Raw genomic sequence first — 57,671 nt, 5'->3', positions numbered from 1 at the left:
ACCAGCAGGAAATCCTTGGCGATTTCGGCGCTGAGGGCGGAATTGCGGTTGATGAATTCGGTCAGGAAGCGGTGCAGCCCCCGCCGGGTGATGTCCTGCGCGCGGTTGTAATGCAGCCGGGCGTGCATTTCGCCGGCCAGCCGGGCGCATTCTAGCTTGGGGCCGAGCACGTCCAGCTGCTGGTGAACCACGTCGTAGCAGGCGTGCAGCGAGCGCGGGAACTCGTCGCGCAGGATGAGCAGTTCCGCCACGTTGCGCGGCTTGATGCTGTCGCGGTAGATCAGCCGGTAGGCCTTGAAGGCCGAGAGCGAGCGCAGCAGCGCGCCCCACTGGTAGTAGTCCACGGCCTCGTCGATGCGGTCTTCGTCGGGGGCGAGCACATGGTACTTCACGTCCAGCAGGCGGGCGGTGTTGTCGGCGCGCTCGATGAAGGTGCCCAGCCGCGCGAAATAGAACCCCTCGTTCTGCAGCATGGTGCCCACCGTGGTGCCCCGGAAGAGGGCAGAGCGGTCCTTCACCCAGTCGAAGAAGTCGCGGAAGCCCGTATCCACAAGGTTGGCGTAGTGCATCTCCTTGATTTCCAGCCAGGCGGCGTTGATGCACTCGAACATTTCCGACGGAATGGCGTTGCGCTCCGCCCGGGCGTTCTCGCGCGCCTGCCGGATGCTGGAGAAGATGGACGACGGGTTGTCCGGGTCCAGCGCCATGAAGCCGATGACGGCTCCGGCGGTGATCTCGTCGTGGTCCTTTTCGTAGAGCGGCCGCTGCCCGGCGATGATGAGCGCCGGCAGCCATTCCGAGGCCGAGGTGTGTGCGGTGCTGGCGGGCAGCTGGCTCATGCGGTGGCTGACGTCCAGGATGCGGGCCATGTTCTCGGCGCGCTCCACGTAGCGGGCCATCCAGTACAGGTTGTCGGCGGTCCGGCTCAGCATGGCGTTATCGCTCCAGCACCCAGGTGTCCTTGGTTCCCCCGCCCTGGGAGGAGTTCACCACCAGCGATCCCTCCCGCAGCGCCACGCGCGTCAGGCCGCCGGGCACGACGGAAATCTCCTTGCCCTGCAGCACGAAGGGCCGCAGGTCCACATGGCGGGGTGCGACGCCCTCGGCGACGAAGGTGGGGCAGGTGGAAAGCGCCAGTGTCGGCTGGGCGATGAAGTTCTCGGGGTCCTTCAGCAGCCGCTCGCGGTACTCGGAAATCTCCTGCCGGCTGGCCTTCGGGCCGACCAGCATGCCGTAGCCGCCCGACCCGTGAACCTCCTTCACCACCAGCTCGGGCAGGTGGTCGAGCACGTACTTGCGGTCCTCGTCCCGGTGCAGGTGATAGGTCGGCACGTTGGCGAGGATGGGCTCCTCCCCCAGATAGAACCGGATCATTTCGGGTACGTAATCGTAGATCGCCTTGTCGTCGGCGATGCCCGTCCCGACCCCGTTGGCCAGCGTCACACGCCCCTTCTTGTAGGCCTGGAACAGGCCCGGGACGCCCAGCATGCTGTCCTTGCGGAAGACGCGGGGGTCCAGGAAATCGTCGTCGATGCGGCGATAGATGACGTCGACCCGTTTCGGCCCCTCCACGGTGCGCATGTAGACGGTGTCGTCGTCGACGAACAGGTCCTGCCCCTGCACCAGGTCCACGCCCATTTCGTCGGCCAGGAAGGCGTGCTCGAAATAGGCGCTGTTGTACTGGCCGGGGGTGAGGACCACCACGGTGGGCTCCTCCACATGGTCGCCGGCGGAATAGCGCAGGTTCTGCAGAAGCTGGTTGCAGTAGTGGTTGACCGGTGCGACGGCGTGCAGGTCGAACAGGTCGGGGAACAGCCGCATCATGATCTCGCGGTTTTCCAGCATGTAGCTGACCCCCGACGGCGTGCGCAGGTTGTCCTCCAGCACGGAGAACTCGTTCTCGCCGGTGCGCACGATGTCGATGCCGCCGATGTGCACATAGATGTCGCGCGGCGGGCGGAAGCCCTTCATCTCCTGGCGGAACTGGTCGTTCTGGGCGATCAGGCGGGCGGGAACCTTGCCGGCGCGGATGATTTCCTGCGCGCCGTAGACGTCGCCGATGAAGGTGTTGAGCGCCTTCAGCCGCTGGCAGACGCCGTCGGAGACGGTTTTCCACTCCTGCTTGGACAGGATGCGCGGGATGATGTCGAAGGGGATCAGCCGTTCCGCCCCCGAACTGTCGCCGTAGACGGCAAAGGTGATGCCGATGCGGCGGAACAGCATGTCCGCCTGCCGGTGCCGCCGGGCCATCACGTCGCCGTCCTGGCGCTTCAGCCAGGTGTCGAAGGTCTTGTAGGGCGGCCGGATGTGCCCGTTCGGGGACATTTCGTCGAAGGGTGTCTTGGGCATGCTCCCCCTTCCATCACACCGGTGGAACCGCAACGCCTTGTAGTATAACGGTCAGAGACGGCCGCTTGTCACGCGCTACATGATGAGAAGTTGAACATTCGGCGCCGTTGCCTGCTGCGTGGGCAACTGCCCGCGCCGATGCCGGGAAAACGGGCGCCCGGGCGGCGGCTCGTCCCTGGTAGGATTGTGGGAAACGCGACTCGGGCGGGGCGCCATGCAATGGCCCTGGGCGCGGGCGCGTTGGTATCCCATGTTGGGAGAAACCTCGCAGTCACGGAGGCGCCCCATGACCGAGCCCGCCAATCCCGCCGGCGAAACCGCCGCACCCGGCTCCGCCGGGTCTGCCACGCACGAGGGCGGCTGCCTGTGCGGAATCGTCCGCTTCACCGTCCAGGGTCCGCCGGTGCGCGCCGACTGGTGCCATTGCCGCGAATGCCAGCGCTCCAGCGGCTCCGCCGCCATCCCGTGGGGCGCCTGGCCGGCCGAGTCGTTCCGGATCACCGAGGGCGAGCACCATCTGTCGTGCTTCAGCTCCACCTACCGCGGGCAGCGCCATTTCTGCCGCGAGTGCGGCGCGACGCTGCACATGACCGACCCGACGGAGGAGCGCGGCACGGTCGGCGTGCCCCTGACGGCGCTCGACGACCCGACCGTCGCCAGCCCCACCTGCCACAGCTGGGTCAGCGAGCGGGTGCCGTGGGCGCAGGGGACCGACGACCTGCCGGTCCACGAAAAGGACATGCCGGAATGACGCCGCGCGACAACAGCGCCGACCGCCACGACCACCCCCGCGACGGCGACGGCAGAGGAGGCCCCGGCCGCGGCGGCCGTGGCGGTGCCGGCGGGCCGCGCCGGGGGCTTCTGACGACGCTGTTCGCGGTGTTCTTCATCGCCTACTGGCTGCTCAGCACCTTCGTCTTCACGCGCTGGGTCAACGATGTGGGCGGCTTCGTCTGGGGCTGGGGAATCCTCGCCCTGCCGCTGGTGGTGCCGCTCTACGCCGTAATCCAGCGGCTGGCCTTCCGCCGCCCGGCGATCAACCGCCACCGCTGGCTGTTCCTGCTTCTGATCTGCGTGCTGACGGGCGCGCTGTATCCGGCCATCGCGGCCGGCATCGCGACGGTGGCCATGAACGCGCTGGGGTGAGGCCGGGGTAAGGCGGGCCCCGCCTCCGACCCGTTACGCCGTTTCCGCCACGGCTTCCGCCGCCTGGTCCTCTGCCGAAGCTGGATGGGCGGCGGCGGGATGGCGGACCTTCAGGCCGCTCGGGTCGACCTCGTAATGAACGGGGCCGCGCACGAATTCCACTTCGCCGTCGTTGGCGACGGGGCGCGATCGCTTGAAGGCGATGTCCAGGCGGGGCGTGCGCAGGATTTCCATCTCCGGGTCGCGGACGATGGTGCCCAGCCACATCTTCAGCAGCTGGCCCAGCGTGCCGAACCAGCCGCGCTCGTGGCTGATGTAGACCGTCAGAAGCCCGTCCCGCAGCGAGGGCCGCCGGAACAGGCGGCCGGTGCGGAACTCGTATTCGCTGGTGGCGACGATCATCGCCGGCGTGGTGATGCGGCGCTCCTGCCCGTCCACCGTCAGCACCGCCTCCATCATGCGGTGGCGGCGGATGGCGCGCCACATGGCGCGGAACATGGCCGGCCACTTGCCGTAGCCGAACAGGCGGCGGCGGCGCTCGCGGTCGATGATCATTTCCGGGTAGAGGCCGAGCGCCGACTTGTTGAGGAACAGCTCGCCGTTCATCAACCCCACGTCGATGGGTTCCACCGGCGCATGGGCCAGGGCGGCGATGGCCTCGTCCAGATCAAGGGGAATCCCCAAGTCCCGCGCCAGAAGGTTCATGGTGCCCAGCGGCAGGACACCCAGCGTCCCGCCGCTTTGGCGCAGAAGAGTCGCGGCGGTGCGCAGGGTGCCGTCGCCGCCGCCGACCCAGACCTCGCCGCCGGTGGCGCAGGCCTCGCGCAGAACGCCCTCGATTCGCTTGGGGTGGACGATGCGGATGACAGGGTCCTCGATGTCCGCCCTGGCACAGGCCTCCGACAGCCGCAGCCGCAGGGCGCCGCGGCCCATGCGGCGGGCGGTGCCGGACTTGCGGTTGACGACGATGGTCAGCATAACGGAGGCCTCTCGTTGCGGCGGAACGGTCAGGCCATCATAGCGGCCAGACCGCCCGCACCCCAGGCCAGTGCCGCCACATAGGCCGCCGAACCGGCACAAAGAACGTATCCGGCGATCATTCCGAGGCCGTCACGGGTCAGCAGGCCCAGGCTCAGCGCCACGATGGCGGTGCCCGGCAGGCTGTTGCCGAACGGGATGGGCAGGGCCAGCACCGCGCCCATGGCGATGAGCAGGAGGGCGGTGACGATCACCAGCGGCTTGCTGGTCAGCACCGTCAGGCGCGGCCGTGTCCGCCGCTCCACCCGGCGCAGGACCGGCACGCTCCGCCGCAGCACGGCCTCCAGCGCCCGCCGGGGCACGCGCCGGTTGCGCACGAAGCGCGGCAGGTGGACGGTCTTGCGGCCGATCAGCAGGCGCGCCGCCAGCAGCACGATCAGCGACCCGAAGATGGCCCCGGTCGGCAGGCCCGGCGACGGGACCGTGCCGAACAGCCCGAACACCAGGATGGCGAAGGGCAGGGCGCGGTCGGCGAAAGCGGACGTCATTTCCGACAGCGTCGGGCCGTTGCCGTCGCGTCCGGCGCGGCGCAGGCGGGCGAGCGTCAGCGACAGGCTTTTGGCGGCCGCGGCGGTGGCGGGCGCGGCGCGGGTCATGGCGGCGGCGGACAGCGGCGTGGGCTCCTTCGTCATGATTCGTCGGACGTCGGTTTCGGTCATGAAGATGGGTGTATCCGGCCGTTGCGGCAACGGTGTGGCGCTGAAACAAAGCCGTGTCGGCGGACCGCGTGCTACGGCGCCACCGGAACGCGGCCCGGCAGGGCGCGGCGGTAGGACAGGGCCTCGGCGACGTGCAGCCGGGTGACGGCGTCCGAGCCCGCCAGGTCGGCCAGCGTGCGCGCCACCCGCAGCACCCGGTGATAACCGCGCGCCGACAGGTGGATGCGCGCCGCCGCTTCGGCCAGCAGCTTGTTGCCGGCGGCGTCGGGGGTGGCGACGGCTTCCAGCACGCGGCCGTCGGCGCGGGCGTTGGTGCGCGTGTTTCCGCCCGGGTCGAGCCGGGCGTAGCGCCGCGCCTGTTCCTCCCGCGCGTCGCGCACCCGTGCGGCGACGACGGCCGAAGCCTCTCCGGCGGGCGCTCCGGCCAGGTCCAGCGGGCTGACCGACGGCACCTCCACATGGATGTCGATGCGGTCCAGCAACGGTCCCGACAGACGGTTCTGGTAGTCGCCGGCGCAGCGCGGGGCCTTGGCGCAGGCCAGCGCCGGATCGTCCAGGTAGCCGCAGCGGCAGGGGTTCATGGCGGCGATGAGCTGGAAGCGGGCGGGATAGGCTACATGCTCGTTGGCGCGCGCGATGACGGCGCGGCCCAGTTCCAGCGGCTGGCGCAGGGCCTCCAGGGCGCCGCGCGAGAACTCCGGCAACTCGTCCAGGAACAGCACGCCGTTGTGGGCCAGGCTGATCTCCCCCGGCTTGGCCCGGTGCCCGCCGCCCACCAGCGCCGGAACGGAGGCGGAATGATGCGGGTCGCGGTAGGGGCGGCGGTGCAGCAGGCGGCCGCCCTCCAGCATGCCGGCGACCGAGTGGATCATGGAGACCTCCAGCGCTTCCGCCGCCGTCAGGGGCGGCAGCAGGCCGGGCAGGCGGCTCGCCAGCATGGACTTGCCCGATCCGGGCGGGCCGATCATCAGCATGTTGTGACCGCCGGCGGCGGCCACCTCCAGGGCGCGGCGCGCGCTTTCCTGGCCCTTGATGTCGGCCAGGTCGGCGGGCGCCGGCCCGTCGTCGGCCCGCCGGGCCTCGGGCCGCGGCAGAAGCTGCGAGCCCTTGAAATGGTTGATCAGGTCGAGCAGCCCGCGCGGGGCCAGCACCTCGTTGTCGCCGGCCCAGGCGGCTTCCCCGCCCTGGGGCGCCGGGCAGACCAGCCCCCGGTCGGCGGCGTTGGCGGCGATGGCGGCGGGCAGCACGCCGGCGACGGGTGCCAGGCTCGCGTCCAGGCCCAGTTCGCCCAGGACCGTGTAGTTGGCCATCTCCTCGGCCGGCAGCACGCCCATGCCCACCAGAAGGGCGCAGGCGATGGGCAGGTCGAAGTGGCTGCCTTCCTTCTGCAGATCGGCGGGGGCGAGGTTGACCGTGATGCGCTTGGGCGGCAGGGCGAGGCCGACGGCGGTCAGCGCGGCGCGCACGCGCTCCTTCGATTCGGCGACGGCCTTGTCGGGCAGGCCGACCAGCGCAAACGAGGGCAGGCCGCCGGAAATGGACACCTGAACGTCGATGTCCAGCGTCTCGATGCCGCGAAAGGCGACCGTATTGATGCGCGCGACCATGCTCCCCCTCGATCCCTTGGCGTGCGCAGTTTACACGCTAGAGGCGAGGGGGGAAGGGAAATGGGGTGCGGCCAGAGCCGCTCACACCCCGTAATACGCCCGGTACCACTCCACGAACCGGCGCACGCCCACGTCGATGCCGACGCTGGGCTTGTAGCCGGTGGCCTTCTCCAGCGCCGAGGTATCGGCCCAGGTGGCCGCCACGTCGCCCATCTGCATGGGCAGGAAGTTGATTTCCGCCTTGCGGCCGAGCGTGTCCTCGATGATGCGCAGGTATTCCATCAGCGCCTGCGGTTCGCCGCGGCCGATGTTGTAGATGCGGTAGGGGGCGATGCCGCTGGTGCCGGTCGCCGGGTCATCGGCGCGCCATGACGGGTCGGGCGTGGCGGGAATGTCGACGATGCGCACGATGCTCTCGACGATGTCGTCGATGTAGGTGAAGTCGCGGCTCATGTCGCCGTTGTTGTAGACGTCGATGGACCGCCCCTCCAGGATCGCCTTGGTCCACTTGAACAACGCCATGTCCGGCCGGCCCCAGGGGCCGTAGACGGTGAAGAAGCGCAAGCCCGTGCACGGCAGGCCATGCAGGTGGGCGTAGGAGTGCGCCATCACCTCGTTGGCCTTCTTGGTGGCGGCGTAGAGGCTCATCTGGTGGGCGGTCACCTGGCCCTCGTGGAAGGGCATGGCCGCGTTGGCGCCGTAGACCGAACTGGTGGAGGCATAGACCAGATGCCCCACGCCGTGCCGCTTGCAGCCTTCCAGCAGGTTGACGAAGCCCACCAGGTTCGAATCGACGTAGGCGAAGGGGTTCTCCACGCTGTAGCGCACGCCGGCCTGGGCGGCCAGGTTGATCACCCGGTCGGGTTTGTGCGTCTGCAGGAGGTTCATGAGCCCGTCCCGGTCGGCCAGGTCCATGCGCACCTCGGTGAAGCCGGCCTCCTGCCTCAGGATGTCGAGGCGGGCTTCCTTCAGACGGGTGTCGTAGTAGTCGTTCACCACGTCCAGGCCCAGAACGGTCTCGCCCCTGGCGAGAAGGCGTCGCGCCACATGAAAGCCGATGAAGCCGGCGGTGCCGGTGACCAGAATGGGCATGAACGGGTCCTCGTCTTTAACCGTGCCCCGTTTCTGCCCCACGACCGGCGCGAATACAAGTCCCAAGCCGGGCCTTGCGGCCTCTGCGTCCAGGCCGTAAACCCAATGAAAGCCACGCGTTCACGGAAAGGATGATGGAAGCCATGCAGCGAATCGGGGTGATCGGGGCCGGCGCCTGGGGCACGGCACTGGCGCAGACGCTGCGCCGGGCCGGGCGCGACGTGATCCTTTGGGCGCGCGAGCCCGAGGTGGTCGACGCCATCAACCACCGCAACGAGAACACCGATTTCCTGCCCGGCGTCGCGCTCGACTCCGCCATCCACGCCACGGAGGAAATAACCGACGCCCTGGCCGCCGATGCCGTGCTGCTGGTGGTGCCGGCCCAGCACATGCGCAGCGTCTGCGCCGCGCTGGCGCCGCGCTGGCCGACGGGCGTGCCGGCGGTGGTCTGCGCCAAGGGCATCGAGCAGACCAGCGCCAGCCTCATGCACGAGACGGTGGAGGACGTGCTGCCGGCGGATGTTCCGGTGGCGGTCCTGTCTGGCCCCACCTTCGCGGCAGAAGTGGTGCGCGGCCTGCCGACGGCGGTGACGCTGGCCATGGACGACGCCCACGTCGGCCGCGCCCTGGTCGATGCCATCGGCACGCCGACCTTCCGCCCCTATTACGCGCCGGACCGCATCGGGGCGGAGATCGGCGGCGCGGTGAAGAACGTCATGGCGATCGCCGCGGGCATCGTCGACGGCCGCAAGCTCGGCGACAACGCCCGTGCCGCCCTGCTGACCCGCGGCCTGGCCGAGATCACGCGGCTCGCCGTCGCCAAGGGCGGCCGGGCGGAGACGCTCATGGGCCTGTCGGGCCTGGGAGACCTGGTGCTGACGGCGTCGTCGTTGCAGAGCCGTAACTACTCGCTGGGCCATGCGCTGGGCGAGGGGAAGACGCTGGAGGCGGTCATGGGCGGCCGCAAGGCGGTGACGGAAGGCGTCTACACCGCCTCTGCCGTCGTGGCGCTGGCCAAGGACCTGTCGGTGGACATGCCCATCTGCGCGGCCGTGGACGGGGTGCTCAACCATCAAGCGGACCTTGACGAAACCATCCGGGGCCTGCTCAACCGTCCGTTCAAGGCCGAGCACTCGATTTAGGGGAGGTCCGGCACCCGTGGCATTGCATTTTACCCAGGATGAGTTCGAGACCCGCCGCCGCCGGGCGGTGGAGGCCATGCAGGCCCGCGGACTGGACGGCCTGCTGCTGTTCAAGCAGGAGAGCATGTACTGGCTGACGGGCTACGACACCTTCGGCTACGTCTATTTCCAGTGCCTCTATCTCGGCGCTGACGGCCGCCTGATGCTGCTGACCCGCGCGCCCGACCTGCGCCAGGCGCGGCACACCTCGCTGGTCGACGACATCCGCGTCTGGGTGGACCAGGAGGGCCACGACCCCACCCACGAGCTGCGCGAGGTCCTGCGCGGCTTCGGCTGCGCGGGAAAGCGGTTGGGGGCGGAGTGGAACGCCTATGGCATGACCCACGCGCTGGGCAAGAGGCTGGACGCCGCACTGGACGGGTTCTGCGAAACCGAGGATGCCAGCGACCTCATCAGCCGCCTGCGCCTGGTGAAGTCGGCGGAGGAAATGGAATACGTCCGCCGCGCCGCGGAGCTGGCCGACGCCGCCCTGGACGCGGGCACCGACGAGGTGCGCCCCGGCGCCTTCGAGGGCGACATCCTGGCCGCCATGCATGGGGCGGTCTATCGCGGCGGCGGCGACGATCCGGCCAACGAATTCATCATCGGCTCGGGCCAGGATGCGCTGCTCTGCCGCTATTTCTCGGGCCGCAAGCACCTGGGGGCCGAGGACCAGATCACGCTGGAGTTCGCCGGCGTCTACCGCCACTACCATGCCGCCCTCATGCGCACGATCCCCGTGGGGCGCGCTACCAGCCGCCATGTGGAAATGCACAAGGTGGCGGTGGATGCCTTCCAGGCCTGCCGCGACGCCTGCCGCCCCGGCCGCCCCATGGGAGAGGTGTTCGACGCCTACGCGCGGGTGTGCGACGCGGGTGGGATGCGCGACCACCGCATGAACGCCACCGGCTACTCGCTCGGCACCACCTATGCGCCGAACTGGATGGACTGGCCGATGTTCTACACGGGAAACCCGGTGGAGATGGCGCCGGGGATGGTGTTCTTCCTGCACATGATCCTGATGGACAGCGACACCGGCACCGCCATGTGCCCCGGTGCGACCGTGGTCGTCACCGAGGACGGGAATAAGCTGCTGAGTGACCGGGGGATGGAGCTGGTGGTGCGCTGACACGGCGGAGGCCCGCCCATGTCGAGCCTGGAAACCTGGTACCGCGCCGGCGAGACGATGCCCTGGCGCGGCCATCGCATCTTTCTGCGGCGCGCGCAAGGCGCGGGGCCGCCGCTATTGCTGATCCACGGCGTTCCGGGCGGCGGATGGGTGTGGCATCGCGTGTGGCCGGCGCTGGCGGAGCGGTTCTCGCCGGTCGCGTTGGACCTGATCGGCTTCGGCTTTTCCGACAAGCCGCCGGGCTTTCGCTATGACCTGAACGCCTACGCCGACCTGTGCGAGGCCGTGATGGCCGAAGCCGGTGCCGGCGGCGGAAAGGTCCTGGTGCTTGCCCACGACCATGGCGACGCGGTGGCGGCGGAGCTTCTGGCGCGGGGCCGGGTGGCCGGCGCGGTGTTCCTCAACGGCGGTGTCGTTCCCGGGGCGGACCGGCCGCCGCTCATGCTGCGCCTGATGACCGGCCGCCTCGGCCGGCCGCTCACACGGGTCCTGGTCAAGCGCCCCTTCCAGTCGCGCCTCGCCGCCATGGCCGGGCCGGCGGCGCCGTTGTCGGCCGACGACCTGGAGGCGCTGTGGAGCCTGACCGTGCGCGGCGGCGGCCGGCGCATCATGCCGAGCCTCATGACCTACCGCGCCGACCGCCTCGCCCGGCGCGACCGGCTGACGGCGGCGCTGCGGGATGCGGCGGTTCCGCTGCATCTGGTGCTGGGCGCCGAGGACCCGCTGGATGCCGGCGCGCTGCGGGCGGCGTGGCAGGAGGCGCGACCGGGTGCGCCGGTGACCGACCTGCCCGGCATCGGCCATTTCCCGCCGCTGGAGGCGCCGGATGCCGTGACGGCGGCGGTGGACGCGCTGGCCGAGGCGGTGAGGGCATAGGCCGCTCCCCTGTCGTCGAAGGCCCGTTGCCGATGCGTTCGTCGTCATCATCGGCCTTGAGGTCCTTGCGCTGTTCGTCCGGGACGAGTCCCCCGGCGGCTGAACGGTGTCGGCGGCGGGCGGCGCGGATGGATTCCGTCGCGGCGGGATTTGCTCTAGGCTACGGCTCCAACCCATTGGAAACCGTCAGCCACAGGAGATGTCCGTGCTGTTCGCCGTCACCTGCCTCGACAAGCCCGATTCGGGCCACATCCGCCAGGAAAACCGCCCCGCCCACCTGGAGTTCGCCAAGGCCGCCGGCGACAAGCTCAAGATGGGCGGCCCGCTGCTGTCCGACGACGGGGCGACCATGATCGGCTCCATGCTGGTGGTGGAAGCCGCCGACCGCGCCGAACTGGGCGCATGGCTGGAGCAGGACCCCTACGCCAAGGCCGGCCTGTTCGAATCGGTGACCGTGCGCCCCTTCAAGTGGCTGCTGCCGCAGGCCGTGGGCTGAGGACGGCGACGCATGAACTACTGGTTGATCAAGACCGAACCCGGCACCTGGTCCTGGGACGATCAGGTGAAGAAGGGCGTGGAGCACTGGGACGGCGTGCGCAACTACCAGGCCTCCAACAACATGAAGGCCATGAAGATCGGCGACCGCTGCTTCTTCTATCACTCGGTCAATGAAAAGCGCATCGTCGGCATCGTCGAGGTGGTGAAGGAATACTACCCCGACCACACCGACCCCTCGGGGCGCTTCGGAATGGTGGACGTCAAGGCCGTGGAGCCCATGCCGCGCCCCGTCACGCTGGCCGAGATCAAGGCCGACGAGCGGCTGTCGGACCTGCCGCTCATCCGCCAGTCGCGCCTGTCGGTGATGCCCATCGATGCCGAGTCGTGGCGCATCATCTGCGACATGGGCGGGCTGGCGCGATGACGGACGGCGCGGGGGACGACAGCGCGGGGGCCGGGGGCGGCGCGGACCGTCCCTTTGCCGGCCTGGCGGACGAGCCCGCGCCCCTTTCGAAGCATCCCGAAGGATATTGGGAACTGTGCGCGGCCGATGATGTTCCTTCCCCCGGCGCGCGGGGATTCGTGCTGGATGACGACGGCGTCCGCGTCGGCATCGTCGTCGTGCGCCAGGGACAGAGCGTCCGCGCCTACGTGAACCGCTGCCCCCATCTTTCCATACCGTTGAACCTTTGGCCCGACAGGTTTCTCTCCCCGGATGGGCAGGGTCTGCAGTGCGCCACCCACGGCGCCCGGTTCCGTCTCGACGACGGTTTCTGCACCGCAGGACCGTGCAAGGGCCGATTCCTACAACCCTTTCCACTTTCGGTTAAAGATCGCAAGATTGTTGCGTTGGAGCCGTGACAGGGCGGTGGAATTTCCCTAAGATGCGCGCGATTGAACCGCTCGGAAGAAGCGGGGGGAGGGAGCCAAAGGGCCCGCGACGCGGGGAGACGACGTCCGGGGCCCGGGTCTCCTGCACATAAAAAACCATCCGACCGGGTGGGGATGCGCCCGGTCATCAGGTAGGGGCCGCGCGGCCGTGCGCAGGCCCTGCGCGGATCATCAAGGAGACCACAATGTCTGATGCCAACGTGTTCCCGGTCGTTGAGGAAATTGCCAAGACGGCGTGGGTGGACGACGCCAAGTACAAGGAAATGTATGAACAGTCGATCAAGGACCCCGACGGGTTCTGGGCCGAGCACGGCAAGCGGATCGACTGGATCAAGCCGTTCACCAAGGTGCGCGACGTCTCCTACGACCCGCACGACGTTCACATCAAGTGGTTCTACGACGGCACGCTGAACGCCTCCGTCAACTGCCTGGACCGTCACCTGGACAAGCGCGGCGACCAGACCGCCATCATCTGGGAAGGCGACGACCCCAAGGACGACGCCAACATCACCTACCGCGACCTGTACGAGCGCGTCTGCAAGCTCGGCAATGCCATGCGCAAGCAGGGCGTGAAGAAGGGTGACCGCGTCTGCATCTACATGCCGATGATCCCCGAGGCTGCGGTGGCCATGCTGGCCTGCGCCCGCATCGGCGCGGTACATTCCATCGTGTTCGGCGGCTTCTCGCCCGACAGCCTGGCCAACCGCATCCAGGATTCGGAATGCGTGATGGTCATCACGTCGGATGAAGGCCTGCGCGGCGGCCGCTCCGTGCCGCTGAAGGCCAACACCGACAAGGCGCTGGAAACCTGCCCGTCGGTCACTTCGGTGATCGTGGTCAAGCGCACCGGCGGCCAGGTCAACATGAAGGACGGCCGCGACGTCTGGTACGAGGACGTCGTCAAGGACGAGCCGGCCGAGTGCCAGCCCGAGGAAATGAACGCCGAGGACCCGCTGTTCATCCTCTACACCTCGGGCTCGACCGGCAAGCCCAAGGGCGTGCTGCACACGACCGGCGGCTACATGGTCTATACGTCCATGACCCACCAGTACGTCTTCGACTACAAGGACGGCGAGGTCTACTGGTGCACGGCCGACGTGGGCTGGGTGACCGGCCACAGCTACATCGTCTACGGCCCGCTGGCCAACGGCGCCATCTCGCTGATGTTCGAGGGCGTGCCCAACTACCCGAGCGTTTCGCGCTTCTGGGAAGTGGTCGACAAGCACAACGTCAACATCTTCTACACCGCCCCGACCGCCATCCGCGCCCTGATGCGCGAAGGCGAGGAGCCGGTGAAGAAGTGCAGCCGCAAGTCCCTGCGCATCCTGGGCTCGGTGGGCGAGCCCATCAACCCGGAAGCCTGGAACTGGTACTACGACGTGGTCGGCGACAAGCGCTGCCCCATCGTCGACACCTGGTGGCAGACGGAAACCGGCGGCATCCTGATCTCGCCGCTGCCGGGCGCCACGCCGCTCAAGCCGGGCTCGGCCACGCGCCCGTTCTTCGGCATCTACCCTGTGCTGGTGAACAACGAGGGCGAGGAACTGTCGGGCGCCACCGACGGCAACCTGTGCATCGCCATGTCCTGGCCGGGCCAGATGCGCACCGTCTACGGTGACCACGAGCGCTTCGTGCAGACCTACTTCACCACCTACAAGGGCTACTACTTCACCGGCGACGGCGCCCGTCGCGATGACGACGGCTATTTCTGGATCACCGGCCGCGTCGACGACGTCATCAACGTCTCGGGCCACCGCATGGGCACGGCGGAAGTCGAATCCGCCCTGGTCGCCCACTCCAAGGTGGCCGAGGCCGCCGTGGTCGGCTACCCGCACGACATCAAGGGCCAGGGCATCTACGCCTACGTGACCCTGGTGGCGGGCGAGGAGCCGTCGGAGGATCTGCGCAAGGAGCTGGTCAAGTGGGTTCGCCAGGAAATCGGCCCCATCGCCAGCCCCGACGTCATCCAGTGGGCCCCGGGCCTGCCGAAGACCCGCTCGGGCAAGATCATGCGCCGCATCCTGCGCAAGATCGCCGAAAACGATTTCGGCTCGCTGGGCGACACCTCGACGCTGGCCGATCCGGGCGTCGTTGACGACCTGATCGAGAACCGCGGCAACAACTGACCGCGCCGGTAACGGCCGGTCGGATCGCGACCGCAACGGAAACGGGGGCCCCTGGAGGCCCCCGTTTTCGTGATGACACGGGCGGGTCCGCTTCGGTTGCTCCACCGGACCCTATAAGTTCATCACCCGCGGCGCCGGGCGCATCTCCAGCGCCTCGCGGCCGCGCGCCAGGTGGGCGGCCATTCCCTCGGGCGGCAGGCCGCACACGGCCGCCACCTCGGATGGCGGCAGCCGGTCCACCACCGTCAGCACGATGACGGCGCGCGTCATCAGGTCCATGCCCAGTAGCCGCGCCATCAAGGGCGGCAGGCCCGTATCGGGCGGGCAGTTCACGCGGGCGGCCGCGTCGAGGACGGCGCGGTGAATCTCGGTGCCGTCGGCCGCGCAGGGACGGCCGTCATCCCCCCGCGGCAGCCGTGCCACGGCAATGGCGAGCACGGCATCCGCCGCCGTGCGCGATCCCATGAGCAGAAAGGCGTGCCGTCGAAGCGCCGGCAGACGCTTCCTGATGTCTGTTGCACGTATCATGACGGTATCCGGGTGCCCCTACGGTGTTTCCTCGTAACGTCTCATACCCCGCGCCGGCTGGAGAAACCGGCGGAAACCACCCGAAAGAAAGTATGCGGAATCGCTGGTTGTGGAATCAACTAAAGTGCCAATAGCAGGCGGTGTAGACCCTGTCCGAAAGTTTCCCGATGTATCGTGGGGGCGTTGCGCGATGGCGGCGCGCGCCGGCCGTTGCGACCGCGTGACGGTCAGCGCCGCGCCATGATGACGGGCATGTCGTCCTCACCGGCCGCCGCTGCCGGAAGCACGATGTGGAAGGATGAGCCCTCGCCCGCCTGCGACTCCACCCAGATGCGGCCACCGTGGCGGTCGACGATCTTCTTGGCGATGGCCAGGCCGATGCCCGTGCCGGCATAGGATTCGCGACCGTGCAGCCGCTGGAAGATCATGAAGATGCGGTCGTAATGCGCTTCCTCGATGCCGATGCCGTTGTCGGTCACCGAAATGCACCAGCCGTCGGCGTCCGGCGCCACCGACACCGTCACCACGGGCGGCCGCTCGGGATGGCGGTATTTCAGCGCGTTGCCGATGATGTTCTGGAACAGCCGCACCAGCTCGCCCTGGTCGGCCAGCACGACGGGCAGCGACTCGGGGTCCGGCACCGTCACCGTGGCCCCATTGTCGGCGGTGGCGACGGACAGGTTGCGCAGCACCTGGTGGAGCACGCCCGCCATGGGCACCGGCACGGGCGGTCGCTTGCCCCGGCCGATGCGGGAATAGTCGAGCAGGTCCTGGATGAGCCGCTGCATGCGTGCGCCGCCGTCCACGGCGTGGCGGATGAACTCGTCGGCCGTGTCGTCCAGCTTGCCGGCATAGCGGCGCTGGAGAAGCTGCAGGTAACTGGTCACCATGCGCAGCGGTTCCTGAAGGTCGTGGCTGGCGACGTAGGCGAACTGCTCAAGCTCGCGGTTGGATTCGGCCAGTTCCTTGACCAGTTCCGACAGCCGTTCCTCCACCCGCTTGCGGTCGGTGATGTCCGAGCGGATGCCGATGAAGCGCCCCTCGGGCGTGCGGCGCTCGCGCACCAGGTGCCAGCGGCCTTCCGCCGTGAACAGCTCGAAGGGCTCGGGCGACGGCGTGTGGAGCCGGCGCCGGCGCTTGGCGATGTAGGCGTCGGGGTCGGAAAGCGCCAAGGGGTCGGCCACCACCCGCGGCGGTGCCATGGACCGGCGCACCACGTCCTCGAAGGGGCGGCCGCGCATGTCTTCCAGCGGCGGCATGTACCAGAAGAAATCGCGGTAGGCCTGGTTGTAGAACAGCACCGTGTCGTCGGTGTCGAACAGCACCAGCGCGTCGGGGATGCTGTCCAGGGCCTCGCGCAGCAGGCGTTCGTCACGGTTGGCTTCCACGTCGGCGGTAACGTCAACGCCGATCAGCCGGGCGGCGCGCACGCCTTCCCAGTCCACCGGCGCCGCGCTCCAGTCCAGCCAGCGCGGCCGGCCCGTCGGCCCCGTGGCGGCGCTGGTGCAGCGGCAGTGGGCGGAATCCGTCTCCGGCGTGCCCAGCGCGCGGGCGATCATGTCCCGCAGGGCGTCATGGGCATCGGCCGCGATCGTTTCGAAGGCGGTCCGTGGGGCGGGGGCGTTAGCCTGGTCAGACTGCACGGCATCCGGCGGCGGCTTGTCGCACAGCGTGCGGGCGGCGGCGTTGCACCACAGCACCATGCCGTCCGCCGTCGTCACCATCACGGCCTGCGGCAGGTCCTCCATCATCGCCTGGAACACGTTCGGCCGAACGCGCATGCCGCTCCGCCCTGATCTACCCCCTGAGATCGGTCATTTTATCAGGTCACGGCAGGCGGGTGCACGGAATTCCACTATCCGCCGCGCGGGAAAGGGCCGCGGCGGCCCTTCCGCCTATGGTCTATACGGGACATCCGTCGAACTTTTGACATAGACCTGTCCACAGGTATTGCCCCGCCCGTATGCCCGTGCGTAACATGGGGACGAAAAACCACGGGGGATGATCCGCCGTTGCGGCGGAACAAGGGGCGGACTTAACCGATCGATGAGCATCGAGGGCCTCAAAGACGAACGGCCGCACGTCGCGGCCCCAGGATCGGTGGCCGACGCAGCCGACCTTGCGGCCCGTGCCCTGGACGGGGCGCCCCAGGCTCTGGTGGTCGTCGACAGCGACGGCATCATCCGGGCGCTGAACGCCGTGGCCGCCAATCTGCTCAACCGCCAGCCCGACGACCTGGTGGGCGGCCCCATCGACCGCCTGCTGACCATCGACGGCGGCGGCCTGGAACTGTTCCTGGGCGGTGATCCCCAGGCCCTGGCCGAAGGGGCGCGCCGGTTCCTTCCGCTGGTGCGCGGTGACGGTGCCACCGTGACCTGCGAGGTGACCGTCGGGCTGTCCACCGATGCCGACGGCCGCCGCCTGTTCGTCACCGGCCTGTCCGACGCCACAACGGCCTTCAGCGGCCTGTCCGGCCTGTGGGACGACGCCGAGGAGCGACTGGGCACGGTGGCCGCCAATCTGCCGGGCATCATTTTCCAGCGGGTGATGCAGCCCGACGGGACGATCTACTATCCGTTCTTCTCCACCGGCGTGCACGACGTCCTGGGCTATGACCCCGACGGCATGCGGGTAACCCGCGACGGCTGCCTGGATGCCATCCACTGGGCCGATCGCGACGCCTACATGGACACGTTGCGCCGCTCGGCCCGCACGCTCGGCTCCTATACCGAAGAGTTCCGCGCCATCGCCACCAACGGCGAGGTGAAGTGGTTGTCGGGCACCGCCCGCGCCGAACGCATGCCCAACGGCGACATCATGTGGGACGGCGTGCTGATCGACGTCACCGATCGCATGCGCGCCGAGCAGCGGCTGGAAATGATCATGGATCATGCCGCCGACTGCATCGTCACCATCAGCGAGGACGGCGTCATCGAGACGGTGAACGCCGCCACCTCGCGCACCTTCGGCTGGGACGCCGACGAGATGGTGGGCCGCAACGTCGGCATGCTCATGACGGAAGCGGAACGGGTCGAGTACGACGCGCGCCTGCACCGCTATCTCGACACCGGCGAGGGCGGCATGCTCGAGGGCGGCGCCCGCGAGCTGGAGGCCGTCCACCGCAACGGCACGCACTTCCCCATCGAGCTGGCGCTGTCCGAGGTGCTGACCGAGGGGCGGCGCCTGTTCATCGCCGTCCTGCGCGACATCACCACCCGCAAGGCGACCGAACAGGCCCTGCACGACACCGAGCACCGCCTGCGCGCCATCGCCGACAACATCAACGGCATGGTCTTCCAGCGCGTGGTCAGCCCCGACGGCACCATGCGCTATTCCTATGTGAACGAGGGCGCGCGCCGCATCGCCGGTCTGGAGCCCGAGGACATGATGGCCGACGCCGACCTGTTCCTCGACTGCCTCGCCTCCGAGGACCGCGCCGCCTTCCGTGCGGCGCTGGACCGCGGCGGGCGCGACCTGGAACCGGTGGAACTTGACGTCCGCCTGACCAGCCATACCGGCGAAACCCGTTGGCTGCGCTCGTGGTCGCGGCCGCGGCGGCTGGAGGACGGCACAACCCTGTGGGACGGCGTTGCGCTCGACGTCACCGATCGCAAGCGGGCCGAGGAACGGCTCATGTTCCTGGCCTACTACGATCCGCTGACGGGCCTGGGCAACCGCACCCTGTTCCTGGAGCGCTTCCACAAGTGCCGGGTGGCCGCGCGCCGCGACAACACCTGGATCGGCTTCCTGTCCATGGGGCTGGACCGCTTCAGCATCATCAATGCCACCCTGGGTCATTCCGTGGGCGATCAGGTTCTCAAGGCCGTCGCCGACCGGCTGGCGGCCCAGTGCGCCGAGGCCGACGTGCTGTCCCGCGCAGGCGGCGACCGGTTCATGATGCTGCTGACCGGCGTGCAGACCTTGGGCGAGGTTTTCGCCGCGGTGGAGCGCATCCAGCGCGCCTTCGACGCGCCGCTGACCGTCGGCGACCAGGAATTCGACCTGACAGTGTCCATGGGCGCGAGCCTGTTCCCCAACGACGGCGACTCGGCGGAAACGCTGATCATGCACGCCGACGCCGCGCTCAACCGCGCCAAGGCGCAGGGGCCGGGCAGCTTTCAGCTGTTCACCGAGGAGATGGGCCAGAAGGCGGTCAAGACGCTCGCCATGCAGGCCCGCCTGCGCCGCGCCATCGAAAATCAGGAATTCGTGGCCTTCTTTCAGCCGCAGGTGGAGGTCAAGACGGGCCAGTTCATCGGCATGGAGGCCCTGGCCCGCTGGATCAGCCCCGACCGCGGGCTGGTGCCGCCCGGCGAGTTCATCGGCGTGGCCGAGGAATACGGCCTGATCGACGCCATCTGCGAACAGGTGCTGGACGATGCCGTGCGGTGGACCAAGCACTGGCACGACGCCGGCCTGCCCAAGGTGCCGGTGGCGGTGAACATCTCCGGCCGCCAGTTCCACAACGTGCGCCGCCTGATGGCCACCGTGGAGGGCAGCCTGGAGCGCCACCAGCTCGACGCCCGTTACCTGGAGCTGGAACTCACCGAAAGCTCCGCCATGACGGACCCCGAGAACGCCATCAGCGTGGTCGCCAACCTGGCGGAGCGCGGCGTGGCGTGCTCCATCGACGATTTCGGCACCGGGTATTCGTCGCTGTCGGTGCTCAAGCGGTTCCCCATCCGCAAGCTGAAGATCGACCGCAGCTTCGTGATGGACGTCACCACCGACACCAACGACGCCGCCATCGTCTGCGCCATGATCGCCATGGCCAACGCGCTGAACCTCAAGGTGGTGGCCGAGGGCGTGGAGACGCAGGAACACATCGACTTCCTGCACGGGGTGGGCTGCGACCACCTGCAAGGCTTCCTCATCGCCAAGCCCCTGCCGGCCGAGGAAATGGAAGCCATGTTCCGCAAGGGTCCGCCCCTCCCTCCACGCTGAGGCTGCCGAAGGCGTTTGCGCTGACCCGCAAATAGCGATTCTTTTTCCACCGTTCCCTGCCGCACCGTCTCGGCGGGGCGTCTGGCAGAAGACGTGGGCGTTTGAGGGCGTCCGCCCTCAAGCGGGTTTGGGCGGCAGCCCAAGCGCGGCAGCGCTCGATCCGTTCCGCCTGCGGTTCGAACTGCGCGCCTATGACTACAGCCGTAGTTGACGCCGCACCCCCGATGCCGGAGACTGCGCCCCGAGGGAATGCGAATGCAGTTGAGGGGGTGGCGCCTTGTTGCGCCAAGGCATTGATATGTCACAAAAATGCAGGAAAGGGGCCGAGTCGTGGGCGCGCCCGTGAAGGCCTCCTACACGGTCCCCTGCGCCACGGCCTTCCGCGACGCGGTGGAGGCCCTGGCGCGGCGCAAGGGCGTGAACGCGGCCGACATCGCGCGATCGGTCATGCTGGTGGTGCCACCGCAGGAGATCGACCGGCATCCCGACCCGGGCGGACCGACGGCCGACGACCGCGAGACGGTTGTGCTGAAAACCGGCGCCTCGGCCGGTCGACCTTGGCGGCGCAAGCCGCGTCTTCAAGTGCGCATGGTGCCGGGAATCTCCATTCCCTTCATCCGCAAGGCGCTGGACATCGCCCTGCAGGTGGAGGCCGGCGCGCGCACCATCGATCTGGTCGACCCGGCTGCGCGTCGGTCCCGGAACGGTTCTGCGCCGCCGCCGCCGGACCCGGAGCCGCGGCCCGCGCCGAAGCCGCCGCCCAAGCCCGAGCCCCAGCCCGCGCCTCCACCACCGCCGCCGCCGCCACCGCCGCCTCCACCGCCGCCGCCTCCACCGCCTCCGTCACCCGATCCGGCGCTGCTGGAGGAGATCGAGCGGTTGAAGGCGGTCGTTTCGGTGTTGTCGTTCGAGCCTCTGCCAAGCGGTGTGACGACGCGGTCGGAGGCGCTGTACGTGCTGGGGTTCCCGCCGACGGTGCGGCCGGACAAGCACACCCTGCGCGCGCGGTTCCGCATGCTGGCGACCATCTACCACCCGGACGGCCACTTCGGCAGTCATGAGCGCATGGCCCAGGTGAACGCCGCAATGGACCTGCTGCGCTAGAGCCCTTTCCGATAGAACGCGATCAAAAAGGGCGACATCGGGTCGCGCCTGCGAACCCGCGCCGGTCAGGCGCGTGAGCCTCAGTGGCGCTTGGAGCTGAAGGCATGTGCAGAAGCGCGCACCGCCCATCAGGCGCGACCGCGCCTGATGGGAAAAGGCTCTAAGTCCGTTCCGCCCGCGGATCGGGACGGGCTGGGGCTCCCGCGTTTTGGGGGCCGGAACGACCGGCTTCCTTGGCGCCGCAGGACAGGAAAGGAAGGTTCACAGCATCAGGGTGGGACGGGGTTGTTCATGTCCACCATCTCGGTGTCGATGCGCAGGGTCAGCCCGGCGCCGTCGTCATAGATCTGATAGCCGTTGGCGGCGTCGGTGCCCTGGAAGTTCCAGCCGGACGCATCGTAGGTGTCGGTGCTGTCGCCCTCTACCGTGATCTGGGTGCGGTTGCCGGCGAGATTTCGCATCTCGGCGACATCGAGCATCACGGTTTCATCACTGTAGTTGGAGAAGTCGAGCGTCGAGACGTTGGCGAAGCCGGTGGTTGCATCGCCGTTGGTGAGGTCGGCGATGTTGAAGGTCAGCGTGGCCAGCGCGGAGTTGGACACCTTCAACAGACCGTCGGTATTCGCCAGGTCGATGGTGCCGGAGACGAAGGGCGTGTTGGCGGTGTCGATGCTGACCCCGGCGCCGTGCACGTCGACGGTGACACCGCCCAGGACGTTGATCATGCCGGGCCCGCCTTCGCCGGCGGGGAAGCCCAGGTGCAGCAGGGTGTCGTTGGTGAAGAAGGTCGTGTCGACCTCTGCCCGGAAGGTGGACAGCCGCAGGTCTTCGTGTGTCACCACCTGAACGGCGCCGGCGGTGCCCGTGCTGTTGGTGGTCGTAAAGTTTTGATACTCGCTGGTGTAGCCGTTGGCGCCGGTGTGCGTCAGCGTGATGTCGCCCCCGGCGGTATCCAGCGTGAGGTCGGCGAACACCATGTCGGTGTAGCCCACGCTGACATCCATGCCGGTCGTGGACCGCATGGTGATGTGCGCCATCGCATCGGCGGACAGGGTCCCGATGTTGATGTCGCTGTTCTCGAGCGTCAGGTTGACCCCCCAATCGGCCCAGAGGGTTCCGTTGCCGCCCAGGTCGAATTCGCTGAGGCTGGTATCGGTGCGGAAGCCGAGCCGGGCCTTGTCGAGGGTGAAGGCCAGACCCGGCTGGAAGTGCGGCGTGGCGTCGTCGAGCATCAAGGAGCCATCGCCGCTGAGCACGCCGCCGGTCCACGAGAAGTCGGTGGCGATGACGTTGGCGTAGGTTCCGTCGAGCCGCAGCGTGCCGCCGGAGAAGTTGAACGTCCCGGCCACCAGCTCGGTATCGTCGCCAACTTCCAGCGTGCCGCCGGCAAGCGTCAGGGAGTCGACGGACGCCATGGCATCCGTGTCGATGGCGAAACGGCCGCCGTTGACGGTGAGGCTGGCGCCGGCCCCGTTGGTGAAGGTGTCGGTGACCGCCAGGCTTCCGCCCGAGACCGTCAGCGCCCCCGCCAGGTTGAGTCCTGCCAGGGTCAGGTCCTGGGTTCCGGCGATCCCGAAGGTCACGTCGGAGCCCGCCACCAGATCGGCCGTTTCGCCGGCCGTCGGCAGTTCGTTCCAGTTGGCCGCGTTTTCCCAGTCGCCTGTGCCCCCTTGCCAGACGGGCTGGTAGTCGGTGGTGACGGTGGTGGTCGTGGTGGTCAGGTGTCCGTCGCCATCCGCGACCTCGATCGTGAAGGTCTCGCCGGCGGGCAGGGTCGCGCCGTAGGTCAGGCGAATCGCTTCGATCAGCCGTTCGACGATGCTTGCCGTGGCGCCGGCGGTCAGGTCGATCCGCAGGGACGTCGTCTGGCCGTTTTCGGTGGCGTCGATGGTGCCGATGGGTGAATAGCTGAATTCCACCGTAAAGCCCGGCCCGGTCCCCGTCTTCCGGAACAGGGCCGGATTGGACGTGTCGATGTCCAGGGTGTCGCCCGTGTTCCAGGCCCCGCCGCGCGTGATGCGCACGTACCCGCCGTCGAAGTCGGGCGAGGTGTTGTCCACCACCGCAGCCCCCGACGTCGTGATGCCGCCGACCCCGTCCCGTTCCCGGTAGATCGCGTCGGGCGTCGTGACCTGCGGGGCGTTGAACACCGTCGTCATCGACGAATAGTCCACGCCCGATCCCTCGGCCACATAGATGGTCCGCGTGCCGTTGGTCAGGGTGCGCCAGGTGCCGTCGTACAGGGTCGTGGTGCCGGCGTCGGTCCACGAGCCGTCGCCGCGCAGGACGTCGTCGGCATCGCCGTCGATGAACAGCGTCTCGCCGGGCAGGGACAGCGCGTCGAAATCGGCCGTGGTGATCGCCAGGCCGGCCGATCCGTCGTCGTCGAGCTTGATGCCTTCGAAGTTGGTAAAGTGGCCCGCGAAATCGGCCAGCGACAGCGTCGGGTCGCGGATGTAGTCGACGTCGGTCTTCAGCATGTCGCGGTCGCCCGCGCCGCCGTCGTAGGTGATGAAGCTGCTGCGCGCGTTGAAGGTGATGGTGTCGTTGCCCGCGCCGCCCTGCGCGGTGCCGCTGGCGTATTCCTCGGTGAATTCGATCACGTCGTTGCCGTCGCCGCCGTCGACGTCGCCGCCGTAGACGGTGATGGTGTCGTTGCCCGCGCCGCCGGTGACGGTGGACGCGGTGCTTTCCTGGTGGTCCATGATCAGGTCGTCGCCGGCACCGCCGTGCAGGGTGTCGATGCCCGACCCGCCGATCAGGGTGTCGTTGCCGTCGCCGCCCTCGAGCAGGTCGTTGCTGCCGCCGCCGTCGAGCCAATCGGCCCCGGCGCCGCCGATCAGGGTGTCGTTGTCGGTGGACCAGGACTCGCCGTCGCCAAGCAGCGTGTCATTGCCGTCGCCGCCATCCAGGTAGTCGGCGCCGTTCAGGCCGTTCAGACGGTCGTCGTCGGCGCCGCCGAAGATGTTGTCGGAATCGCCGCCGCCGATCAGATCATCGTTGCCGGCACCGCCCACCAGGATCGTCCCGTCGTAGACGCCGGCCAGGTTCAGGACGTCGGCGCCGTCCGTGCCGACGTAAAGGCCGTGACCGGCGAAGGCGTCGACATAGACGGTCGCGCCGCCAAGCGTGCCGTCGGCATGGGAGAAATAGGTGTCGTTGTCCGTCGCCGCGACCGTCAGGATCGGGCCGTCATGGGTGGTGACGGCAAGACCGGGCAGACTGCCCTGTATCTGGTTGGCGAGGATCTGCAGCGCCTGGGTCGCGCCGGTCACGCCGGTCGCCGTGATGCCGATGGCCGCGGCTTCCGCCGGGGTCAGGTCGTAAACGGTTCCGTCGACGGTGACGGACATCGTATCGACGGTGGGGTCGTAGCCGCCGGCGGGGGAGGAAAAGTCCCAGGTGGCGCTCATGTGCACGCGGGTGCCGCCCTGCGTCACCCCGAAGGTCCGCGTGGTGGCGCTGGCGTGGTCGTAGACCTCCACACGCTCCAGGCCCGCCACGTCCTGCACGGTGATCTGGTCGCCCGAGCCACCGATGGACAGCACCAGGTTGCCGTTGACGACGTCGGCGTTCTCGAGCGCGGCGCCGGAGCCCCCGCTGACGTACACGGTGTCCACCCGGCCCGGTGCCGAGGCCACCACATCCTGGCCGAACCCGGTGCCGGAATAGAAGATGGTGCCGCCTTCGGTCGAATTGCCGTGGATGGTGTCGTTGCCCGGGCCGGGCGTGACGCTGCCGCCGCCGGGATAGTCGCCCATGAAGATCAGGTCGTCGCCGAAGCCGCCGCTGACCGACGACTGGCCGCCGACCATGATCTCGGCGTTGTTGGAGTCGACCTGCCAGCCGGTGTAGTCCAGGTCCGTCAGGTACCAGGTGCCGGCTTCCGTCACCAGCTTTTCGACCCGGTTGCCGAGGTACCAGTCCTTGATGCGGATGGTGCTGCCGCTGGAGAACGTCAGCACCATGTCGTTGCCGTCCTGGGCGCCGCCGACGGGCAGGCCGACGCCGGCGGCCGACAGGTCGATGGTGTCGTTCTGGCCCGGATCGCCCACGGTGGGGGAGTCGGCGATTTCGTCGATGACGTCGTGGCCCCACTCGGACGTGGTGTAGCGATAGGTATCGTCGCCGGAACCGCCCACGAGCGTATCGTCGCCGGCGCCGCCCTCGAGCGTGCGCGCCGCGGTGTCGCCGGCGATGCGCGCCCAGATCCAGTCGTTGCCGGCGTCGCCCGACAGCGTCTCGCCGCTGCTGCCCGGCGTGGCGAGCACCAGGTCGTTGTAGTTGGTCGCGCCGGTGGGCCCGAGGTTGATGTTGAACAGCCCCTGCGTGACGTTCAGCGCCTCGACCCGGAAGTCGGCGACAAGCTGGTTCATCAGCGTGAACGTGTCGCCGTTGGCAAACACGCCCAACACCATGCCGTTCGCGTACTGCTGAATGTAGTCCAGCGTCTCGAAGCCGGTGCCGACCATGTCGAAGCCGCCGGTGTCGACGATGATGGCATTCGCCGCGCCGCCGGTGGTGCGGTAGACGTCGTCGCCGGCGCCGCCCATCAGGGTATCGGAACCGTCGGCCTCCAGAACGTCGTTGCCGTGGCCGCCGGCATACATGTCGTCGCCTGCGGTGGCGTACAGGGTGTCGCTGCCGTGGCTGCCCACCAGCAGGTCCGGCGACGCGGTCGCCCCGTGCGCGGCGGTGTGGACGTTGAACTGGCCGCTTATGGTGCCGCCGCTGTCGACGGTCTCGTAGTCCTCGATCGACAGGCCGCCCACCTCGATGGTGGCGCCGTTGGAGTAGGTCAGCCACATGCCGCTGTCGCCGGCGCCGTTGTCCCAGTAGGTGGCGTCGGCCAGGCCGTAATAGGTGTAGGCTGCCATGCCGCCCGAGGGCGCGAGCGCCAGGTCGTCGACGCGCAGCGTGTCGATGCCGGCGGTATCGTCGATGAAGGCGTCGGTGAACGTTCCGGTCACGTGATAGAGGTCGTCGCCGTCGCCGCCGATGGCGATGTCCTCGCCGCCGTTGATCTTCAGCAGGTCGTCGCCGCCGTTGCCGAACATCACGTCGTTGCCGTCGCCGCCGTCGAGCACATCGCCGCCCGAGGTGCCGTAGAGAACGTCGTTGCCGGCGGTCGCCGCGCCGCCGTCGCGGATGATGTAGGTTTCCGTCGTATCGTTGGCGGGGTCGCTGTCGCCGTGGTCCTCGATCACGCGAATCTGTTCCAGCCGCCCGGCGCCAGTGTGGTTCAGCACCGTCTGCCGGCTGCCGTCCTCGTACTCGGCGATCAGGTCGTCGGCCGAGCCGTCGCCATCGGCATCGGCCAGATACAGCTTGCCGGGCTCGTGGTCGGAGGCCTGGGTCAGGTCCAGCGTGTCGGTGCCGCCGGCGTCGTCGATGGTGTCGACGCCCCAGGCGCGGCCGTTGGCGATGTAGGCATAGGTGTCGTCGCCCGTGCCGCCTTCCAGCGTGTCGTCGCCCGCGTCGCCGATGAGGATGTCGGCGCCGCCGCCCGACTGCAGGCGGTTGGCTGCGCCGTTGCCCTTGAGGATGTCGTTGCCGCCGGCCGAGATGACATGCTCGAAGCCCGAGACGCGGTCGCTGTCGATGTCGGGGCCGCTGGCGGTGCCCAGCCGCAGGTCGACCGTCACGCCGTTGCCGGCGCTGGTGTAGACCAGCGTGTCGTCGGCGCTGTCGTCGGAGCCGGTCTCGTCGCCGCCGTAATAGACGTCGTTGCCGCGGCCCGAGCCGCCGACCACCGTGTCGGCGCCGGCCCCGCCGTAGACCGTGTCGTCGCCGTCGTTGGACTGCAGGTAGTCGGCGCCGCCGCCGCCGTAGATGATGTCGTTGCCGCTTCCGGTGGTGACGGTGTCGGTGCTGTTGCTGCCGAAGACGCGGTAGGCCTTGGTGGCGCCCGCCGCGTTGAAGGTGCCGCTGACGGTAACGTCCTCGTACGGCGGGGGCGCGAGGACCGTGTCGTCCTGTTCGACCGCGCCGCCTTCGACGACCTGGTCGTCGTCGTCATCATCGCCGGTGTTGCCGGTGCCGGACTGGCCGTCGTCCGGCGCCAGGATGATCGGTGCCGCCGGCTGGGGATCGCCGGGAGGCAGCGGCGGCAGGCCGGCGGCCTCGCGGATTTCCTTGTTGCCGAGCACGACCCGGATGATCTGCTCGACCAGGCTCTGCTCCAGGGCCGGGCCGTCGGGGTTCAGGTTCGGGTTCAACTCGTCGGGCTTGTCGCCCTCGGGCGCCTGCTGTTTCTCGGGCGGCTCCTCGTTCTGGTTCTGCGACGGCAGGTAGCGCAGGGCCGTGTTGACGCCGCTGTCCTCGAAGTACTCGCGCGTGACCTGGAAGGTCTGCGTTTCCTCCTGCGACGGGCCCGTCAGCACGTTGCGGCCGGAAATCTGCACCACGCGGAAGCCGGTGAACACCTGGTTGATGACCTGGGTGCTGCCCTGGAAGGTGGTGACGACGATCTCGCCCGAGTCGAGAAGCGAGACCTCCATGCGCAGGTCGTCCTCGCCGTCGCCGTCGGTGTCGGCGCCCAGGACCTTGATGACGCCCTTGGTGCCGCGGATGCCGATGGTGGCGACCGGCGTGTTCACCTGCATGGCGTCGGGGCCGCTCTTGGCGATCTGGCCCGAGACGAAGCTGAACACGCCCGACACCAGCGAGAACTGGCTGGAGCCGTCGCCGCCGTCGGGGTCGTAGATCATTTCGTCGAGCACCATGCGGCCGTCGGCGCCCAGCGACATTTCCGTGTTGTCGACGAAGGTGATGCCCACCGCGCCGTCGGCGCCGGTTTCCAGCACGTCGCCCTGGAACACCTCGTCCCCCGACTCCAGGCGTACGCGGGTGCCGTCGGCGCGGGTGGCGAAGACCTCGCCGTCCATGCGGGTGACGGTGCCGATGGCCTCGGCCGCCTGGGCCACCTGCTCGCCGGCCTGGGCCACCTGTCCGGGCGCGCGCGGGCCGGCCAGGGCCGACGCCAGGTCGCCGGAGATGGTCATGGCGCCGGGGCCGCCCAGGTCCGGCGGAGTCTGCATGGCGAAATAATCGGTCAGCAGGACCTTCTCGCCATCGGGGCCGACGATCATCAGGTCGGGGCCCAGGCGCATGTACTGGCCCTGCGTCAGCAGCGCCGGGTTGTCGATGACGATGGCGCCGTCCCGCGCGTCGATGACGGTGGCGTCATCGGTGTTGACGAAAGACTGGCTGCCGGCCGTCGCGGCCGCGACGTCCCCCCGAACGATCCCCATGCTCGGCCCCCGAGAAATTACCGTTCCATCCCGCACTCCCCGCCATGGCCGCCGGGAGTCGAAAGAGTTATACCCTGTGAAATTGACTTAGGCACCCTTACAAGTCAACCTCCGCGCGCTTTGACTCCGGCTTTCGTATCCCTGGCGCGAACATCGCATCCGGCCTCCACACTGGGAAGCGGCACAATGAACCTGCTGTTCGTCCATCAGAACTGTCCCGGCCAGTTCAGGCACCTGGTGCGCGACCTGCTGGACCAGGGCGGCCACCGGGTCGTCTTCATCGGGCAGCCCAACACGGCGCGGCTTCCGGGGCTGGAGCGGCTGGACTACCGCCCGGCGCCAGGGCCGGGTGACGGGCTTCATCCCTGGCTTCGCGACACCGACGCGGCGGTGCGCAACGGCCAGGCGGTGGCGCGGCTGGCGCTCGACCTCAAGCGCCGGGGCTTCGTGCCCGACGTCATGGTCGGCCACAACGGCTGGGGAGAGACGCTCTACCTCAAGGACGTCTGGCCGGACCGGCCGCTCTTGTCCTACTTCGAGTTTTTCTATTCCGCCACCGGATCGGACCTGGATTTCGACCCCGAATTCCCGCCCAGCCTGGACGACCAGTGCCGCGCGCGCACGCGCAACGCCGTCAACCTGCTGGGCCTTGCGGCCGCCGACCGGGGCCTGTCGCCGACGGAATGGCAGCGGCGCCAGTACCCCGCGCCGTTCCGGGACCGGATCAAGGTCGTCCACGAAGGCGTCGACACCCGCACGGTGGCGCCCGACCCCGCGGCGGCGCTGACCTTCGGGCGCGACGGCCTGACCCTGACGCGCGCGGACGAGGTGATCACCTTTTCGGTGCGCAACCTGGAGCCTTACCGGGGCTTCCACGTGTTCATGCGCGCCCTGCCGGACATCCTGCGCCGACGGCCCAGGGCGCACGTCATTTTCGTGGGCGGCGACGATGTGTCCTACGGCCGTCGCCCGCCGGGCGGGCGGACCTGGCGCCAGGTGATGCTGGCGGAACTGGCGGGCCGGCTGGACATGACGCGGCTTCACTTCCTGGGCCGTATTCCCTATGCCAGCTATCTGCGGGTCCTTCAGGTCAGCCAGGCGCATGTCTACCTGACGTACCCCTTCGTGCTCAGCTGGTCCATGCTGGAGGCCATGAGCGCGGGGTGCGCCGTCATCGGTTCGCGCACCGCCCCGGTGGAGGAAGTGCTTGAAGACGGCCGCAACGGCCTGCTGGTGGACTTCCATGACACGGCGGCGATCGCCGACCGGATCGATGCGATTCTCGACCACTCCGACCGGATGGCGGAGTTGCGTCGTGCCGCGCGGGCAACCATCGTATCGCGGTACGACCTCGAGACCGTGACATTGCCCGCCCAGCGGCGTCTGCTGGCCCGGCTGGCGGCCGGAGAAGAATAAAACAGATGTGAGATGTAGTTCGTAGGTAAATCACACCAATTTTGTGTTGCGTCGTGCGGCCCCATGGCCGACACTGCGCCCACGTCGCATTCCAAGCCCTGAGGAAGATGCCTTGTCCGCGCACGCCCGCCTGACCCATCTGCAACGCCTGGAAGCCGAGAGCATCCATATCATCCGCGAGGTGGCGGCCCAGTTCCGCAACCCGGTGATGCTGTATTCCATCGGCAAGGACTCCGGCGTCATGCTGCACCTTGCCATGAAGGCGTTCTACCCCTCCAAGCCGCCGTTTCCGCTCTTGCACGTGGACACGACGTGGAAGTTCCGCGAGATGACGCAGTTCCGCGACCAGATCGCCAAGGACCTGGGGCTGGACCTGATCGTCCACATCAACCAGGAAGGCGTGGAGCAGGGCATCGGCCCCTTCACCCACGGGTCGGCGGTGCACACGGATGTGATGAAGACCCAGAGCCTCAAGCAGGCGCTGGACAAATACCAGTTCGACGCGGCCTTCGGCGGCGCCCGGCGCGACGAGGAAAAGTCCCGCGCCAAGGAACGCATCTTTTCCTTCCGCACCTCCACCCACCGCTGGGACCCGAAGAACCAGCGGCCGGAGCTGTGGAACCTCTATAACGGGCGCATCAACAAGGGCGAGAGCATCCGCGTCTTCCCCCTGTCCAACTGGACCGAACTGGACATCTGGCAGTACATCTACCAGGAGAACATCCCGGTGGTGCCGCTGTACTTCGCCAAGCCGCGCCCGGTGGTCCAGCGCGACGGCACCTGGATCATGGTCGACGACGACCGCATGCCGCTGGAGCCCGGCGAGACGCCGGAACAACGCTGGGTGCGCTTCCGCACGCTGGGCTGCTACCCGCTGACCGGCGCGGTGGAAAGCCAGGCCGCCACCCTGCCCGAGATCATCCGCGAGATGCTGCTGGCGACCACCAGCGAACGCCAGGGCCGCGTCATCGACAAGGACGCCGGCGCCTCCATGGAAGCCAAGAAGCAGGAAGGCTACTTCTGATGCCCGACGCCCGCGACATCACCGCCGACCTCACCCCCGAAGAGGCCGAGGCCGCCCACCGCGAGGCCGTCGCCGAGGTGGAAGAGTACCTGCGCGGCCAGGAAAGCAAGGACCTGCTGCGCTTCATCACCTGCGGCTCGGTGGACGACGGCAAGTCGACCCTGATCGGCCGGCTTCTGTATGACTGCAAGCTGCTGTTCGAGGACCAACTGGCCTCGCTGACCGCCGAGAGTGCCCGCTTCGGCACCACCGGCGAGGGCGAGCTGGACATGGCCCTGCTGGTCGACGGCCTGGCCGCCGAGCGCGAGCAGGGCATCACCATCGACGTGGCCTACCGCTTCTTCACCACCGACAAGCGCAAGTTCATCGTCGCCGACACGCCGGGGCACGAGCAGTACACCCGCAACATGGCGACCGGCGCCTCCACCGCCGAGGCCGCCGTGCTGCTGGTGGATGCCCGCAACGGCGTGGTGACCCAGACGCGCCGCCACAGCTTCATCGTCAGCCTGCTGGGGCTCAAGCACGTGGTGGTCGCCGTCAACAAGATGGACCTGGTGGACTGGAGCCAGGCCACCTTCGAGAAGATCGCCGCCGACTACCGGACCTTCGCCGGGCAGCTGGGCATCGAGCATGTGACGTGCGTGCCCGTGTCCGCGCTGACCGGCGACAACGTCAGCCAGCCCTCGGCGAAAATGCCCTGGTACGACGGTCCGACGCTGCTGGGCCAGCTCGAGTCGCTGGAAGTTCTGTCGGATGCGGTCGCCAAGCCCTTCCGCATGGCGGTGCAGTGGGTCAACCGCCCGCACCTGGACTTCCGCGGTTACTCCGGCACCATCGCCGGCGGCACCGTCAAGCCCGGCGACACGGTGGCGATCCTGCCCGGCGGCAAGACCACGACGGTGACGCGCATCGTCACCCACGACGGCGACCTGGATGAGGCCATCGCCGGCCAGGCGGTGACGCTGACGCTGGCCGAGGAAATCGACATCAGCCGCGGCGACGTCATCGCGGCGGCGGAGGCCCGGCCCGAGGTCGCCGACCAGTTCGCCGCCCACGTGGTGTGGATGAGCGAGACGCCGTTGCTGCCGGGGCGCCCCTACATCCTGCGCACCGGCACCACCAGCGTCGGCGCCCAGGTGACGGAGCTGAAATACGCCGTCAACGTCAACACGCTGGAGCACACGGCGGCCAAGCACCTGGACCTGAACACGGTGGCGGTGTGCAACCTGGCGCTGGATCACGCCGTCCCCTTCGATCCCTACAAGGAGAACCGCGAGACCGGCGGCTTCATCCTGGTGGACCGGCTGACCAACGCCACCGTCGCCTGCGGCATGATCGACTTCGCCCTGCGCCGGGCATCGAACATCCACTGGCAGCAGATGAAGGTGGACAAGACCGCCCGTGCCGCCGCCAAGGGGCAGAAGCCGTGCGTCCTGTGGTTCACCGGCCTGTCGGGCGCCGGCAAGTCGGCGGTGGCCGACCTGGTGGAGCAGGAACTGGCCAAGCGCAACCGCCACACCATGACGCTCGACGGCGACAACGTTCGCCACGGCCTGAACCGCGACCTCGGCTTCACCGACGAGGACCGGGTGGAAAACATCCGCCGCGTCGGCGAGGTGTCCAGGCTCATGGTCGAGGCCGGTCTGATCGTGCTGGTCAGCTTCATCTCGCCGTTCCGCAGCGAGCGCCGCTTGGCGCGCGATCTGATGGAGGACGACGAGTTCCTGGAGGTCTTCGTGGACACGCCGCTTGAGATCTGCGAGAGCCGCGACCCCAAAGGCCTCTACAAGAAGGCCCGCGCCGGGCAGTTGCCCAACTTCACCGGTATCGGCAGCCCGTACGAGCCGCCGGAGAACCCGGAACTGCGCCTGCCCGCCGGCGAGGAGACGCCCGAGAAACTGGCGGCCCGTGTCATCGCGCTGCTGGAGGAAAAGGGCTTCATCTGATCGCCCTTGCCAGCCCGTCACCCGTCCCTGTTTAATGCCGCCCGCTAACGGTCGCGAAAAACGGGGATGGTGATGGGGCTTGCAAGGCATTGGCGCAAGGTCGCGTGCGCGCTGGCGGGCGGCGAACTGATCCGGCGCGTGCCGCTGGGAGAGGCCAGCGCGCGCGTGCCGGTGCACCGGGACGGCTCCGTCCTTCATGCCTTCCGCGAACCCTGGATGAACACCCTGCTGCCGCGCCTTCTGGACGGTGCCGAACGGCCGGGCGTGATCGATGTCGGCGCCAACATCGGCCAGTTCCTGGTGGCCCTGCGCGCCTGCCGCCCCGATGCCCGCTACGTCGGATTCGAGCCCAACGCCCGCAACTACGGCTACCTGCAGCGCCTGATCGCCCTGAACGGCTGGCCGGGCGTCGACGCCTTTCCCATCGCATTGTCGGACACGTTCGGCGTCGCCAATTTGGGCGTGCGGAAGGACAGCTTCGACGTCTTCGCCTCGCTGGCCCATGACGTCCACGATGCCGGCTTCTTCCGGCGCACCCAGTCGGTGCTGATGACCACCGGCGACTCCATGGTCGACGCCCTGGGGATGGAGCGCGTGCGGCTTTTGAAGGTGGACGTGGAGGGCGCGGAGCTGGAAGTGCTGCGCGGCTTCGGGAAGACGCTCGCCGATCACGCGCCCTACGTGGTGTTCGAGATGCTGCCGGCCGCCCCGGACGCCGGAGAGGACGATCGCCGCGTCGCGCGGGCGCGCGACCTGATGGCCCTGCTGGGCGGCATGGGCTATCGGTTCCGGCCGATCACGGATGCGGGGCTGGCCGATCCGTGCCAGACGGTCGACCCTCGCACCATCGCGCGGCCCGAGGACGCCAACCTCCTCGCCATCCCCGCCGGCCGGGACCTTCCCTGACCGGCGGCTGACGGCGGCGTCTCAGCCTTCGTAGTGCTTGGGCTCGACGATGGTGAAGCTGGAGGTGTCGCTTTTCGGGCGTTCGCCCTCCAGCTGCTTGCCGGTGACCATGTAGTAGGTCATTTCCGCCAGGTTGGTGGCCTGGTCGCCGATGCGCTCCAGGTTCTTGGCGACGAACAGCAGATGGGTGCACGGCGTGATGTTGCGCGTGTCCTCCATCATGTAGGTCAGCAGTTCGCGGAACAGGCTGGAGTAGAAGTCGTCCACCTCGCTGTCGCGGTTCCACACCTCGACCGCGCGCTCGATGTCGCGGCGCAGCAGGGCATCGACGGCCTGCTTGAGCATGTCGAGCACCAGCCAGCCCATGCGCACGGCCGACTTGACCGGCGGCACGGCCGGCCCTTCGTGCAGCACGTGGACGCGCTTGGCGGTGGATGCCGCGTGGTCTGCGATGCGCTCCAGCGTCGAGGCGGCCTTCAAGGACTGGATGATGGTGCGCAGGTCGTCGGCCACCGGCTGGCGCAGGGCCAGCATGCGGATGGCCTCTTCCTCCACCTGCATGTGGACGTCGTCCACCTGCGTGTCGTCCTCGATCACCCGCTTGGCCTTCTCCTCGTCGCCGTCGAGGATGGACTGCAGGGCGTCGGCCAATTGCGTCTCGGCCAAGCCGCCCATGCGGGCGATGTGTTCGTTCAGGCGCGCGAGTTCCTCGTCGAAGGCGCGGACGGTATGCGGGTCACCAACGGGCATTCCGGGACATCTCCCCTGGAGAACAGGACCTGGGCCGCTCTAGGGGCGGCCTGTTTCATCTGGTTTTACATTTACCGTAAATCCACGGTCACGAAAGTTAAACTTTATCGCCACGGCTTGGGATTTCCGGCACCGGCACCGGCGGCGGCGACAGGGGCAGATAGACGGTGAACGTCGACCCTTCGCCGACGGTGCTTTCGATGGTCAGGGCGCCCCTGTGGCGCGCGACGATGTGCTTGACGATGGCAAGGCCCAGCCCCGTGCCGCCCAATTGCCGCGAGCGCGCGGTGTCGACGCGGTAGAAACGTTCCGTCAGGCGGGGAAGATGCTCTTTCGGGATGCCGTCGCCCCGGTCGCGCACCGACACCCGCAGGCACGGCCCCCGGCTTGCGGCGGGCATGGATGCGGGGCCGCGCGGCACGGGAACGGCGGTGACGTCCACCGCCGTTTCGCCGTGCCCGTATTTCAGGGCGTTGGCGAGCAGGTTCTGGAAGACCTGGCTCAGCTCGTTGGGCTCGCCGGGAACGCTGGGCAGGTCGTCGGCCATGCGGATGTCGATGCGCATGGACCGCTTGGCCGCCTGCGGCTCCAGCCCCTCGGCCACGCGCTCGACGATGTCTCGGACGTCGGCGGTGCCGGTGGGCGGCGTGTGCTCGTGCAGCTCGATGCGCGAAAGGCTGAGCAGGTCCTCGATCAGCCGCGACATGCGCTCGGCCTGGGCCTGCATGATGGCCAGGAACCGCTCATGCGCCTCCGCGTCGTCCTTGGCCGGGCCGCGCAGGGTCTCGATGAAGCCCACGAGGCTGGCGAGCGGCGTGCGCAGTTCGTGGCTGGCGTTGGCGACGAAGTCGGCGCGCATTTCCTCCATGCGCACCAGGGCCGTGATGTCGTGCAGGATCATCAGAACCCGCGCGCCGTTCATCGCCGGGCCGGCCAGCGGCTCGACCACCAGGGTGAAGGTGCGCGCCGTCGGGCCCGAGGTGGTGTGCTGAAGCTGGCGCCCCACCCCGCCGGTCAGCACCGCGGCCACGGCTTCCAGCACGTCCGGGGCGCGGATGACCGTCGCCAGGTTGGCCTCGCGCGGCTCGCGGCCGGTGAAGCGGCGCGCCGCCAGGTTGGCCCAGGTCACCCGGCGTTCCTCGTCGATCATGAACAGCGGTTGCGGCAGGCTGTCGAGCACGCTTTCCGTCGCCCGCGCCGAGGCTTCCGCCCGGTCCCAGCGCCCGCCCCAGTGCCGCGCGAGCTGGGCCGCGGCGGCCGTGGTTTCGCGGGCGGCGTCCGACCAGTGCATGGGCGGCGCGGGCGGCGGCGCGGCGGTGCCCTCGGCCACCAGGCGGCGGATGTAGTTGACGGCGGAATAGATGTCGCCGGCGAACAGCCGCACCAGCAGCATCGAGCCGGCGAACACCATCAGCCCGTAGCCCACGGCCGGCACGACCGTCAGCTGCCCCGAAACGACCATCAGGATGAACGCCAGCGCCGACGGCGTGCACAGCAGTACCGACAGCTTCACGACCCGGCCGAAGGGGGCGGGCGCGCGGCGGGCTGGCGGCTGGTCGGGCATCTGCATGACGGTCGGTTCGCCGCTGGCGTCCTCTTCCTCTTGCGGGGGCGCGGCCTTTCCCTCGTGCGGGAGCGCGGCCTTTCCCTCGTGCGGGAGCGCGGCCGTCGGCCCGGACGCCGGAGCCCGGTCGCCGCCGCCGCCCGCGTCCGGCACCCGCGCGGGCGCCGGAGGATGGTCCGGCCTCACCGTTTCAGCGCGTCATGGGCGGCCAGCACCGCCATGTGCACCATGTCGGAAACGGTGGCGTCCATGTTGACGATCTGCGCGGGCTTGGACAGGCCCATGAGCACCGGCCCGATGACCGTCCCGCCGCCCAGCTTCTGCAACAGCTTGTAGGAGATGTTGGCCGAATGCAGCCCCGGCATCAGCAGCACGTTGGCCGGACCCGACAGGCGGCAGAACGGATACTTCTCCTGAAGCTCGGCATCCATGGCCGTGTCGGCGCCCATCTCGCCGTCGTACTCGAAGTCCACGCCGCGGCGGTCCAGTTCGGCGACGGCCAGCCGGACATGGCCCGGAACCTCGCCCTCGGGGTTGCCGAAGTTGGAGTACGACAGCAGCGCCACGCGCGGCTCGTGCCCCATCTGGCGCGCCTTTTCCGAGGTCTGCACGGCAATGTCGGCCAGTTGGGTCGGCGTCGGCGTCTCGTGCACGGTGGTGTCGGCGATGAACACCGTGCGCCCGCGCGCCACCACGACGGTCAGGCCGAACACCAGGCTCTGCTCATCGGGGTCGATGACGCGCTGAATCTCGGTGAAGGCCTGGTAGTAGCTGCGCGTCAGGCCGGTGACCATGGCATCGGCATCGCCCAGCGCCACCATCAGCGCGGCGAAGATGTTGCGGTCCTGGTTCACCATGCGCTGGGCGTCGCGGTACAGCGCGCCCTTCCGCTGCAGGCGCTTGTAGAGGTACTCCGTGTAGAGCGTGTTGCGGTCCGACAGCCGGGCGTTGACGATCTCCAGCCCCTGCGCCGCGCCCGACAGGCCCAGCTGCTTGAGGGTGTCGTGAATGATCTCCTCGCGGCCCACCAGGATGGCCTGGCCGTAGCCGGCGTTGCGGTAGGCGAGCGCGGCACGGATGGACTTTTCCTCCTCGCCCTCGGCGAACACCACCCGCTGCGGGTTGGCCGAAACCTCTTCCGCGATGGCCTGCAGGCTGGCGGCGGTGGGATCGAGGCGGGCGGACAGTTCGTGCTTGTAGCCGTCGATGTCGATGATGGGGCGCTGCGCCACGCCCGTGTCCATGGCCGCCTGCGCCACATAGGGCGGAATGGTGTAGATCAGGCGCGGGTCGAAGGGCACGGGGATGATGTATTCCGGCCCGAACCGCAGCTTGCGGCCCGAATAGGCGGCGGCCACCTCGTCGGGCACGTCCTCGCGCGCCAGGCTGGCGATGGCCTTGGCGGCGGCGATCTTCATGGCCTCGTTGATGGTCGTCGCCCGCACGTCCAGGGCGCCCCGGAAGATGTAGGGGAAGCCCAGCACGTTGTTGATCTGGTTGGGATAGTCCGACCGGCCCGTCGCCATGATGGCGTCGGAACGCACCGTCGCGACCTCTTCCGGGGTGATCTCGGGGTCGGGGTTGGCCATGGCGAAGATGATAGGGTTCTTCGCCATGCCGGCGACCATCTCCGGCGTCACCGCGCCCTTGACCGACAGGCCGAAGAAGACGTCGGCGCCTTCCATGGCCTCTTCCAGCGTGCGCTTGTCGGTCTCGATGGCGTGGGCGCTCTTCCACTGGTTCAGGTTGTCGCGGTCCTTGTGGATGACGCCCTTGGTGTCGCACAGGATGACGTTGTCGTGCGGCACGCCCATGGCCTTGACCAGCTCCACGCAGGCGATCGCCGCCGCGCCGGCGCCGTTGACGACAAGGCGGGTCTCGGCGATGTCGCGGCCGGTCATTTCCAGCGCGTTGATCAGGCCGGCGGCGGCGATGATGGCCGTGCCGTGCTGGTCGTCGTGGAAGACGGGAATGTCCATCATCTCGCGCAGTTGCTGCTCGATGATGAAGCATTCGGGCGCCTTGATGTCCTCAAGATTGATGCCGCCGAACGAGGGGCCCAGGAAGCGCACGCAGTTGATGAACTCGTCCACGTCGCGGGTGTCGACCTCCAGGTCGATGCCGTCGACGTCGGCGAACTTCTTGAACAGGACGGCCTTGCCCTCCATCACTGGCTTGCTGGCAAGGGCGCCCAGGTCGCCCAGGCCCAGGACGGCGGTGCCGTTGGAGATGACGGCCACGAGGTTCCCCTTGGCCGTGTAGTCGTAGGCCAGCGTGGCGTCGCGGGCGATTTCCTTGCAGGGAGCGGCGACGCCCGGGGAATAGGCGAGCGACAGGTCGCGCTGGGTGGTCAGCGGCTTGGTCGGCGTGATCTCGATCTTGCCCGGCCGCCCGGAGGCGTGCATCAGCAGGCTTTCGTGTTCGATGTTCTTGCGGCTTTGCTTGCTGGTTGAGTCGTCGGACATGATACGGACCGTTTCCCCGATAAGGCGCGGCTCCGGGGATCGTCCCGGATGCCGCGCCGCGTGTTCAAACCGATGGTGCTGAAGGTGAGGAGGGCGCGGCGGACGTCAGTCCGTCTTTGCCTCGCCCTCGTGCAAGTGGATGTTGCTGGCGTTGTGCTGGCGCAGGACCTCGCGCGCCTTGGACTCGAAGGCGGGGTTGTCGCCCACGTAGACCCACAGCGCCACCGCGCCGGCCTCCAGTTCGCGGGCGAACTCCTCGGTGTCGGGCAGGCTGGTGACCTCGTTCACCAGGTCGCGCACGGCGGCGACGCCCACGCCGGCGCCCACCAGCGCGGCGATGGCGGCCCCCGTCGGGCCCGAGGCGACGGCGATGAGGCCCGCCCCCACCAGCGGCACCTCGTAGCGCCATTCGGTCAGCAGCGGCAGCAGGCGCTCGCGCAAGCTCAGGTCGGACTTCGCGTCGCCCACGTCGATGGACTCGTGGCTGGTCAGCAGCGACAGGTCGGTGCGGTCGAACCCGGCGGCCTGCAGGTCCTTGATGGCGCCTTCCAGGTCGGCGCGGTCGGCGAACAGGCCGACGACCTCGCGTTTGATCGTCGGCGCGGGATTTGTGTCGGACAAAGGACTTGTTCCCGTGTGGCAGTGGTTTGCGCAAGAAAAGTGCGTCCTCGCATTGTGCCGCAGAGGGCCCTTCATGCATAGCCCCGCGTGAGGGTATAAGGGCTGCTTTCCACGCTGATCGCCCACAGGATTCCCGGAGTCGACAAGCCCGTGACGCCGAACCTTGCCACCGCCGTCGAAACCGAAGCCCCTGCCGGCCCCGATGCCACGTCCGCATCCGTCCCGGATGACTCCGGCGCCACGCCCATGATGGCGCAGTACCTGTCCATCAAGCGCGAGCATGCGGACTGCATACTTTTCTACCGCATGGGCGACTTCTACGAGCTGTTCTTCGACGATGCCGTCAAGGCCGCCGAGGCGCTGGACATCGCGCTGACCAAGCGCGGCAAGCACGCCGGCGAGGATATTCCCATGTGCGGCGTGCCGGTGCATTCCCACGAGGCCTACCTGGCGAAGCTGATCCGCAAGGGCTTCAAGGTTGCCGTCTGCGAGCAGATGGAGGACCCGGCGGAAGCGAAAAAGCGCGGCGGCAAGGCCCTGGTCCGGCGCGAGGCGGTGCGCATCGTCACGCCGGGCACCATCACCGAAGACAGCCTGCTGGACAGCCGCCGCCACAACTACCTGGCCGCCGTGGCCGATGCCGGCGGCGGGCTGGGGCTGGCGTGGCTGGATGTGTCGACCGGCGCGTTCACCTGCCAGCCGGTGGAGGAGCGCAACCTGACTCATGCGCTCGCCCGCCTGGCACCCGGCGAGCTTCTGGCGCCCGACCGGCTGCTCCAGAAGGAAAGCCTGTTCGAGGTCTTCACCGAATACCGCGACCGCCTGTCGCCCCTGCCGTCCGCGCGGTTCGACAGCACCAACGCCGGCAAGCGTCTCCAGGCGCTCTACGGCGTGCAGGCGCTGGACGCCTTCGGCGGCTTCTCGCGGGCGGAAGTGGCGGCGGCCGGCACGCTGGTCGATTACGTGGAACTGACCCAGAAGGGCAAGCTGCCCCGCATCGGCGCGCTCAGGCGCATGGGCGAGGGCGCGGCCATGGAGATCGACGCCGCCACCCGCCGGAACCTAGAGTTGGCCGAGACACTGACCGGCGAGCGCAAGGGATCGCTGCTCCAGGTCATCGACCGCACGGTCACCGGCGCCGGCGCGCGCCTGTTGGCCGCGCATCTGTCGGCACCGCTGACCGAGCCCGCCGAGATCGACGCCCGCCTGGACGCCGTGCAGTTCTTCGTCGAGGCCCCGACCGTGCGCGAGGACGTGCGCGAGCGCCTGAAGCGGTGCCCCGACGTGGAGCGCGCCCTGTCGCGCCTGTCGCTCGGCCGCGGCGGCCCGCGCGACCTGGCGAACGTGCGCGATGCGCTGGATCAGGTGCCGGGCCTGCGCGTCGCCATCACGGAAAGCGGGCTCGCCGCCGTGCCCAAGGCGCTGTCGGCGGTGTGCGAGCGGCTGGGCCGGCATGACGTGCTGGTGGAGCGGCTGGCCCGCGCGCTGGACACCGACCTGCCCATGCTCGCCCGCGACGGCGGGTTCATCGCGCCCGGCTATCATCCGCAGCTGGACGAGTTGCGCACGCTGCGCGACGAGAGCAAGCGCCTGATCGCAGGGCTTCAGGCGACCTATATCGAGCAGACGGGTATTGCCTCCCTCAAGGTCAAGCACAACAACGTGCTCGGCTACTTCCTGGAGGTCCCGGCCAAGCAGGGCGACAAGCTGCTGGCCGACAAGGAAGGCCCCTTCCTCCACCGCCAGACCATGGCGAACGCCGTGCGCTTCTCCACGGTCGAGCTGTCGGAACTGGAAGACAAGATCCGGGGCGCGGCCGACAAGGCGCTGGCCCTGGAACTGGAACTCTTCGCCGATTTGGTGAAGGAGGTTCTGGCGCGCGGGCAGGAGATCGCCGACGCCGCCGCCGCCCTGGCGGAACTGGACGTGACGGCGGGGCTGGCGGAACTGGCCGTCGACCGCCGCTACGTCCGCCCCGTGGTGGAGCAGGGGACGGCGTTTGACATCCGCGGCGGCCGGCATCCGGTGGTGGAGGCGGCGCTGGAGCGGGCCGGCGACGGCCCCTTCGTCGCCAACGATTGCGACCTGTCGCCCGAGCAGCGCCTGTGGCTTATCACCGGCCCCAACATGGCGGGCAAGTCCACCTTCCTGCGCCAGAATGCGCTGATCGCCATCCTGGCGCAGATGGGCGCCTTCGTCCCGGCGGAAAGCGCGCGCATCGGCGTGGTCGACCGCCTGTTCTCCCGCGTCGGTGCAGCGGATGATCTCGCGCGCGGGCGGTCGACCTTCATGGTGGAGATGGTGGAAACCGCCGCCATCCTGAACCAGGCGACGGAACGCTCGCTGGTGATCCTGGACGAGATCGGGCGCGGCACGGCCACCTTCGACGGCCTGTCCATCGCCTGGGCGACCGTGGAGAACCTGCACGAGGCCAACCGCTGCCGCGCCCTGTTCGCCACCCATTACCACGAGCTGACGGCGCTGACGGCGCGGCTCAAGCGGCTGTCCTGCCACTCCATGCGGGTGAAGGAATGGCAGGGGGAGGTGGTGTTTCTGCACGAGGTCGCCGCCGGGGCCGCCGACCGTTCCTACGGCATCCACGTCGCCCGGCTCGCGGGCCTGCCGCCGGCAGTGATCGCGCGCGCCGAAGAGGTGCTGGAGACGCTTGAGTCGGGCGAGCAGTCCTCGGCCATCACCAGGCTGGCCGACGACCTGCCCCTGTTCGCCGCCATGGCCGCCCGGCCGGAGCCGAAGAAGCAGGCCGCCGCCGAGCCGCCGCCGCCCTCGCCGGTGGAGGAGGCGCTAAAGGACATGGACCCCGACAGCCTGACCCCGCGCGAGGCGCTGGAGCAGCTCTATCGCCTGAAAGGGATGCTGTAGCGCGCAAGGCATCTTGCCGGCCGGTGCGGTTCGGGCATACTCGGCGCTTTCTTCGGCCGGAGGTCCGTTCATGCGCGGCGTGTTGCTGGGTGCCCTGATGCTTCTCGTCGCGCCCGCCGCCCGCGCGGCCGACGCTTTTCCCGATTCGGTGGACGCCTTTCACGGCACCCTGGGGCTGGAGGTGCTGACCGACCAGCTGCATTACCCGTGGAGCGTCGTCTTTCTGCCGGACGGCGACATGCTGGTCACCGAAAAGCACCCCGGCCGCCTGCGCCGGGTCGCCATGGACGGCACGGTAGGCCCGGCGCTCGCGGGCCTGCCGCCCATCTATGCCGAGGGCAACGGCGGCCTGCTGGGGCTGGCGCTCGACCCGGAGTTCGCCGCCAACCGCCGCATCTATTTCGCCTACAGCGAAGCCGGCGAGGGCACGGGCACCTGGGGCAACAACGCCGACGAGACGCAGGAGGCCGGGCTGAACGTCGCCCGCGCCGTGCTGCACGAGGACCGCGTCTCGGACGTGGAGGTGATCTTCCGCCAGGCGCCCAAGGTGGCCGACGTGCGCGACTTCGGCGGCCGCTTGGCCTTTGCGCCGGACGGCACGCTGTTCATCGGCACCGGCGACCGCTTCCTGCAGGCCGGCGTGCAGGACCTGTCGACGACCGTGGGCAAGCTGATCCGCATCAACCCGGACGGCAGCGTGCCCGCCGACAACCCCTTCGTCGGCCGCACGGATGCCGAACCCGCCATCTGGTCCTTCGGCCACCGCAACATTCTGGGGCTGGCGGTGCATCCCGACACCGGAGCGGTGTGGGAACTGGAACTGGGGCCGCTGGGCGGCGACGAGTTGAACATTCCCGCCGCCGGGGAAAACCACGGCTGGCCGCTGGTGAGCTGGGGTCGCCACTACGAGGGTCAGGCGATTCCCTCGCCGTCCACCCGCCCCGACCTGGCGGATGCGGTCTTCCACTGGACGCCGGTCATCTCGCCCTCGGGCATGACCTTCTACACCGGCACGGGCGGCGGCATCGCCGACTGGGCGGGCAACCTGCTGCTGGGCGGACTGTCGTCGGAGTCGCTCACCCGGCTGACGCTGTCGGATGCGCGGGTGGTCGGCGACGAGCGTATCTATCTCGGCACCCGCATCCGCGACGTGGCGGAGGGGCCGGACGGTGCGGTCTATCTGCTGACCGACGAGTCCGACGGCAAGATCGTGCGGGTCACCATGCAGGAGCGCGCGGCGAAGACGCTGGAATAATCGGCATGCGGCGGTTGTTGCGCGCGCAATCGTCTCGCCTTACCCTGCCATGTAAGCCGAAATATCACCGCCACGGGGACAGTATTGGGGGCGGTGCGCGCAGTTGGGGGTATCATGAACACGGATCCGGTCGCGGATCGCGGGACGCCATGGCCTGTGCCGGCGGGCGTGCTCGTGCGGGCGTTGGCGGAGTGCTCGGGGCTCATCCACGACCGACGCGACTGGACGCGCGCCGTCGACACCATGCTGGCGACGGTGGGACGGGTCACCGGAACGTCGCGGGTGTGGATCTTCCAGACGCTGGAGGTGACGGAGACCGAGGTCGTCCAGGACTACATCTTCGAATGGGCCGCATCCGCGCCGGTGGCGCAGCTTCACCTCAAGCGTTTCCGCCTGTTCCGCACCGCGATGGTGGCGCCCGACTACCGCGCCCTGGTGCAATCGCGGCTGCGTGGCGAGAGCACCGCCTTCCTCACCCGCGACCTTGCCCCCGGCAGCCATCTGCGCGACGACATGGACAGCCAGGCCATCACCGCCATGGCGACCGTGCCCATCATGCTCGACGGCGGGTGGTGGGGGACGCTGGGCCTGGACGACTGCAGGCGCGAGGTGCCGTGGAGCGCCGAGGAACTGGACTTCCTGCGCACCTGCGCCGACCTGATCGGAGCCCTGATCCACCGCCAGCGGCTGGACGACCGCACGCGCCAGCTTGCGGTCCTGGACTCCTCCGCCCACAGCGGCGTGTGGGACTGGGCATTCGATCCGGGGCGGCTGTGGTGCTCGGACGCCTTCTACCGCCTGCTCGGCTATCCGCCGCCGTACCCCAAGATGGCGCTGCGCAGCCTGCTGCACCACCTGGCGCCCGACCACCGCGAGGCCCTGATGGAGCGGGTGCGCCGCTGCACCGTCGGCACCAGCGAGTCCTTCCGGCTCGACGTCCAGGTGCGCACGCGCGGCGGGTCACGGGTGTGGTGGGAGGTCCGCGCCGATGCCGAGCGCGACGCCGACGGCCGCCTGAAGCGCATCGCCGGACTGGCGCTGGAGATCACCTCGCGCAAGCACGCCGAGCACTCCCTGCGCGACGCGGCCGACACCGACCCGCTGACCGGCGCGCTGAACCGCCGCGGCTTCGAGACGGTCGCCGCCCGGCGCATCGCGGCGACCGACGGGCCCGAGTCGCTGCAACTCCTGGCGCTGGACATCGATCATTTCAAGGCGGTCAACGACACCTACGGCCATGCGGTGGGTGACGTGGCCCTGCGGGCGGTGGCGGCGCGGGTGGGGGCCCACCTGCGCGACGGCGACCTGCTGGCGCGCGTGGGCGGCGAGGAGTTCGCCATCCTGCTGCACGGCGGCCCGAAGGCGGCGGAATCGGCAGCCGAGCGAATCCGTGCCGGAATCGCCGCCGAGCCGGTGGACTGCCTGGAGGAAGGCGGCCCGCCGGCCGGCCTGCCCCTGACGGCCAGCCTGGGCGTGGCGACCTTCGTGGCGGGCGAGGGCCTGAGCGGCGCCCTCAAACGCGCCGACACCGCCCTCTACGCCGCCAAGCGGGCCGGGCGAAACCGCGTGGTCCGCGCCGAGGGCATGGCCCACATGGGCGCGGCGTGAGGGCTGGGTGAAGCCACGGCCCTGGCTTCCTTCCTTCCTTCCTCAAAACCCCGGCCGCCAGGCGTCCTCGATGTGTTTCGGGGCCGTGCCCGGGGTCACCAGCATGACGTCGAAGCGGCAGTCCAGCTCGGCAAGCTCGGGATGGAGGGCGAGGAACACTTCGGCCGCGCGGGCGATGCGGCCCTGCTGGCGGGGCGTGACGCTTTCCGCCGCGTCGCCTTCCGCCTCGCGCGCCTTGACCTCGATGAACGCCAGCACCGCGCCGCGCCGGGCGATCAGGTCGATCTCGCCGGCGCCCTGGCCGCGCGGCGGGCGGAAGCGTTCGGCCACCAGCGCCCAGCCGGCGGCCTCCAGCGCCGCCACGCAGGCGGCTTCCGCCGTGCGGCCGCGGGTCTCGGCGGCGCGGCGGTCCTTGGTCGAGCGCACGGCGGGGCGGCGGAACAGCGGCAGCGCCATGCCTCAGCCCTTCGCCAGGTCGAGCGCCCGGGCGTAGACGGCGCGCTTTTTCAGTCCCGTCGCGGCGGCCACGGCGGCGGCGGCGTCGCGCACGCTCTCTCCGCGGTCCAGCGCGGCGCGCAGCATGGCATCGAGGTCTTCTTCCGTCGCGGCCTCGGCGGGAGCGGGCGGCCCGACGACGACCACCACCTCGCCCTTCGGCGCGGCCTCGGCGGCGTAGCGGGCGGCGAGGTCGGCCAGCGTGCCCCGGCGGGTTTCCTCGTACAGCTTGGTCAGTTCGCGGCAGACGGCGGCCTCGCGCCCCGCGCCCAGCACCTCCGCCATGTCGGCCAGGCTGGCGGCAAGGCGGCTCGGCCCCTCGTAGATGACCAGCGTCGCGCCGATGCCCGCCACCTCGGCCAGCCAGTCGCGGCGGGCCTTGGTCTTCTGGGGCGGGAAGCCGCAGAACAGGAAGCGGTCCGACGGCAGCCCCGCCACCACCAGCGCCGCGAGCGCCGCCGACGCGCCGGGCAGGGGGACGACCTTCAGCCCTTCCTCCACCACCGCGCGCACCAGCTTGTAGCCGGGGTCGGAGACCAGAGGCGTGCCGGCGTCGGAAACCAGCGCGACGGCGCCGCCGTTCTTCATCCGGTCGATGAGCTTGGGCCGTGCGGCTTCCGCGTTGTGCTCGTGATAGGGGGTCAACGGCGTCTGGATGTCCAGACGCCGCGCCATGTTGCCGGTCACGCGCGTGTCCTCGCAGGCGATCACGTCGGCGCCTTGCAACGTCTCCAGCGCGCGCAGGGTGATGTCGCCCAGGTTGCCGATGGGCGTCGCCACCACATACAACCCCGGGGGGAGACGATGCCTTTCGCCTTCCCCTCGCCTTAATGCGCCGCTAGGCTTGGGCCCAGTCGCGCCGTTACCGGAGGAGGTTGCCCGTGCCCCGCGCGGATCATCGTCAGCGCTTTCGTCTTCTGCCATCGCTCGCCGTCCTGGCACTTGTGTCGGTGGTGTCCGCCTGTGCGCAGCAACAGATAGCACCCGAACAGCCCCGGGTGGAAGCGCCGCGCCAGGCGCCGCCCGCCCAGCGCGCCGAACCCGCGCCGCCGCCGCCCACCGAGGTGGAGGACGGCTACCGCCGCGTCGCCCTGCTGGTGCCGCGCTCGGGCCGGGCCGCCGATGTCGGGCAGGCGCTGCTCAACGCCGCCCAGATGGCGGTGTTCGACGTGGCCGACGACCGCTTCGTGCTGCAGCCCTACGACACCCAGGGCACCCCGGACGGCGCCCGCGCCGCCATGGACAAGGCCCTGAGCGAAGGCGCGCAGCTTGTTCTCGGACCCCTGTTCGCCGACAACGTCCGCGCCGTGGCCCCGCAGGCCCAGGCAGCGGGGGTGAACGTGGTCAGCTTCTCCACCGACACCTCGGCGGCGGCCGACAACGTCTACGTCATGGGCCTGCTGCTCAGCGAGCAGGCCGAGGCCCTCGTGCGCTTCGCCCGCGGCCAGAACATGGACCGCTTCGCCGTGCTGGCGCCCTCCACCGCCTACGGCCGCGCCATGGCAGACGCCCTGCGCGACGTCACCGCGCGGGCCAATGCCGCGGTGGTGCAGGTGGAATACTTCAATCCGGGCGGTGCGCCGGACGAGGCCATCAAGCGCCTGACCAACCCTTCGGCCTCGCAGGCGGCGCTGGAGCGCCAGAAGCAGGAGCTGGCGGCCAGTCCCGACCCGGTGGCCCAGCGCGCCCTGCAGCGCCTGCAGCAGATCCAGGGCTCGGGCGACATCGGCTTCCAGGCCCTGCTGCTGCCCGAGAGCGGCCAGCAGCTGCGCGAGATCGCGGCCCTGCTGCCTTACTACGGCGTGCGGCCCGAGCAGGTGCAGTACATGGGCACCATGCTGTGGAACGACGACCGCCGCCTGGGCCAGGAGCCCGCGCTGGTCGGCGCGGTGTTCCCGGCGCCTTCGCCGCAGAGCAATGACTATTTCACCCGCCGCTACGGCAACGCCTACGGCACCACGCCGCCGGCGATCGCCAACGTGGGCTATGACGCCACCGCGCTCGCCGCCGTGCTGGCCAAGCGCAACGAGACCGCCCCCTTCGACGCCCGCGCGCTGACCAACCCGGAAGGCTTCGTCGGCGTCGACGGCCTGTTCCGCCTGCGCCAGGACGGCACGGTGGAACGCGGCTTCGCCATCCTGCGCGTCACGCGCGACGGGGCGCAGGTGGTGGCGCCGGCGCCCGAAAGCTTCCCCAGCGCCGCGGGCAGCTGAGGCGGCGGCTCGCGGCTGCCGCGTGATGGGCGTGAGGCGGGGGCGGACGCGCCCTCGCGCTCCCGGGCCGGGTGCGCTGGTCACGGCCTGCGGTAAGGCCGCAACGCGCGTTCGGCGTCGGGTGAGGTTTCCTGCCCTCCAGGGTCTCAGGAAACCGCTTGTTGCCGCCAAAGGCGTTGCAAGGGCGGCTGACGGAGCGTGTGGGCCGCGTCATTCCTGCGAAAGGGGCTGTAAAGAGATCGGTGAACGTTCCCCGACGGGCGCGCGGCAGGATGGTTGGCACCGGAGGTGGATTCCTGCTTTCGCAGGAATGACGGGTGATTTCTTGTTTCTATCACAGTAAGTTAAGGCCTCCGTCGCCCCTGCGAAAGCAAGGGCCCACCGACGCCGTCAACCGCCATTGCGACGCCTCTGGTGGCAACCAGCCGATTTCTTGACAGCCTCGACAGCAGGACTCCCCGTGCGGCGCCAAACAACCTGCCGCGGAGGCCGCCACCGCCTCAGTCGTCGGTCCCGGTGCCCTGTTCCTTAGGGCCTTCATACCATTGCGGCCATTGGCGCTGGACGATGGGGCCGTCGGCTGCGAGGGCGTGGCAGGTGTCGATGATCCGGGGACGCTCCGTCAACCCCTTGTTCTCGCCGGTCTTCTCCCGCTCGGCGTACATGGTCTGAAAGGCCGTCGTCGCCATGGGGCCGAGCAGCATCTCCACCAGATGCGTGCAGCCGTGCCGGCCGCCCAGCCGGGCGCGGACGTCCTTGCGGAAGCCGGGGCCGATGCGCAGGCCCTCCAGCTTGGTAAAATCCGGGTTGATGTCCTTGCAGATGGTGAAGGGGCCGTAATCGGTCACCGCCTCGGCCGAGCGGATCAGCATGGTGCGGTCGATGGTCAGGCGCAGCCACATGCCGTGCAGCGGCTCGCCGGCCTCGATCCGGCCACGGTCCTGGTTGGAAAAGCCGTAGGTCTTGGTGTCGACCAGATGGCCCTCGATGTCGTACAGCCCGTCTTCGCGGCGGAAGCCTTCCACTTCGACGGTCCGCGTGTGCTGCTTCTCGCGGGCGACGCTCGGCGGGGTCAGGGGCATGGGCGTGGACTCTCCAGGATTCGGCACGGCGGACGGATGCCGACCATCATGGTCGGGCTTTCCGTTTACGTCAACGTCATGCCCTTTTCGCATCCCGTCAAGGGCCGCACGTGCAACGGCCGCCGGTCCGGTGCGGAGCGGCGGCCGTTTCTCGGTGTGGCAAGCGTGCCGTCAGGCGGGCGCGGTGCCGTAGTTCTCGCCGAAGATGTAGGCGTCGCGGTTGCGGATGTCGCTTTCCAGTTCGGACTGCACGACGGCATAGAGATCGCGGATGGACACCATGCCGACGGGCCTGCCGTCCTTGACCACCGGCAGGTGGCGGTAGTTGTGCTCGCGCATCATCTTCAGCGCGGTCATGGCCGGATCGTCCGCTTCCAGGGTGTCGGGATCGGCGGTCATGATCTCTTCCACCCGCGTCGTCTGCGGGTCCACGCCGCGGGCGACGGCCCGGGCGGCGATGTCACGTTCCGTCATGATGCCGATCAGCCGCTCGTCGCGCACGATCATCACGGCCGCGATGTTGCGGTCGCGCATCAACTCGGCGGCGGTGCGCACGGTGGTTTCCGGCGCGACGATGGACAGGGTCTGCTCGCGGGGAATGATATCCGGAACGATCTTCGCCATGGCGCTCTCCCTGACAGCCTGAGACCTGTGTGTCTTGTGTTCGCTGAGCCTTTTGTCCGGCGCACGTCTTTCGCGTTGCGTTGCGTTGCGAAACTTCAGTGTGCCAGCGCACAAGCGGGCGTCAAGAGAATTACCTAGCGCCGAACTAAGGAATTAGTGCATCCCTGAAAGAGTGGCAGGCGTTGCGGGTCCGATCATCCCGAGGGCTGGGCCGTGTCCTCGTCGTGCTTCTCCTCCTCGGCGACCGGCGTGACGCGGATGGACGTGATCTGGTTGCGGTGGCGGCGCAGCACCTCGAACCGGAAGCCGTGGAACAGGAAGGTCTGGCCGGGGTCGGGGATGGAGCGGCTTTCGTGCAGCACCAGGCCTGCGATGGTGGCGGCTTCCTCGTCGGGCAGGTCCCATTCGAACTGCCGGTTGAGGTCGCGGATGGTCACCCCGCCATCGATGACGAAGGACCCGTCGGGCTGCGGCCGCACGCCCGAGACGGCGATGTCGTGTTCGTCGGAAATCTCGCCGACGATTTCCTCCAGGATGTCTTCCAGCGTCACGATGCCCAGCAGCACGCCGTATTCGTCGACCACCAGCGCAAAGTGCTCGCGCCGCTGGCGGAAGGCCTGCAGCTGGTCCAGCAGGCGCGTGGCGTCGGGGATGAACCACGGCGGCGAGGCGATGGCGACGATGTCCAGGTCCGAGATGTCGCCGGAATGGGCCTCCACGGCGCGCAGCAGCGCCTTGGCGTGCAGGATGCCGACGATGTTGTCGGACTTGCCGCGCCACAGCGGAATGCGGGTGTAGGGGCTGGCGAGCACCTGGCGCACGATGTCGGACGTCGGCTGGTCGGCGTCGATGGTGACCAGCTTGCCGCGCGGCACCATGATCTCGGACACCTCGACGTCGGCCAAGTCCAGCACGCTGCGCAGCATGGCGCGTTCATGCGCGATGACCTTCTCGCCGCCGGCCTCGGCGGCTTGCGCCGTGTGCATCTCGATGGCGCCACGCAGTTCGGCCAGCGCCATGGAGGACGTGTGCGGCCGCTCGCCGCCGCCGACCACCTTCAGGGTCACCGAGACCATGCCCTGGATGACGCTGGTCAGCGGCTGGAAGATGGTCACCAGCACCCGCATGATCGGCGCCACGCCCAGCGCCATGCGGTGGGTGTGGGTCAGGGCGTAGGTCTTGGGCAGGATCTCGGAAAAGATCAGGATCATGATGGTCATGACCACGGTGGCCATGGCCACGCCGCCCTCGCCGAACAGCCCGATCAGCACGCTGGTCGCGAGCGCCGAGGCCAGGATGTTGACCAGGTTGTTGCCCAGCAGGATGGTGGCGATCAGCCGCTCGCGCTTGATGAGCAGGCCGTTGGCAATGCCGGCGCGGGTGTCGCCCTTGCGCTCAAGCTCGCTGATCAGGGGGCGCGATGCGGCCGTCAGCGCCGTCTCGGAGCCCGAGAAGAAGGCGGACAGGACAAGGCAAACCAGGATCGCGACGATGGAGACGATCATGGCGGTGGTCATGGTGGAACCGTCCTTGAGATGGGCGGAAGAGGGATGGCGGGCAGGGTGAACGGTCAGGAGGCGGCGACGGCCTCGGCCACGGTGGCGCGCAGGGCCTCCGGCGCCACGTCGCGGGTCAGGAACGCCTGGCCGATGCCGCGCGCCAGCACGAAGGTCACCTTGCCCTCGGCGACCTTCTTGTCCGACGCCATGTGGGCGATCAGCCGGTCGGTGTCCAGGCGCGCACCCTCCAGGCGCGGCGGCGTCACCGGCAGGCCGACGGCCGCCAGGTGGGCGCGCACCCGCGCGGCGTCCTCGGCGGGGCAAAGGTCGAGCCGCGCCGACAGGTCGAAGGCCATGACCATGCCGATGGCAACCGCCTCGCCGTGCAGCAGCGTTCCGCCGTAGCCGCATTCGGCCTCCAGCGCGTGGCCGAAGGTGTGGCCCAGGTTCAGCAGCGCCCGGCGGCCGCCCTCGCGCTCGTCCTCGGCCACGACGCGGGCCTTGGCGGCGCAGGAGGTGAGGATGGCGGCGCGGCGCTGGGCCTCGTCGCCCGCGATCAAGGCGGTGCCGTCGCGCTCCAGGCGCTCGAAGAAGGCCGGGTCGTCGATCAGGCCGTATTTCACGACCTCGGCATAGCCGGCCAGCAACTCGCGCCGGTCCAGCGTGCCCAGCGTGTCGGTGTCGATGAGCACCAGGCGCGGCTGGTGGAAGGCGCCCACTAGGTTCTTGCCAAAGGGCGTGTTGATGCCGGTCTTGCCGCCGACCGAACTGTCCACCTGCGACAGCAGCGTCGTCGGCACCTGCACGAAGTCCACCCCGCGCAGCAGCGCGGCGGCGGCGAATCCCGCCAGGTCGCCCACCACGCCGCCGCCCAGGGCGACGACGGTGGTCGCCCGCTCGCAGCGGGCCTCCAGCATGGCGTTCAGCAGGCGTTCGAAGGTGGCGTAGCTTTTGGACGCCTCGCCGGGTGCGATAATGTAGGCGTCGTGGCGGATGCCGGCGGCATCCAGGGCTGCGGTCAGGGTGCCCAGGTGCAGGCCGGCGACCGTCTCGTCGGTGACGATGAAGACCCGTTTCTGCCGCAGCACCGGCGCCATGAGCCGTCCGGCCCCGCCCAGCAGGCCGGCACCGACAAGAATGTCGTAGGACCGGTCGCCCAGGTCCACGCGCAAGGTTTCCGGGGCGGCGGAAGGATCGGCGGAAACGGCGGTCACGGGTCGGTCTCCACGGGTTCGGGCGGGGGCGAATCGTTGGCGTCCAGCCAGTCGCGCAGGGCGTCGAGCACGCGGCCGGTGGTGGTGTCGGGGCTTTCCTCGCCGGCGTCGACGGTGACGTCGGCGGTCTCGTAGACGGGGTAGCGCTGGGCCATCAGGCTTTCCAGCTTGGCGCGCGGGTCGCCCTGGTTGAGCAGCGGCCGGTGGCCGCGCCCGGCGGTGCGGCGCACCAGCAGGTCCAGGTCGGCGCGCAGCCACACGCTGATGCCGCGCCGCTTGACGCGCCGGCGCGTCTCCGGGCACATGAAGGCGCCGCCGCCGGCGGCCAGCACGCAGACCGGGCCGTCCAGCAATCGCGCCATCACCTTGCGCTCGCCCTCGCGGAAGGCGTCCTCTCCCAGGGTCGCGAAGATGTCGGCGATGGACTGGCCGGCGGCCTTTTCCACCTCGTGGTCGGCGTCGATGAAGGGGACGTGCAGGCGCTGCGCCAGCCGCTTGCCGACGACGCTCTTGCCCGCGCCCATCAGCCCCACCAGCACGACGGTGCGCGGCAGGGTCAGCGGGCCCGTGCCATCGGGAGTGATCCAGCCGGTGCTCAACTGCGCCCTCCGTCGCCGCGTTGCGCCGGATTCGCCAAGGGATTAAACTGCCGTGCGGTTGCCATAATCGGTTCCTATAGCACACCGCGCCCGGGCTGTCCCGGCCCTGGTCAAAGGTTTTCGAACTCGCCCGCCGCCCACCTGGAACCTGTCCGCCGGATCGTGAGGACGTCTCCCCCATCATGCGCACTTTGTCCCGCATTCTCCTTCTGCTTCTGCTCGCGGTGATCGTCGCCGGCGTCGGCTTCCTGGCAACCTGGGAAATGCCGCCGCCGACCGAGCGCATGGAAAAGGTGATCGACAATGACCGCTTCCAGAACCGCTAGGGCGGCGGCCGCCGCCTGCGCCCTGGCGGCCCTGGCCGCCGCCGCTCCGGCGCTGGCGGAGACGGCGGGGCCGGTGAGCCTGTTTCCTGGCGCCGGGGGCGGGACGGACGCGCCGTCGGCCCCCGCGCCGTCGGCCCCCGCACCCGCCGCGCCCGCCGCACCGTCCGTCCTGGCGGGCGGTGCCATCGCCGTGCAGCCGCTGGACCGGATCAGCCTGGCCGCCGTCGGCGCGCTGGACGCGGCGGAAAGCGGCCTGCCGCACGACATGTGGGCCGGCACGCCGGCGCCGCTGGCCGCGACGCTGGTGACCAAGCTGCCCGTCGGCGCGCCGTCGCCGGTCATGCACGGGTTGATGACCCGCCTGCTGGCCGCCACCGCCGGGGCGCCCGACCCACTGGCAGGCGAGGCGGCGGGGCCGGATTTCCTGGCCGCCCGCATCGAGGCGCTGCGCCACCTGGGCGCCTTCGGCCTGGCGCTGACCCTGGCCGACGCGGCGCCCGAGGCCGCACGGACCGAGGCGGTGCGCCGGGCGCGGCTGGACGTGATGCTGTCGCAGGTGTCCGCCGACCCTGAAACACCGCTGCCGGCGCCGCTGTGCCAGGCGGCACGGGAGGGGCTGGCGGCCTTCGATGGTCCCTATTGGCAGAAGGTGACGGCGGTCTGCGACCTCGCCACCGGACGCGAGGCGCCGGCGCAGATGGCCATGGCCATGCTGCGGGAGACGGGGCACGAGGACCCGGCCTTCTTCTATCTGGCCGACCGCATGACCAACGTGACCCCGGCCTCGCTGGAGGCCCTGCCGGCGCCCGAGCCGCTGACGCTCGCCATGGTCCGCCGGGCCGGCGATCCGCTGCCCGAGGAGGCTTTGTCGTCGATGGCCGCGCCCTGGCTTGCCGCTGCCGTGGCGACGGGCGGGCCGGGCACGGCCGCCGAACGGCTGGCCGCTGCCGAGCAGGCTGCCGTGGCGGGCGCACTGGATGCGACCGGGCTGGCCGACGCCTACCGCACGGCCGATTTCTCTGTGCAGGAAATGCAGGCGCCGCTGGGCGGCGGCCCCGCCACCCCGCGAGAGCGGGCGCGGCTGGCGCGGCTGGCGGCGCTTCAGGAGACGCCGGCACTCAAGGCCGAGGCCCTGGACGCCGCGCTCGCCGCCGCCGCCGGGGAGCCGGTGGAGACCGCCACCGCCCGCCTGCACGCCGACGCCATCGCGGCCCTTGCGCCGGCGCCGGAGCTGGCCTGGTTCGCGCCGTCCGCCGTCCGCGCCCTGCTGGCCGCCGGGCGGGTGGAGGCGGCGGGGCCCTGGATCGACGCCCTGGCGCAGATGCGCGGCGGAGCGGCGGCCCGCGACCAGGCGCTTCTGACGCCCCTGGTGCGGGTGGCGGGCGCACCCTCGGACGGCACGGCGCCGGCCGTCGGCCGCGTGCTGGCGGAGTGGCGGGCGCTGCGGGCGGCGGAGGCCGAGGATCACGGCGCCGACCTGCCCCTGCTCGACCGCCGACACACGCTGCTGCTGGGACTGCTTCAGGCCATGGGCGAGCCCATCGGCGCCGGCGCCTGGCAGCCGGTGCTGCTGGACGCCATCGTCGACGCCGCGCCGGCCATGCCCGACGCCGCCATCCTGCGCGCGCTGGACGGGGCGGCGGCCGAGGGCCGGGTGGGCGAGGTGGTGGCGCTGGCGCTCATCGCCATCGGCCCGGACGGCCCCGACGCCGTGCATCCCGAGGCCCTGTTCCGGGCCGTCGCGGCGCTCAAGGCCGTGGGGCTGGAGACGGACGCTCGCGCGCTCGCCCTGGAAGCCCTGGCGGCGGCGGGGGTGTGAAGGGCCTCATGATCGACCGCCACGTCGAACGCTTCCTGGAAATGATGGTCGCCGAGCGGGGGGCGAGCCCCCGCACGGTGGACGCCTATCAGCGCGACCTGTCGGACCTGGGCGCCTTCCTCGCCCGGCGCGGCAAGGGCGCCGAGGCGACCGAAGCCGAGGACCTGCGGGCCTATCTGGCCGCCCAGGCCGATGCCGGCATGGCGACGCGCACGGTCAACCGGCGCCTGTCGGCCCTGCGGCAGTTCTTCCGGTTCCTGTTCGCCGAGGGGTTGCGCGGCGATGATCCCAGTTCCACCATCCAGACCGTGCCCATGGGCCGGTCCCTGCCCAAATACCTGTCGGAAGCGGAGGTGGAGCGCCTGCTGGCCGCCGCCAAGGCGCTGGAGGGGGCGCGCGGCGTGCGGGCGACGGCGCTGATGGAAGTCCTTTATGCCACGGGCCTGCGCGTGTCCGAACTCGTCTCCCTGCCGCTGGCGGCGGTGGCGCGGGATCAGGCGGTGCTGGTGGTGCGCGGCAAGGGGAACAAGGAGCGCATGGTGCCGCTGACCGACGCGGCGCGGGCGGCGGTGCGGGAGTGGATTCCCGTGCGCGACGGCCTGCTGGGCGACAAGAAGGCGGCGCGGAACCGCTGGCTGTTCCCCTCGCGTGCCCGGGACGGCCACCTGACCCGCGACGGCTTCACCAAGATGCTGGCCGACATCGCGGTGGCGGCCGGGCTGCCGCCGTCCAAGGTCTCGCCCCACGTTCTGCGCCACAGCTTTGCGAGCCACCTGCTGGCCCACGGCGCCGACCTGCGCAGCGTGCAGCAGATGCTGGGGCATGCCGACATCTCGACGACGCAGATCTACACGCACGTGCTGGACGAACGCCTGAAGCGGCTGGTGAACGAACACCATCCCCTGGCTGGCTGAAAAAGGGCGTCAGCCGGATCCCAGCGCGCGACTGCGCGCCGCCGCCCCTGCAGCGCGAGCCTTGGCGGCGAAGCCGCCGCCCGGCGCCTGAGGGCGGACAGAGTCCTTCAACACATGACAGGCGCGCCCTTGGCTTCTATAGTCCGGCCCGCCGCACCGCCCGGAGGCTGTGACCAGGCGGACGGAATCACGACACGCTCGAAGGCAAGGACCAGGCGCATGACCAGTGAAAAGATCGGTGTGATGATCTGCGGACACGGCAGCCGCGACACGGCAGCCGTGGAGGAATTCAACAAGCTCGCCGTGCACCTGCGCGAGCGGCTGCCGCAGTACCCCGTCGAGAGCGGCTTCCTGGAGTTCGCCCACCCGATCCTGCGCGACGGCATGGAAAAGCTGCGCGATCAGGGCGTCAACCACATCCTGGCGGTGCCCGGGATGCTGTTCGCCGCCGGCCACGTGAAGAACGACCTGCCGTGGGAGGTCAACGCCTTCGGCGCCGAGTACCCCGATATCAAGATCGAGTTCGGCCGCGAGCTGGGCATCGACACCAAGCTTCTGAAGGCCGCCAAGGCGCGCATCGAGGAAGCCGAGGCCGCCTGCGACACGCAGGTGGACCGCAAGGACACCCTGCTGATGGTGGTCGGCCGCGGCACCAACGACAGCGACAGCAACTCCAACATCTCCAAGGTCGCGCGCATGCTGTGGGAAGGCATGGGCTTCGGCTGGGCCGAAGTGTGCTTCTCGGGCGTGGCTCATCCGCGGGTGGATGCGGGGCTTGAAATGGCGTCGCGCCTGGGCTTCAAGCGCATCATCGTCTTCCCGTACTTCCTGTTCACGGGCATTCTCGTGCGCCGCATCTACGACCAGACGGACGGCGTCGCCGCCAATCATCCCGGCGTGGAGTTCGTCAAGGCCGGCTATCTGAACGACCACCCGCAGGTGATCGAGACCTTCGTTGAGCGGGTGACCGACATCCTGGGCGGCAACGTGGCCATGAACTGCCAGCTGTGCAAGTACCGCGAGCAGGTCATCGGCTACGAGGGCGAGGTGGGCGCCGTGCAGGCGGGCCACCATCACCACGTGCGCGGCATCGGCACCGACGGCGATCATCACCACCACCACCACCACCATGGTCACCACCATCACCACCACGGTCACGGCCACCATCACGGCCACGATCATGACCACGGTCATTCCCACGATCACGAGAAGGCCGAGTAAGAGCCTCCGCCGGGACCCTTCATCATGACCGACGGGCGTTACGACTACCTGCGCGATCCCGCCGCCATCTACGCCGAGTCCTTCGCCGCCATCGAGCGCGAGGCCGACCTGTCCGTCGTGCCCGAGGACCTGCGGCCGCTGGCGGTGCGGGTCATCCACGCCTGCGGGATGACCGATGCCGTCCACGACCTGGCCGCCGATCCTCACGCCGTCTCGGCGGCGCGGGCGGCGCTGGCGGCCGGGCATCCGGTGCTGACCGACGTGGAGATGGTGGCGCGCGGCGTGATCTCGCGCCGCCTGAAGGGGCCGGTGGTCTGCACGTTGAAGCGGCCGGAAGTGGACATCATCGCGCATCGCCACGGCACCACCCGGTCGGCGGCGGCCGTCGACCTGTGGCGGGACAAGATGTTCGGTGCCGTGGTCGCCATCGGCAACGCACCGACCGCCCTGTTCCGCCTGCTGGAACTGCTGCACGAGGGCGCGCCGCGCCCGGCGGTCATCCTGGGCTTCCCGGTGGGCTTCGTCGGCGCCGTCGAGAGCAAGGAGGCGCTGATCGAGGACGCGCCGAAGCTGGGCGTGCCCTTCATCACCCTGCGGGGCCGGCGCGGCGGCTCGGCCATGGCGGCGGCGGCGGTAAACGCCCTGGCGGCCCCCCTGTCCGTCGAGCAGGAGGAGCGCCGGTGATCGCGCCCGCGCCCTGGCTCACCGTCGTCGGCATCGGGGAGGACGGCCTGGACGGCCTTTCCCCGGCCGCCCGGTCGGTGGTCGAGGAGGCTGCCGTGCTTGCCGGCGGGGCGCGGCACTTGGCG

The 57,671-nt window shown here is 69.4% G+C and carries 45 protein-coding genes (2 of these 45 cut by a window edge); 25 read left to right on the top strand and 20 right to left on the bottom strand.

Translation table 11 applies throughout. The annotated features are described in order from the left end of the window. Positions 1–932: the 5' portion of an alpha-E domain-containing protein gene (locus tag C882_RS20260; RefSeq protein WP_009542558.1), read on the bottom strand. The gene continues 7 nt to the left of window position 1, outside the view; the window shows 932 of its 939 coding nt (coding positions 1–932); it begins with the start codon at positions 930–932; its stop codon lies beyond the left edge, outside the window. A 4-nt stretch (positions 933–936) separates the two neighbouring features. Further along, positions 937–2,349, bottom strand: coding sequence for a circularly permuted type 2 ATP-grasp protein (locus tag C882_RS20255; protein ID WP_009542557.1), 1,413 nt, complete (start codon positions 2,347–2,349; stop codon positions 937–939). Between the two features lie 286 nt (positions 2,350–2,635). On the opposite strand from C882_RS20255, the gene C882_RS20250 reads away from it, so the two are divergent. Beyond that, on the top strand, positions 2,636–3,100 hold the full coding sequence (locus C882_RS20250; RefSeq protein ID WP_009542556.1) for a GFA family protein: 465 nt from the start codon (positions 2,636–2,638) through the stop codon (positions 3,098–3,100). Next, positions 3,097–3,495 (top strand): hypothetical protein, encoded by a 399-nt coding sequence (locus C882_RS20245; protein WP_009542555.1) that lies wholly within the window; start codon positions 3,097–3,099, stop codon positions 3,493–3,495. The genes C882_RS20250 and C882_RS20245 overlap by 4 nt, the downstream gene beginning before the upstream one ends. A 33-nt stretch (positions 3,496–3,528) precedes the next feature. On the opposite strand, the gene C882_RS20240 is transcribed toward C882_RS20245, so the two are convergent. The 4 genes from C882_RS20240 to C882_RS20225 form a co-directional block, all read right to left on the bottom strand. Further along, positions 3,529–4,473: a diacylglycerol/lipid kinase family protein gene (locus tag C882_RS20240; RefSeq protein ID WP_009542554.1), complete on the bottom strand. Its 945-nt coding sequence runs from the start codon at positions 4,471–4,473 to the stop codon at positions 3,529–3,531. Positions 4,474–4,502: 29 nt separating this feature from the next. Next, positions 4,503–5,192, bottom strand: a complete 690-nt coding sequence (locus C882_RS20235) for an exopolysaccharide biosynthesis protein (protein ID WP_009542553.1) — start codon at positions 5,190–5,192, stop codon at positions 4,503–4,505. A 71-nt stretch (positions 5,193–5,263) separates the two neighbouring features. After that, positions 5,264–6,799, bottom strand: coding sequence for a YifB family Mg chelatase-like AAA ATPase (locus tag C882_RS20230; protein ID WP_009542552.1), 1,536 nt, complete (start codon positions 6,797–6,799; stop codon positions 5,264–5,266). Between the two features lie 81 nt (positions 6,800–6,880). Continuing rightward, complete coding sequence (locus C882_RS20225; protein WP_009542551.1) at positions 6,881–7,891, bottom strand: NAD-dependent epimerase; 1,011 nt, start codon at positions 7,889–7,891, stop codon at positions 6,881–6,883. Positions 7,892–8,022: 131 nt separating this feature from the next. Here C882_RS20225 and C882_RS20220 point away from each other — a divergent pair, with 131 nt between their 5' ends. The 7 genes from C882_RS20220 (at position 8,023) to acs (ending at position 14,592) form a co-directional block, all read left to right on the top strand. Beyond that, entirely contained in the window at positions 8,023–9,033 is a 1,011-nt protein-coding gene (locus C882_RS20220; RefSeq protein ID WP_043646775.1) for an NAD(P)H-dependent glycerol-3-phosphate dehydrogenase, read from the top strand. Positions 9,034–9,049: 16 nt separating this feature from the next. Then, the gene (locus tag C882_RS20215) at positions 9,050–10,201 is read left to right on the top strand and encodes a M24 family metallopeptidase (RefSeq protein WP_009542549.1); all 1,152 of its coding nucleotides are present in this window, start codon (positions 9,050–9,052) and stop codon (positions 10,199–10,201) included. A gap of 18 nt (positions 10,202–10,219) precedes the next feature. Beyond that, positions 10,220–11,077: an alpha/beta fold hydrolase gene (locus tag C882_RS20210; protein ID WP_009542548.1), complete on the top strand. Its 858-nt coding sequence runs from the start codon at positions 10,220–10,222 to the stop codon at positions 11,075–11,077. Between the two features lie 205 nt (positions 11,078–11,282). After that, positions 11,283–11,573, top strand: a complete 291-nt coding sequence (locus C882_RS20205; RefSeq protein ID WP_009542547.1) for a YciI family protein — start codon at positions 11,283–11,285, stop codon at positions 11,571–11,573. Positions 11,574–11,585: 12 nt separating this feature from the next. Continuing rightward, positions 11,586–11,999: an EVE domain-containing protein gene (locus tag C882_RS20200; protein ID WP_009542546.1), complete on the top strand. Its 414-nt coding sequence runs from the start codon at positions 11,586–11,588 to the stop codon at positions 11,997–11,999. Continuing rightward, positions 11,996–12,436: a Rieske (2Fe-2S) protein gene (locus C882_RS24200; RefSeq protein WP_083876075.1), complete on the top strand. Its 441-nt coding sequence runs from the start codon at positions 11,996–11,998 to the stop codon at positions 12,434–12,436. The genes C882_RS20200 and C882_RS24200 overlap by 4 nt, the downstream gene beginning before the upstream one ends. A 215-nt stretch (positions 12,437–12,651) precedes the next feature. Next, the gene (gene acs, locus C882_RS20195; protein ID WP_009542544.1) at positions 12,652–14,592 is read left to right on the top strand and encodes an acetate--CoA ligase; all 1,941 of its coding nucleotides are present in this window, start codon (positions 12,652–12,654) and stop codon (positions 14,590–14,592) included. Positions 14,593–14,703: 111 nt separating this feature from the next. Here the strand turns inward: acs and C882_RS20190 are convergent, their stop codons facing one another. Continuing rightward, positions 14,704–15,120 (bottom strand): hypothetical protein, encoded by a 417-nt coding sequence (locus C882_RS20190; protein WP_152415434.1) that lies wholly within the window; start codon positions 15,118–15,120, stop codon positions 14,704–14,706. A gap of 227 nt (positions 15,121–15,347) precedes the next feature. After that, positions 15,348–16,901, bottom strand: coding sequence for an ATP-binding protein (locus C882_RS20185; protein WP_009542542.1), 1,554 nt, complete (start codon positions 16,899–16,901; stop codon positions 15,348–15,350). Between the two features lie 319 nt (positions 16,902–17,220). On the opposite strand from C882_RS20185, the gene C882_RS20180 reads away from it, so the two are divergent. Then, positions 17,221–20,064: a bifunctional diguanylate cyclase/phosphodiesterase gene (locus tag C882_RS20180; protein ID WP_009542540.1), complete on the top strand. Its 2,844-nt coding sequence runs from the start codon at positions 17,221–17,223 to the stop codon at positions 20,062–20,064. Positions 20,065–20,394: 330 nt separating this feature from the next. Continuing rightward, positions 20,395–21,168 (top strand): J domain-containing protein, encoded by a 774-nt coding sequence (locus C882_RS25300; protein WP_009542539.1) that lies wholly within the window; start codon positions 20,395–20,397, stop codon positions 21,166–21,168. Positions 21,169–21,437: 269 nt separating this feature from the next. Here C882_RS25300 and C882_RS20170 read toward each other — a convergent pair whose 3' ends face one another. Next, positions 21,438–28,421, bottom strand: a complete 6,984-nt coding sequence (locus C882_RS20170) for a FecR domain-containing protein (RefSeq protein ID WP_009542538.1) — start codon at positions 28,419–28,421, stop codon at positions 21,438–21,440. 186 nt (positions 28,422–28,607) lie between these two features. On the opposite strand from C882_RS20170, the gene C882_RS20165 reads away from it, so the two are divergent. The 4 genes from C882_RS20165 to C882_RS23595 all read left to right on the top strand — a co-directional run bounded on the left by C882_RS20165 (position 28,608) and on the right by C882_RS23595 (position 33,713). Next, entirely contained in the window at positions 28,608–29,837 is a 1,230-nt protein-coding gene (locus C882_RS20165; protein WP_009542537.1) for a glycosyltransferase family 4 protein, read from the top strand. Positions 29,838–29,925: 88 nt separating this feature from the next. After that, complete coding sequence (gene cysD / locus C882_RS20160; protein WP_268870321.1) at positions 29,926–30,861, top strand: sulfate adenylyltransferase subunit CysD; 936 nt, start codon at positions 29,926–29,928, stop codon at positions 30,859–30,861. After that, a complete protein-coding gene (gene cysN / locus C882_RS20155; RefSeq protein ID WP_009542535.1) occupies positions 30,861–32,807 on the top strand; it encodes a sulfate adenylyltransferase subunit CysN in 1,947 nt (648 codons plus the stop codon). The genes cysD and cysN overlap by 1 nt, the downstream gene beginning before the upstream one ends. A 66-nt stretch (positions 32,808–32,873) precedes the next feature. Beyond that, positions 32,874–33,713, top strand: coding sequence for an FkbM family methyltransferase (locus tag C882_RS23595; protein ID WP_009542534.1), 840 nt, complete (start codon positions 32,874–32,876; stop codon positions 33,711–33,713). 21 nt (positions 33,714–33,734) lie between these two features. Here C882_RS23595 and phoU read toward each other — a convergent pair whose 3' ends face one another. The 4 genes from phoU to C882_RS20130 all read right to left on the bottom strand — a co-directional run bounded on the left by phoU (position 33,735) and on the right by C882_RS20130 (position 39,113). Then, positions 33,735–34,463: a phosphate signaling complex protein PhoU gene (gene phoU / locus C882_RS20145; RefSeq protein WP_009542533.1), complete on the bottom strand. Its 729-nt coding sequence runs from the start codon at positions 34,461–34,463 to the stop codon at positions 33,735–33,737. A 97-nt stretch (positions 34,464–34,560) separates the two neighbouring features. Continuing rightward, the gene (locus C882_RS20140; RefSeq protein WP_236262720.1) at positions 34,561–36,033 is read right to left on the bottom strand and encodes an ATP-binding protein; all 1,473 of its coding nucleotides are present in this window, start codon (positions 36,031–36,033) and stop codon (positions 34,561–34,563) included. 176 nt (positions 36,034–36,209) lie between these two features. Next, positions 36,210–38,492 carry an NADP-dependent malic enzyme gene (locus C882_RS20135; protein WP_009542531.1) on the bottom strand — a complete coding sequence of 761 codons (2,283 nt, stop codon included), beginning with the start codon at positions 38,490–38,492 and terminating at the stop codon, positions 36,210–36,212. Between the two features lie 105 nt (positions 38,493–38,597). Then, positions 38,598–39,113 (bottom strand): hypothetical protein, encoded by a 516-nt coding sequence (locus tag C882_RS20130; RefSeq protein WP_009542530.1) that lies wholly within the window; start codon positions 39,111–39,113, stop codon positions 38,598–38,600. Between the two features lie 246 nt (positions 39,114–39,359). On the opposite strand from C882_RS20130, the gene mutS reads away from it, so the two are divergent. The 3 genes from mutS (at position 39,360) to C882_RS20115 (ending at position 44,856) form a co-directional block, all read left to right on the top strand. Further along, complete coding sequence (mutS, locus tag C882_RS20125) at positions 39,360–41,993, top strand: DNA mismatch repair protein MutS (RefSeq protein ID WP_152415438.1); 2,634 nt, start codon at positions 39,360–39,362, stop codon at positions 41,991–41,993. 70 nt (positions 41,994–42,063) lie between these two features. Continuing rightward, positions 42,064–43,248 (top strand): PQQ-dependent sugar dehydrogenase, encoded by a 1,185-nt coding sequence (locus C882_RS20120; protein WP_009542528.1) that lies wholly within the window; start codon positions 42,064–42,066, stop codon positions 43,246–43,248. A gap of 114 nt (positions 43,249–43,362) precedes the next feature. Then, positions 43,363–44,856 (top strand): sensor domain-containing diguanylate cyclase, encoded by a 1,494-nt coding sequence (locus tag C882_RS20115; RefSeq protein ID WP_052000237.1) that lies wholly within the window; start codon positions 43,363–43,365, stop codon positions 44,854–44,856. Between the two features lie 42 nt (positions 44,857–44,898). On the opposite strand, the gene C882_RS20110 is transcribed toward C882_RS20115, so the two are convergent. After that, a complete protein-coding gene (locus C882_RS20110; RefSeq protein WP_009542526.1) occupies positions 44,899–45,312 on the bottom strand; it encodes a YraN family protein in 414 nt (137 codons plus the stop codon). Between the two features lie 3 nt (positions 45,313–45,315). Next, on the bottom strand, positions 45,316–46,140 hold the full coding sequence (gene rsmI, locus C882_RS20105) for a 16S rRNA (cytidine(1402)-2'-O)-methyltransferase (RefSeq protein ID WP_009542525.1): 825 nt from the start codon (positions 46,138–46,140) through the stop codon (positions 45,316–45,318). 92 nt (positions 46,141–46,232) lie between these two features. Here rsmI and C882_RS20100 point away from each other — a divergent pair, with 92 nt between their 5' ends. After that, entirely contained in the window at positions 46,233–47,564 is a 1,332-nt protein-coding gene (locus C882_RS20100; protein WP_043646771.1) for a penicillin-binding protein activator, read from the top strand. A 500-nt stretch (positions 47,565–48,064) separates the two neighbouring features. On the opposite strand, the gene C882_RS20095 is transcribed toward C882_RS20100, so the two are convergent. The 5 genes from C882_RS20095 to C882_RS25580 all read right to left on the bottom strand — a co-directional run bounded on the left by C882_RS20095 (position 48,065) and on the right by C882_RS25580 (position 52,582). Further along, positions 48,065–48,646 carry a DUF2889 domain-containing protein gene (locus C882_RS20095; RefSeq protein WP_009542522.1) on the bottom strand — a complete coding sequence of 194 codons (582 nt, stop codon included), beginning with the start codon at positions 48,644–48,646 and terminating at the stop codon, positions 48,065–48,067. Between the two features lie 171 nt (positions 48,647–48,817). Beyond that, a complete protein-coding gene (locus C882_RS20090; protein WP_009542521.1) occupies positions 48,818–49,270 on the bottom strand; it encodes a CBS domain-containing protein in 453 nt (150 codons plus the stop codon). Between the two features lie 194 nt (positions 49,271–49,464). Further along, entirely contained in the window at positions 49,465–50,787 is a 1,323-nt protein-coding gene (locus C882_RS20085; RefSeq protein ID WP_009542520.1) for an HlyC/CorC family transporter, read from the bottom strand. Between the two features lie 53 nt (positions 50,788–50,840). Next, a complete protein-coding gene (aroB, locus tag C882_RS25585) occupies positions 50,841–51,983 on the bottom strand; it encodes a 3-dehydroquinate synthase (RefSeq protein ID WP_009542519.1) in 1,143 nt (380 codons plus the stop codon). Beyond that, positions 51,980–52,582, bottom strand: coding sequence for a shikimate kinase (locus tag C882_RS25580; RefSeq protein WP_009542518.1), 603 nt, complete (start codon positions 52,580–52,582; stop codon positions 51,980–51,982). The genes aroB and C882_RS25580 overlap by 4 nt, the downstream gene beginning before the upstream one ends. Positions 52,583–52,764: 182 nt before the next feature. On the opposite strand from C882_RS25580, the gene C882_RS25295 reads away from it, so the two are divergent. From C882_RS25295 to C882_RS20050, 6 genes are all read left to right on the top strand, one after another. Then, positions 52,765–52,908 (top strand): hypothetical protein, encoded by a 144-nt coding sequence (locus C882_RS25295; RefSeq protein WP_009542517.1) that lies wholly within the window; start codon positions 52,765–52,767, stop codon positions 52,906–52,908. Beyond that, a complete protein-coding gene (locus tag C882_RS20070) occupies positions 52,886–54,727 on the top strand; it encodes a hypothetical protein (RefSeq protein ID WP_009542516.1) in 1,842 nt (613 codons plus the stop codon). The genes C882_RS25295 and C882_RS20070 overlap by 23 nt, the downstream gene beginning before the upstream one ends. 8 nt (positions 54,728–54,735) lie before the next feature. Beyond that, positions 54,736–55,641: a site-specific tyrosine recombinase XerD gene (xerD, locus tag C882_RS20065; RefSeq protein WP_043646832.1), complete on the top strand. Its 906-nt coding sequence runs from the start codon at positions 54,736–54,738 to the stop codon at positions 55,639–55,641. A gap of 219 nt (positions 55,642–55,860) precedes the next feature. Next, complete coding sequence (locus C882_RS20060) at positions 55,861–56,862, top strand: sirohydrochlorin chelatase (protein WP_201448402.1); 1,002 nt, start codon at positions 55,861–55,863, stop codon at positions 56,860–56,862. A 24-nt stretch (positions 56,863–56,886) separates the two neighbouring features. Continuing rightward, on the top strand, positions 56,887–57,546 hold the full coding sequence (locus tag C882_RS20055; RefSeq protein WP_009542512.1) for a precorrin-8X methylmutase: 660 nt from the start codon (positions 56,887–56,889) through the stop codon (positions 57,544–57,546). Beyond that, on the top strand, positions 57,543–57,671 hold the start of the coding sequence (locus C882_RS20050; protein WP_009542511.1) for a bifunctional cobalt-precorrin-7 (C(5))-methyltransferase/cobalt-precorrin-6B (C(15))-methyltransferase. It continues 1,092 nt past the right edge of the window; 129 of the gene's 1,221 nt are visible here — the first part of the coding sequence; the start codon lies at positions 57,543–57,545; the stop codon falls past the right edge of the window. Before C882_RS20055 ends, C882_RS20050 begins: the two co-directional genes overlap by 4 nt.

It is taken from the genome of Caenispirillum salinarum AK4, from assembly GCF_000315795.1.
GTDB lineage: Bacteria > Pseudomonadota > Alphaproteobacteria > Rhodospirillales > Rhodospirillaceae > Caenispirillum > Caenispirillum salinarum.
The sequence above is the reverse complement of the archived record's forward strand: the minus strand, read 5'-3'. Positions and strand labels throughout refer to the sequence as shown.

Excerpts from the sequence above, each read along its gene's own strand:
- C882_RS20245 (WP_009542555.1), top strand. The coding sequence starts at position 3,097 with ATGACGCCGCGCGACAACAGCGCCGACCGCCACGACCACCCCCGCGAC.
- C882_RS20140 (WP_236262720.1), bottom strand. The coding sequence starts at position 36,033 with ATGCAGATGCCCGACCAGCCGCCAGCCCGCCGCGCGCCCGCCCCCTTC.
- C882_RS20060 (WP_201448402.1), top strand. The coding sequence starts at position 55,861 with ATGACCAGTGAAAAGATCGGTGTGATGATCTGCGGACACGGCAGCCGC.
- C882_RS20200 (WP_009542546.1), top strand. The coding sequence starts at position 11,586 with ATGAACTACTGGTTGATCAAGACCGAACCCGGCACCTGGTCCTGGGAC.
- C882_RS20240 (WP_009542554.1), bottom strand. The coding sequence starts at position 4,473 with ATGCTGACCATCGTCGTCAACCGCAAGTCCGGCACCGCCCGCCGCATG.
- xerD (WP_043646832.1), top strand. The coding sequence starts at position 54,736 with ATGATCGACCGCCACGTCGAACGCTTCCTGGAAATGATGGTCGCCGAG.
- C882_RS20085 (WP_009542520.1), bottom strand. The coding sequence starts at position 50,787 with ATGACCACCGCCATGATCGTCTCCATCGTCGCGATCCTGGTTTGCCTT.
- C882_RS20185 (WP_009542542.1), bottom strand. The coding sequence starts at position 16,901 with ATGCGCGTTCGGCCGAACGTGTTCCAGGCGATGATGGAGGACCTGCCG.
- C882_RS20225 (WP_009542551.1), bottom strand. The coding sequence starts at position 7,891 with ATGCCCATTCTGGTCACCGGCACCGCCGGCTTCATCGGCTTTCATGTG.
- C882_RS20190 (WP_152415434.1), bottom strand. The coding sequence starts at position 15,120 with ATGATACGTGCAACAGACATCAGGAAGCGTCTGCCGGCGCTTCGACGG.
- C882_RS20055 (WP_009542512.1), top strand. The coding sequence starts at position 56,887 with ATGACCGACGGGCGTTACGACTACCTGCGCGATCCCGCCGCCATCTAC.
- C882_RS20255 (WP_009542557.1), bottom strand. The coding sequence starts at position 2,349 with ATGCCCAAGACACCCTTCGACGAAATGTCCCCGAACGGGCACATCCGG.
- C882_RS20070 (WP_009542516.1), top strand. The coding sequence starts at position 52,886 with ATGACCGCTTCCAGAACCGCTAGGGCGGCGGCCGCCGCCTGCGCCCTG.
- acs (WP_009542544.1), top strand. The coding sequence starts at position 12,652 with ATGTCTGATGCCAACGTGTTCCCGGTCGTTGAGGAAATTGCCAAGACG.
- C882_RS20250 (WP_009542556.1), top strand. The coding sequence starts at position 2,636 with ATGACCGAGCCCGCCAATCCCGCCGGCGAAACCGCCGCACCCGGCTCC.
- mutS (WP_152415438.1), top strand. The coding sequence starts at position 39,360 with ATGATGGCGCAGTACCTGTCCATCAAGCGCGAGCATGCGGACTGCATA.
- C882_RS20170 (WP_009542538.1), bottom strand. The coding sequence starts at position 28,421 with ATGGGGATCGTTCGGGGGGACGTCGCGGCCGCGACGGCCGGCAGCCAG.
- C882_RS20230 (WP_009542552.1), bottom strand. The coding sequence starts at position 6,799 with ATGGTCGCGCGCATCAATACGGTCGCCTTTCGCGGCATCGAGACGCTG.
- C882_RS20165 (WP_009542537.1), top strand. The coding sequence starts at position 28,608 with ATGAACCTGCTGTTCGTCCATCAGAACTGTCCCGGCCAGTTCAGGCAC.
- C882_RS20115 (WP_052000237.1), top strand. The coding sequence starts at position 43,363 with ATGAACACGGATCCGGTCGCGGATCGCGGGACGCCATGGCCTGTGCCG.
- C882_RS20090 (WP_009542521.1), bottom strand. The coding sequence starts at position 49,270 with ATGGCGAAGATCGTTCCGGATATCATTCCCCGCGAGCAGACCCTGTCC.
- C882_RS20210 (WP_009542548.1), top strand. The coding sequence starts at position 10,220 with ATGTCGAGCCTGGAAACCTGGTACCGCGCCGGCGAGACGATGCCCTGG.
- phoU (WP_009542533.1), bottom strand. The coding sequence starts at position 34,463 with ATGCCCGTTGGTGACCCGCATACCGTCCGCGCCTTCGACGAGGAACTC.
- C882_RS20110 (WP_009542526.1), bottom strand. The coding sequence starts at position 45,312 with ATGGCGCTGCCGCTGTTCCGCCGCCCCGCCGTGCGCTCGACCAAGGAC.
- C882_RS20120 (WP_009542528.1), top strand. The coding sequence starts at position 42,064 with ATGCGCGGCGTGTTGCTGGGTGCCCTGATGCTTCTCGTCGCGCCCGCC.
- C882_RS20135 (WP_009542531.1), bottom strand. The coding sequence starts at position 38,492 with ATGTCCGACGACTCAACCAGCAAGCAAAGCCGCAAGAACATCGAACAC.
- C882_RS20095 (WP_009542522.1), bottom strand. The coding sequence starts at position 48,646 with ATGCCCCTGACCCCGCCGAGCGTCGCCCGCGAGAAGCAGCACACGCGG.
- C882_RS24200 (WP_083876075.1), top strand. The coding sequence starts at position 11,996 with ATGACGGACGGCGCGGGGGACGACAGCGCGGGGGCCGGGGGCGGCGCG.
- cysN (WP_009542535.1), top strand. The coding sequence starts at position 30,861 with ATGCCCGACGCCCGCGACATCACCGCCGACCTCACCCCCGAAGAGGCC.
- C882_RS25295 (WP_009542517.1), top strand. The coding sequence starts at position 52,765 with ATGCGCACTTTGTCCCGCATTCTCCTTCTGCTTCTGCTCGCGGTGATC.
- C882_RS20235 (WP_009542553.1), bottom strand. The coding sequence starts at position 5,192 with ATGACCGAAACCGACGTCCGACGAATCATGACGAAGGAGCCCACGCCG.
- C882_RS23595 (WP_009542534.1), top strand. The coding sequence starts at position 32,874 with ATGGTGATGGGGCTTGCAAGGCATTGGCGCAAGGTCGCGTGCGCGCTG.
- C882_RS20220 (WP_043646775.1), top strand. The coding sequence starts at position 8,023 with ATGATGGAAGCCATGCAGCGAATCGGGGTGATCGGGGCCGGCGCCTGG.